The sequence below is a fragment of the Capnocytophaga cynodegmi DSM 19736 genome, assembly GCF_000379185.1.
In the GTDB taxonomy this organism is placed as follows: Bacteria; Bacteroidota; Bacteroidia; order Flavobacteriales; family Flavobacteriaceae; genus Capnocytophaga; species Capnocytophaga cynodegmi.
The window spans coordinates 1-48,370 of record NZ_KB900712.1 but is presented as its reverse complement, the minus strand read 5'-3'; the positions used below and the strand labels follow the sequence as shown (position 1 = coordinate 48,370).

At 33.2% G+C, this 48,370-nt stretch carries 38 protein-coding genes and 1 pseudogene; 13 read left to right on the top strand and 26 right to left on the bottom strand.

Annotated elements, in window-relative coordinates; translation table 11 throughout:
• A partial coding sequence (locus YW9_RS0104820) for a transposase (protein WP_018279061.1) occupies positions 1–180 on the top strand: 180 nt, incomplete at its 5' end.
• A gap of 24 nt (positions 181–204) precedes the next feature.
• Here the strand turns inward: YW9_RS0104820 and YW9_RS0104815 are convergent.
• The 3 genes from YW9_RS0104815 to YW9_RS0104805 form a co-directional block, all read right to left on the bottom strand.
• Complete coding sequence (locus tag YW9_RS0104815) at positions 205–2,895, bottom strand: AsmA-like C-terminal region-containing protein (RefSeq protein WP_018279060.1); 2,691 nt, start codon at positions 2,893–2,895, stop codon at positions 205–207.
• A 52-nt stretch (positions 2,896–2,947) separates the two neighbouring features.
• Positions 2,948–3,706 (bottom strand): carboxypeptidase-like regulatory domain-containing protein, encoded by a 759-nt coding sequence (locus YW9_RS0104810; protein ID WP_018279059.1) that lies wholly within the window; start codon positions 3,704–3,706, stop codon positions 2,948–2,950.
• A gap of 179 nt (positions 3,707–3,885) precedes the next feature.
• A complete protein-coding gene (locus YW9_RS0104805; protein WP_018279058.1) occupies positions 3,886–5,652 on the bottom strand; it encodes a DEAD/DEAH box helicase in 1,767 nt (588 codons plus the stop codon).
• A gap of 102 nt (positions 5,653–5,754) precedes the next feature.
• Between YW9_RS0104805 and lpxK the strand changes: the two genes are divergently transcribed.
• Together lpxK and YW9_RS0104795 are read left to right on the top strand one after the other, a co-directional pair.
• Positions 5,755–6,753, top strand: coding sequence for a tetraacyldisaccharide 4'-kinase (lpxK, locus tag YW9_RS0104800; RefSeq protein WP_018279057.1), 999 nt, complete (start codon positions 5,755–5,757; stop codon positions 6,751–6,753).
• Positions 6,754–6,782: 29 nt separating this feature from the next.
• Complete coding sequence (locus tag YW9_RS0104795) at positions 6,783–7,517, top strand: biotin--[acetyl-CoA-carboxylase] ligase (RefSeq protein WP_018279056.1); 735 nt, start codon at positions 6,783–6,785, stop codon at positions 7,515–7,517.
• Positions 7,518–7,595: 78 nt separating this feature from the next.
• On the opposite strand, the gene ligA is transcribed toward YW9_RS0104795, so the two are convergent.
• The 8 genes from ligA to YW9_RS0104755 form a co-directional block, all read right to left on the bottom strand.
• Positions 7,596–9,587 carry an NAD-dependent DNA ligase LigA gene (gene ligA / locus YW9_RS0104790; RefSeq protein WP_026193824.1) on the bottom strand — a complete coding sequence of 664 codons (1,992 nt, stop codon included), beginning with the start codon at positions 9,585–9,587 and terminating at the stop codon, positions 7,596–7,598.
• A gap of 72 nt (positions 9,588–9,659) precedes the next feature.
• A complete protein-coding gene (locus YW9_RS0104785) occupies positions 9,660–10,004 on the bottom strand; it encodes a DUF2853 family protein (RefSeq protein ID WP_018279054.1) in 345 nt (114 codons plus the stop codon).
• 38 nt (positions 10,005–10,042) lie between these two features.
• Positions 10,043–11,716: a 2-succinyl-5-enolpyruvyl-6-hydroxy-3-cyclohexene-1-carboxylic-acid synthase gene (gene menD / locus YW9_RS0104780; protein WP_018279053.1), complete on the bottom strand. Its 1,674-nt coding sequence runs from the start codon at positions 11,714–11,716 to the stop codon at positions 10,043–10,045.
• 15 nt (positions 11,717–11,731) lie between these two features.
• The gene (locus YW9_RS0104775) at positions 11,732–12,199 is read right to left on the bottom strand and encodes a hypothetical protein (RefSeq protein ID WP_026193823.1); all 468 of its coding nucleotides are present in this window, start codon (positions 12,197–12,199) and stop codon (positions 11,732–11,734) included.
• 2 nt (positions 12,200–12,201) lie between these two features.
• Positions 12,202–12,756, bottom strand: coding sequence for a hypothetical protein (locus tag YW9_RS0104770; protein ID WP_018279051.1), 555 nt, complete (start codon positions 12,754–12,756; stop codon positions 12,202–12,204).
• 48 nt (positions 12,757–12,804) lie between these two features.
• Positions 12,805–14,343, bottom strand: a complete 1,539-nt coding sequence (locus YW9_RS0104765) for a YifB family Mg chelatase-like AAA ATPase (RefSeq protein WP_018279050.1) — start codon at positions 14,341–14,343, stop codon at positions 12,805–12,807.
• Positions 14,344–14,415: 72 nt separating this feature from the next.
• Positions 14,416–15,819 carry a TlpA family protein disulfide reductase gene (locus YW9_RS0104760; protein ID WP_018279049.1) on the bottom strand — a complete coding sequence of 468 codons (1,404 nt, stop codon included), beginning with the start codon at positions 15,817–15,819 and terminating at the stop codon, positions 14,416–14,418.
• Between the two features lie 138 nt (positions 15,820–15,957).
• A complete protein-coding gene (locus tag YW9_RS0104755; protein ID WP_018279048.1) occupies positions 15,958–16,782 on the bottom strand; it encodes a purine-nucleoside phosphorylase in 825 nt (274 codons plus the stop codon).
• Between the two features lie 136 nt (positions 16,783–16,918).
• Between YW9_RS0104755 and fmt the strand changes: the two genes are divergently transcribed.
• The 7 genes and pseudogenes from fmt to lipA all read left to right on the top strand — a co-directional run bounded on the left by fmt (position 16,919) and on the right by lipA (position 25,089).
• Entirely contained in the window at positions 16,919–17,866 is a 948-nt protein-coding gene (gene fmt / locus YW9_RS0104750; protein ID WP_018279047.1) for a methionyl-tRNA formyltransferase, read from the top strand.
• Between the two features lie 35 nt (positions 17,867–17,901).
• Positions 17,902–18,900: pseudogene (locus tag YW9_RS13840) on the top strand (M28 family metallopeptidase).
• Between the two features lie 182 nt (positions 18,901–19,082).
• Positions 19,083–19,985 (top strand): tyrosine-type recombinase/integrase, encoded by a 903-nt coding sequence (locus YW9_RS0104740; RefSeq protein ID WP_018279044.1) that lies wholly within the window; start codon positions 19,083–19,085, stop codon positions 19,983–19,985.
• 51 nt (positions 19,986–20,036) lie between these two features.
• Entirely contained in the window at positions 20,037–20,327 is a 291-nt protein-coding gene (gene hpf / locus YW9_RS0104735) for a ribosome hibernation-promoting factor, HPF/YfiA family (RefSeq protein ID WP_018279043.1), read from the top strand.
• Positions 20,328–20,406: 79 nt separating this feature from the next.
• A complete protein-coding gene (locus YW9_RS0104730; protein WP_018279042.1) occupies positions 20,407–21,588 on the top strand; it encodes an OmpA family protein in 1,182 nt (393 codons plus the stop codon).
• Positions 21,589–21,715: 127 nt separating this feature from the next.
• Positions 21,716–24,145 (top strand): glycoside hydrolase family 95 protein, encoded by a 2,430-nt coding sequence (locus tag YW9_RS0104725; RefSeq protein WP_018279041.1) that lies wholly within the window; start codon positions 21,716–21,718, stop codon positions 24,143–24,145.
• A 59-nt stretch (positions 24,146–24,204) separates the two neighbouring features.
• Positions 24,205–25,089 (top strand): lipoyl synthase, encoded by an 885-nt coding sequence (gene lipA / locus YW9_RS0104720; protein ID WP_018279040.1) that lies wholly within the window; start codon positions 24,205–24,207, stop codon positions 25,087–25,089.
• Positions 25,090–25,135: 46 nt separating this feature from the next.
• Here the strand turns inward: lipA and YW9_RS0104715 are convergent, their stop codons facing one another.
• The 4 genes from YW9_RS0104715 to YW9_RS0104700 form a co-directional block, all read right to left on the bottom strand.
• Positions 25,136–25,960: an ABC transporter permease gene (locus YW9_RS0104715; RefSeq protein WP_026193820.1), complete on the bottom strand. Its 825-nt coding sequence runs from the start codon at positions 25,958–25,960 to the stop codon at positions 25,136–25,138.
• A 5-nt stretch (positions 25,961–25,965) separates the two neighbouring features.
• Positions 25,966–26,865, bottom strand: a complete 900-nt coding sequence (locus tag YW9_RS0104710) for an ABC transporter ATP-binding protein (protein WP_018279038.1) — start codon at positions 26,863–26,865, stop codon at positions 25,966–25,968.
• 93 nt (positions 26,866–26,958) lie between these two features.
• Positions 26,959–27,837: an ACP S-malonyltransferase gene (gene fabD, locus YW9_RS0104705; protein ID WP_018279037.1), complete on the bottom strand. Its 879-nt coding sequence runs from the start codon at positions 27,835–27,837 to the stop codon at positions 26,959–26,961.
• 185 nt (positions 27,838–28,022) lie between these two features.
• Positions 28,023–29,168, bottom strand: a complete 1,146-nt coding sequence (locus YW9_RS0104700; RefSeq protein WP_018279036.1) for an OmpA family protein — start codon at positions 29,166–29,168, stop codon at positions 28,023–28,025.
• A 227-nt stretch (positions 29,169–29,395) separates the two neighbouring features.
• Here YW9_RS0104700 and nagB point away from each other — a divergent pair, with 227 nt between their 5' ends.
• Positions 29,396–31,339, top strand: coding sequence for a glucosamine-6-phosphate deaminase (gene nagB / locus YW9_RS0104695; protein WP_018279035.1), 1,944 nt, complete (start codon positions 29,396–29,398; stop codon positions 31,337–31,339).
• A gap of 63 nt (positions 31,340–31,402) precedes the next feature.
• Here nagB and YW9_RS0104690 read toward each other — a convergent pair whose 3' ends face one another.
• Together YW9_RS0104690 and YW9_RS0104685 are read right to left on the bottom strand one after the other, a co-directional pair.
• Positions 31,403–32,788, bottom strand: a complete 1,386-nt coding sequence (locus tag YW9_RS0104690) for an MATE family efflux transporter (protein WP_018279034.1) — start codon at positions 32,786–32,788, stop codon at positions 31,403–31,405.
• 102 nt (positions 32,789–32,890) lie between these two features.
• Positions 32,891–34,063, bottom strand: coding sequence for a MalY/PatB family protein (locus YW9_RS0104685; protein ID WP_018279033.1), 1,173 nt, complete (start codon positions 34,061–34,063; stop codon positions 32,891–32,893).
• Between the two features lie 141 nt (positions 34,064–34,204).
• Between YW9_RS0104685 and YW9_RS0104680 the strand changes: the two genes are divergently transcribed.
• Complete coding sequence (locus tag YW9_RS0104680; RefSeq protein ID WP_026193819.1) at positions 34,205–35,170, top strand: Gfo/Idh/MocA family protein; 966 nt, start codon at positions 34,205–34,207, stop codon at positions 35,168–35,170.
• A gap of 47 nt (positions 35,171–35,217) precedes the next feature.
• Here the strand turns inward: YW9_RS0104680 and YW9_RS0104675 are convergent, their stop codons facing one another.
• The 7 genes from YW9_RS0104675 to YW9_RS0104645 form a co-directional block, all read right to left on the bottom strand.
• Positions 35,218–36,558, bottom strand: coding sequence for a TlpA family protein disulfide reductase (locus YW9_RS0104675; RefSeq protein ID WP_026193818.1), 1,341 nt, complete (start codon positions 36,556–36,558; stop codon positions 35,218–35,220).
• A gap of 125 nt (positions 36,559–36,683) precedes the next feature.
• Positions 36,684–37,961 carry a DUF2851 family protein gene (locus YW9_RS0104670; protein ID WP_018279030.1) on the bottom strand — a complete coding sequence of 426 codons (1,278 nt, stop codon included), beginning with the start codon at positions 37,959–37,961 and terminating at the stop codon, positions 36,684–36,686.
• An 8-nt stretch (positions 37,962–37,969) separates the two neighbouring features.
• The gene (locus tag YW9_RS0104665) at positions 37,970–38,755 is read right to left on the bottom strand and encodes a diadenylate cyclase (protein ID WP_018279029.1); all 786 of its coding nucleotides are present in this window, start codon (positions 38,753–38,755) and stop codon (positions 37,970–37,972) included.
• 5 nt (positions 38,756–38,760) lie between these two features.
• Positions 38,761–39,342: a hypothetical protein gene (locus YW9_RS13045; RefSeq protein ID WP_018279028.1), complete on the bottom strand. Its 582-nt coding sequence runs from the start codon at positions 39,340–39,342 to the stop codon at positions 38,761–38,763.
• Positions 39,339–40,163 (bottom strand): dihydropteroate synthase, encoded by an 825-nt coding sequence (gene folP, locus YW9_RS0104655; protein ID WP_026193817.1) that lies wholly within the window; start codon positions 40,161–40,163, stop codon positions 39,339–39,341. The genes YW9_RS13045 and folP overlap by 4 nt, the downstream gene beginning before the upstream one ends.
• A 20-nt stretch (positions 40,164–40,183) precedes the next feature.
• Positions 40,184–41,605, bottom strand: coding sequence for an L-serine ammonia-lyase (locus YW9_RS0104650; RefSeq protein ID WP_018279026.1), 1,422 nt, complete (start codon positions 41,603–41,605; stop codon positions 40,184–40,186).
• Positions 41,606–41,692: 87 nt separating this feature from the next.
• Complete coding sequence (locus tag YW9_RS0104645) at positions 41,693–43,921, bottom strand: patatin-like phospholipase family protein (RefSeq protein WP_018279025.1); 2,229 nt, start codon at positions 43,919–43,921, stop codon at positions 41,693–41,695.
• A gap of 561 nt (positions 43,922–44,482) precedes the next feature.
• On the opposite strand from YW9_RS0104645, the gene YW9_RS0104635 reads away from it, so the two are divergent.
• Positions 44,483–45,877, top strand: a complete 1,395-nt coding sequence (locus tag YW9_RS0104635) for a type III PLP-dependent enzyme domain-containing protein (RefSeq protein ID WP_018279023.1) — start codon at positions 44,483–44,485, stop codon at positions 45,875–45,877.
• A 65-nt stretch (positions 45,878–45,942) separates the two neighbouring features.
• Here the strand turns inward: YW9_RS0104635 and YW9_RS0104630 are convergent, their stop codons facing one another.
• The gene (locus YW9_RS0104630; protein WP_018279022.1) at positions 45,943–47,634 is read right to left on the bottom strand and encodes a DUF6029 family protein; all 1,692 of its coding nucleotides are present in this window, start codon (positions 47,632–47,634) and stop codon (positions 45,943–45,945) included.
• A gap of 3 nt (positions 47,635–47,637) precedes the next feature.
• Complete coding sequence (locus YW9_RS0104625) at positions 47,638–48,120, bottom strand: TlpA family protein disulfide reductase (protein WP_018279021.1); 483 nt, start codon at positions 48,118–48,120, stop codon at positions 47,638–47,640.
• Positions 48,121–48,370 lie beyond the last annotated feature (250 nt).

The window sequence follows — 48,370 nt, the reverse complement described above, 5'->3', positions numbered from 1 at the left end:
GGACAAAATGAAAACATTTATTTTGACGAAGAATTATATAAAAATCGGTTTAAAATAGAGAGGAGTTTTGCGTGGCTTGATGGTTTTAAAAGATTGATTATAAGATATGAAACCCTAAACACAACTTGGATGGCTATGTTGTATATAGGGATTATACTAACATTTATTCGAAAAGTTTAAACAAGTTTGTAAACAAGTAAATTTCTATTCTTTTTTATTTCCTCCCAATCCTTTCAAAAAATTGTTTATCTGTTTTTTAGCTTCTTTTTTTGCCTCTTCTTTAGCTTTTTCTTTAACTTCTTCTTTCGCTTTGGTAATTACACTATCTTTATTATTGATTAACCCATCAACAATTTTACTCGTTTTTCCTGCTGTTGTAGAGTCTGTTTTTGATGAAATTAGAGTTTTTAGTGCATCAGTTCCTTTGGCTTTCAAATTGTTAATTTGACCTTCTGCTATCTGAGAAACCAAATTTGTAACAGCTTGTTTCATATCGGTTGATACTTTAGGTGATTTGAAAGTTCCTTCAACAGAAGCAATCACAGGAATGTTATTAATTTTTTTCTGGTTTTCAGGTGTCAGTTTTGATAGTAGAGAATTAGCTTCATTTCCAAGCATTTGAGGAGGAACATTGAATGTTAGTTGATAATTCATCGTTTGGTTAAAGCCGTGTGAACCATCTACATTGATAGCTACATCTTTGTATTTCAGAGTAAAAGGCTTAAATTTTACTTTTCCATTTTCAAATTGTAAGGATATTTTTAAGTCATTCAGATTTAAGTTTGATAAATTCAAACCCGAAAAATGTGAATCTAAAGATGAAAGTAGAGGTGATTCTTCAGTTTTAACTCTGGAATTAATAAGCGAAGCTAATAAATTTCCCGAAATTGTATTCAAATTTGGAGTTAAATCATCGTTTAATTTTCCACTAACATTGATGTCTGTACTTATAAAACCTTGAACGACATTGGCTATTGGAGCTATTTTTGCCAACATATCAATATTTTTGAAAGCTTCAGGGACATTGAGTTTGTTCATTAGTAATTTAACATCAAAATCAGGAATACTTTCTTTCGTTGAAACATTTCCACTTATAGCAATTTTTCCTCCAAAAATATCTGTACTTAAATTTTCTAACGAAACTTTTTCATCTCTGACAATCAATTTTCCACTAACATTTTTTAGTTCCAAATTATCATAAACTACAGTGTTGGCACTAGCAGAAAATGTACAATCCAAGAAAGAAGGAATTTTTAATGTAGCTTTAGGAGAAGTGTCCTTAGAATTTTCTGTGGTTTTAGACTCTGATTCTGTGTTTTTTTGTGCAGATGAAGGTTGTAAAAAGTCATTTATAGCTAATTTATCTGATTTCATAACGAAATTTCCTTCTAAAATTCCTTTTTTAAATAGAAATCCGTAAAGATTATCAAATCTTCCTTTTAAATTGATGTCTGATTTACCTGTTTTTGCTGAAAAACTACTTAATTCAATATGTGAAGGACTGAAATTTAGCCCAGCGTCATTAATATAGAATGGTTTTGCGAATTCTTCCCCATCATACACAAATTGCTGTAAAGAAGCATTTCCTTGACTTTTTATATTCTGGTATTGTTGTTTTTCTACAGAGTTCATATCTAATTGTGCAGAAATATCCATTTTTAATATTCCTGATAATTTTTTATCCAGAGATATAGGGTATGCTTGAGAGAGATTTGCTAAATTTATAACTCCTTTTAAATCAGTATCTATATAGGGATTTTTAATCAGATTAACCACATTTGCTCGTGCAGAAAAATGGTCTTTGTCAATGGTCATCGTGAATTTATTCAGATTAACCTTTGTATCATCCAAAATTCCGGTATCGTTATTTACCTTTAAATCAATATTAATATTTTGTATCGTTTTAGGTAAATTAGGATATTTGAGTGATGCGTTTTGTGAAAACATTTCAATGCCAAAAGTCGGGATTTTCTCTTTTGTGAATTCTCCTTTTACATTCCCATTGACGGTGAAATTTCCTGTAGTTTTCACATTTTCAATACTTTTTGAATATTGCTCTGGAATTAGAGCTAAAAAGTTTTGAAAAGAAGAAGAAGGAGTATTGAAAGTCAGGTCGTAACGTTGTCCATTTTCTAGTAGTTGTATAAATCCATCAAAAACTAGGTCTAATCGATTAATGACAGCTTTATTTTCTTTGAAAGTATATTTTTGTTGGTTCAAATCAATTCCTAAAATAGCATCTAATGAAATGGGAATTTTATTCATAAAATTGCTTTTATCCATCGAAAAAGAGATATTTGCAGTGGTTTTTGTTTCCAAATCCAAAATTTCATTAGAAAAATTTCCTTTCCCTTTATGATTGATTTCATCAAGGGTTAAAAGCATATTTCCATCATCATTTTTAAAAGTAAAATTCATATTTTTGACTGAATAGGATTCGATTTTTAGGTTGAAAGAATTTGGGTCATTGCTTTTACTTGTCGTAGCTTCAGAAGGAATAGCAATATCGTAATTTCCTTTTCCCTCTTCATTGAAATGTATAAAGACAGAAGCGTCTTTCAAATCGAACCCAAGAATGTTGTAATTTCCTGAAATTAAGTCAGTAATGCTTACCTTTAAATTCATTTCTTTAGCAGAAAATAATGTGTCTCCTGCAAAAGGTTCTTTGTTGATAATCTGGAAGTTAGTAAGAGCGATAGAAGCTCTTGGAAAGTTTCTGAACAAACTCACAGAAATATCTTCTAAAGAAGCGACCGCATTAATATTTTTATTTACTGAAGCAATTGCTTTTTCTTTGATAGTATCTTTAAAGAGATAAGGAATTGCTATCATTGCTAAAATTATGACAATCAGAATTATACTTCCGATTTTGAAAATTTTTTTTTCTGTTTTCATTATAAGGTTTTGTTTCTGGAATTATTTGATTTTTTAGAGAAAGAATACAACGCTATTTGTTTTTTCGGTTTAGAATTCGATATTCTTCATAACAACTGCTGATAGCTTCAAGAATCTGTAAGTCATTGGCTGACAATATGAAATCATTTGAGTAGTTACACGAACGGATAACATCTTCCAGCTCACTTCGGCTTATTTGGAGTAACTCTAATAAAGTTTCTCGGTCGTATTTTGTAGCAAGAAGGTCACTTAACTGGTTATCTTCACGCATTTTTTGCAGTTTTCTCATTTCTCTTCCTTTTGAACCGAATGTTCGATAAAGAAAATCAACAGGATTGAAGATAGATCCAATAACACGATTTATAGCACTTGAGCCTGAACGACTTTCATAACCAATTTCTAAACCTGAAATACTGTAACGCTTGTTCTCATTTATAGGGATATTTTTTGCATCAATATCTAAGAAACCTGTTAATTTATAAGGAGTTATAACCACTTCTTCTAATGCGTAAGCAAGTTCTGTCATACCAATTTTAGTTCCAGAAAATTTGAGCATATCATTGGTTACCTGCACTTTCATTGATTTATGTCCTAAAAATGAAAAATACAAAGTGTCATTTATTGCAGCACGAATTTTAAAATTACCATCGTTGTCAGTGGTTGTCCCTCTAACCTTGTTTAAGTTCAAAATATGTACGTTGGGGATAGGTTTGTTTGTTTGTACACTGAATACATTTCCTTGAACTTCAGATTCTTGAGCAGTTGCAAGATGAACAAATACAATTGTTAGTATGAATAGTATTTTTTTCATATAATGTTTTTTACTCTGAATTTTACAATCTTATCATATAATCAAAGGATAAAGATATGAAAATAAAACAAATAAATGATAAACTGTTTTGCTTTTTGTTTTTATTTAACAAATTTTGTAGAGTATTAAAAAAGAGTGAAGATATCTCTCCACTCCTTAATAATCAAAGCATTATGGAATTATTTTCGTCTTTTTCTTTTATTGAAGGCTTTTTCAAAAGCTTGTGAGGTTTTTTGCTCTCTTTTTCCTTTTGAAGATTGTTTTTCAGAAGAATTACGAGCTTTATCATTGCGTTTTCTGCCTTTTGAGTCTCTATTTTTTTCTTTCTGACTTTTTCTACCTCGTTCTCTTCCTCCTTCTTGTTTTGATGAAATTTCTACGTTGATAAAGCGACCATCTAATTGAAAATCATTGAATGTATTCATCACCAAATCAGTATTTTCTGCTTCAGTGTTAAAGAAAGAGAAACTATTTTTTACGTCTACCTTGAAAACATCATCTTTTCCCAAATCAAGAGTTGCTTTTAGGAAATCTTTTAAAGTTTTCCAATCATAACCATCTCTTTCTCCTACATTTATGAAGAATCGGACTTCATTGTCATTCGAATTAAAGTCTTTTTCTTCCGAGTTATTCAAATCCTTTGAATTTTTATAGTAGTTGAAGAATCGGTTAAATTCCACTGCAACCATTTTTTTAATAAGTTCTTCTCTGTCAACCCCTTGAAGAACATCATTTATTGCAGGTAAATAATCCTCAATAGCTTGATCTACAGTTACATTTTTGATATTATTAGCTAAATGATATAGTTGAATTTCACAGATTTCAATTCCACTCGGTAGCTTTTTCAGTTCAAAAGGTTGCTGAATGATTTTTTCAATGGCTTTTATTTTTTTAACTTCGCTTTTAGGAATAATAACCATCGACACACCTGATTTACCTGCTCTTCCTGTGCGTCCGCTTCTGTGAGTGTATGTTTCGATTTCATCAGGTAGCTGATAATGAATAACGTGGGTTATATCATCAACATCAATTCCTCGTGCCGCTACATCTGTAGCTATTAGCATTTGTATTTGTTTGGCACGGAATGCTTTCATTACTAAATCACGTTGGTTTTGACTCAAATCACCGTGTAGTGCTGCTGCATTATATCCGTCTTCAATTAATTTTTCTGCAACAGATTGTGTATCTTTCTTTGTTCTACAAAAAACAACAGAAAAAATATCAGGATTTGCATCAGCCAATCGTTTTAGTGCTTCATATCTGTGTCGTCCATTTACAACATAGAATTCGTGACGTATACTATTTGAGGCTTGGTTTCTTGCTCCCACTGTAATTTCGAGAGGTTTATACATAAACTGACGAGCAATTTTAGCTACTTCGTTAGGCATTGTAGCTGAGAAAAGCCACGTGTTTTTCGTATCTGGAGTATGTGATAAAATGGAAGTGATATCTTCGTAAAAACCCATATTCAGCATTTCATCGGCTTCATCTAAAATACAAAAGTTTATATTTGAGATGTTTACAAAATTTCTACGAATCATATCTTGCATACGTCCAGGAGTAGCAACGATAATTTGAGCTCCTTTTTTTACGTTACGAGCCTGTTCTTCAATACTTGCACCACCATAAATAGCAACCACATTTACCTTTGGGATGTACTTTGAATAAAGCTTTAATTCTGATGCTATTTGCAAACACAATTCACGTGTGGGAGATAGAATAAGCCCCTGTGTTTCACGATTTTCTGGGTCTATTTTTTGTAAAAGAGGAAAGCCAAATGCTGCGGTTTTTCCTGTGCCTGTTTGTGCCAAAGCAACCATATCAATGTTCTCTGAAAGTAATGAAGGGATTGCTTTTTGTTGTATTTCAGAAGGATTTTCAAAGCCCATATCAGCTACGGCTTTGAGTATAGGTTCACTAAGCCCTAATTGTTTAAATGAATTCATATATAAATTTTACGGGGCAAAGGTAATCAATTAATTGGGAAAAAATCGTTAATTTTTCGTTTTTTATTGTTCTAAATAATTTATTTTTGCAAAAAAACGAAAATGATACAATTCTTACGTTATTTACTTTTTCCAATTTCCATTTTGTACGGAGTGATAGTTCGTTTACGTCATTTGTTGTATGATTATGAAATATTTAGTTCTACAACATTCAATGTTCCAATTATTTGTGTAGGAAATTTGAGTATTGGAGGCACGGGAAAAACTCCAATGGTGGAATATTTGATAAGAAGTCTTCAACCTCATAAAAAAATAGGAGTTATCAGTCGTGGTTATAAACGAAAGACAAAAGGCTTTGTACTTGCAAATGAAAAATCGACAGTTCTTGATTTGGGTGATGAACCATTTCAATTTTGGAGAAAATATTCTGAAATTATTTTGGCAGTTGATTCTGATAGAGTTAGAGGTGTTGAAAAATTGCTAAAATTGCAAAATCCTCCTGATGTTATCTTGCTTGACGATGCTTTTCAGCATAGGAGGATAAAAGCTCAAAAGAATATTGTATTAACTTCGTATAACAACTTATATTCAGATGATTATCTTTTGCCAACAGGAAATTTGAGAGATGTTGTTTCAAGAGCTAAAAAGGCAGATGTGGTTGTTGTTACTAAATGTCCGACCAATATTTCGGAGGAAAAGCGTAAAGAAATTAAAGAAAAATTGAAAAGAAATGTAACACAAAAGGTGGTTTTTACAACAATTTTTTACTCTAAAAAGATATATTCACAAAAAGAAACGATTAATTTACACGATTTTTTGAAGATACCTTTTGTGGTTGTTACAGGAATTGCGAATCCTCTTCCGTTAATTCAGTTTTTAGATGATAATCAGGCAAATTACAAACATTTACAATTTTCTGACCATCATAATTTCACAAATTCAGAAATAGAAAAATTGAAAAAAGAATCACGAATATTAACTACGGAAAAAGATTTTGTTCGTTTGCAAAATCAATTAACTAATATTTATTATCTGCCCATTGAAACTGAGTTTGTAAGTAAATCTGAAGAAAGTGTTTTTTGGGAAATATTAAACATTTAGTTTGTTGTTTTATTAGTTTGCCACTAAATATGAATATTATTAAACTTGATACTATAGATTCCACCAATAATTATTTAAAAAAATTAGCAAATTCAGAAGAAAAATTGCCAAATTTTTTAGTTGTCTGGACTCCAAATCAAACTAATGGAGTGGGGCAGTATGGAGCCAAGTGGGTAACTGAATCTTTTAAAAATCTGACTTTTAGTGTTTTATTTTTACATAAGAAATTTGATTTAACACAATATTTCTTCCTGAATATGCTCACAGCTATAGCCGTTGCGAAAACTATTGAAGAAATGGCAATCTCAAATGTAAAGATAAAATGGCCTAATGATATTTTGTTAGAGAAACACAAAATAGGTGGAATTTTAATTGAAAATGTGATTAGAGGTACGAATATAGAAAAAAGTATTATAGGAATAGGTTTGAATATTAATCAGACGGATTTTTCTGAATTGCCAAGAGCCTCATCTCTTCAAAAAATCACTAGAAAACAATATGATATAGAGTCTGTTATGAAATCTATTCTTTTCAATTTACAGAAAGAATTCACAAAGTTGGAAGAATCGCAATTTGCAGATATTTATCCAATTTATCAAAAATACCTTTTCCAGTTGAATAAAATTTCTGCCTTTCGTCCGAAAAATGGAAAAGATTTTTCAGGAATCATAAGAGGTGCACTTCCTTCAGGGGAGCTTCTTGTTGAAACAGAAAATGAAGAAATCAAACAATTTGCTTTAAAGGAGATACAATTATTGTATTGATTTTTAGTGCTTTGATTTATAAAAGAAAAATCGACCTCAGAAAAGAGGTCGATATGAAAAAGAAAATATTGATAATTATTATTTTTCAATCATTTGCTGAAAATCAGTTTCGCTAATCATTGGGATACCTAATTTTTCTGCTTTTTCTTTTTTACTTGGTCCCATATTATCCCCTACAATTACGTGACTGGTTTTAGATGAGATAGATGAACCTACTTTTCCGCCGTTTTGTTCAATCAGATTTTTAATTTCATCACGAGAGAAAATCTGGAAAACTCCTGATACTACAATAGTTAAACCTTTTAGCTTGTCGGTTTGATTTTGTATATTTTCTTCTGAAACTGAAAATTGCAATCCGTGATTTTTTAATCGCTCTATAAGAAGTTGATTCTGTTCATCACTAAAGAAAGAAATAATACTTTCTGCAATCCGATTTCCAATTTCATCTACTTGTGTAAGTTCTTCTAATGTAGCATTTTGTAAGTTATCAATATTTTTATAATGACGGACCAATTTCTTTGCTACAGTTTCTCCCACATAACGTATTCCAAGGGCAAAAAGCACACGTTCAAACGGAATTTCTTTTGACTTTTCAATACCTTTAACTATGTTCTCAGCACTTTTTTCAGCCATACGTTCCAAAGGCAACAACTGCGGAATGATGATTTCGTACAAATCTGCATAATTTTTTATAAGTCCTTCTCTAAAAAGCAACTCCACTGTTTCTCCTCCCAAACCTTCAATATCCATTGCTTTTCGGGAAATAAAATGTTGTATTTTTCCAGTAATTTGAGGCGGACAGGCATTGGTATTAGGGCAGTAGTGTTGTGCTTCTCCCTCATTGCGAATTAAATCTGTTCCACACTCTGGGCAATTTGATATATAGATAGTTGGATTAGAATTTTCAGGACGTTTTTCAAGATTTACACCTACAATTTTTGGAATGATTTCACCTCCTTTTTCTACATACACTGAGTCACCAACACGAACGTCTAATTTCGAAATTTGGTCTGCATTATGTAATGAAGCTCTTTTCACGATGGTTCCAGCCAGTAAAACAGGTTTCAGATTAGCAACGGGGGTGATGGCTCCCGTACGCCCAACTTGATAGGAAATACTTTCCAATATTGTACTTACTTGTTCAGCTTTGAACTTATAAGCAATTGCCCAACGTGGTGATTTTGAGGTATATCCTAATTCCTCTTGTTGTTGAATATCGTTTACTTTTACTACCACTCCGTCAATTTCATAAGGTAAATCGTGACGATGTTCGTCCCAATAATTTACAAAATCCATTACCTCTTGTGTAGAATGGCATAATTTGGATTCTTTAGGAACTTTAAATCCCCATTCACGTGCTTTTTGTAGTCCTTCGTATTGTGTTGATATTCCAGTATTTCCAATCAAAGAATAGAGTAAACAATCAAGAGGCCGTTTAGCCACTTCGGCTGTATCTTGTAATTTGAGGCTTCCACTGGCGGTATTTCGAGGATTCATATATGGGTCTTCACCTGCATCTACACGCTCTTTATTCATTTGCTCAAATCCTTTTTTAGGTAAGATGATTTCTCCTCGTATGTGAAATTTTTCGGGATAATTACCTTGTAATTGTAAAGGTACACTTCTGATGGTACGTACATTAGCCGTAATTTCATCTCCCTGAAAACCGTCTCCTCGTGTGGTTGCTTGTATCAACTTTCCATTTTCATAATATAGACTTACCGAAGCCCCATCATATTTTAACTCACAGGTAAAGGCAATTTTATCGATGCCGATCGCTTTGATAACTCGTTTTTCCCAATCTTCTAAATCTTCTTTAGAGTATGAATTATCAAGCGAATACATCCGAAATTCGTGTGCAATAGTTTTGAAATTTTTGGTAATAGTTCCACCTACACGAACCGTTGGAGAATTTTCGTCATAAAATTCAGGATGAGTTTTCTCTAATTCTTGTAACTCTTTTAATTTCAGGTCAAATTCATAATCTGAAATAGTCGGATTATCTAAAATATAGTAGTTGTAATTATGTTGATTGAGTTCTGATCTGAGTTGCTCAATTTTAATTTTTATACTCATAACATTGAATTTATAAATCAAAAAAAGCTATCTTTTTCGATAGCTCTTTTCTAATTTTTTTAAGTTTTACTTTTCGTAAACTCCTTCTTTTTTGAAATGCTTTGCCAACAGATAGTAAACAACTGCACGATATTTACTTTTGTTTGATTTTCCGTACGTTTCGATTACAGATTCAATGGCATTATCCAATTCTGGACCATCCTTCAAACCAAGTTTTTTGATTAAGAAATTTTGTTTTACACGATCCAATTCAGTTTTGTCTGAACCTGCAACTGTTGATGAATCAGCATTATAGATTGAAGGTCCCAAACCAATCGTTACTTTTTTTAAGAAGTCTAAATCAGGTGTTACACCACATTTCTCCTTTAAATCTTTGGCATACAATTCAATAAGTTCGTCTCTTTTACTCATATTGACTTTTGTTTTAATAATTAAAGCGTAAAGCTAAATCAATTTTTCAAGAAATGAAAATAGTTTAACAAAACTTTATCGTTTTCTAAACGAGGAGTGTTGATTTCTAATAGTTTAGGACGTTCAGAATCATTAAAGAAAGTTTTTAATTCAATTTTTAAAGACTCTAAATCATTTGTTTGAGAATAGCCCCACTGATACATTTTGCATAAATGTTCTGCAGTAAGTTGGTGAGGGGTTTCAAAATATGTTTCAAAATTTTTATCAGATTTGTCTCCTGGCAAAATTCGGAAAATTCCTCCTCCTTGATTGTTAATCAGTATGATACGGAAATTTTTTGGAGTATATCTGTTCCAAAGACCATTACTATCGTAGAAAAAACTTAAGTCTCCAGTAATCAGTAGAGTAGGGGTTTTACTTCCTACTGCGGCACCAATTGCAGTTGATATACTTCCATCAATACCACTTGTGCCTCGGTTACAAAAAATTTTCCAAGAAGGATTTAGCTTGAAAAGTTGCGCATAACGAATTGTGGAACTATTACTTAATTGAACTAATTGGTTATCAGGTGTTTTTTTAAATATTTCTTTGTATATCTTTAAATCAGAATACGGAATATCAGAAATATATTTTAAATGTTTTTGATGTATTTCTTCATTGATTGTAAGCCATTTGCGTTTGTATTCTGAATCATTTTTTTGTAATTCAGAACTTAAAGAATCAAAAAAGAAATTTATATCTGTTTGGAAATGATTTGTTAAGCAAAAGTAGGAATCATAACCTTTGTATAAATCAATGTGATAGTGATGTTTAGGTTGAAATTTTCGTAAAAATTCCTTTATTTTTTTTGAAACAACCAAACCTCCAAAAGTAAGTAATAATTCTGGACGTAATTCTTCTTTCAAAGTTTTATCTTTTTCTGTGAAAGTCAATAATTTATCAATATAAGGGATAAAATTATCATTATGAAGATTTGAGGTTGTTTCAGTTAAAACCAAAACAGAAGGGTCGTTGGCTAAAAGTTCTATATACCTTTTTTCCAGACTATTAGGAGCTAAAACACCAACCAAAACCATTTTTTTTGCCGATTTGTTCCAATTTTTAACAAAATCCGCTTTTCCTTTCGGATTTATATAAGGCTCTATTTTTTCAATGATTTGATTTTCAAAAGAATATGATTCTTCTGTAGTTAGATACAGAGGTTCTTCGAAAGGTACGTTTATATGAACAGGAGCTTGTTGTTTTATAGCTGTATTTAAAGCCCTATTTAGCTCATATTCATTACTTTTATTATTTGATGTTTTGTCAGATAAATTTGCGTTATAAGCACTATGATTGGCAAAAACATTTTGCTGACGAATGGTTTGTCCATCTCCAATATCAATTTTATCCAAAGGGCGATCAGCAGAAATTACAACCAAAGGAATGTCGCTATAAAAAGCCTCACTTACAGCAGGATAGTAATTCAACAGAGCTGAGCCAGAGGTACAGACAACTGCTACAGGACGCTTGATTTGCTGAGCAACTCCCAATGCAAAAAATGCAGCACAACGCTCGTCAACAATGCTGTAACAGGTAAAAAAGGAATCGTTTGAAAACCCGATAGTTAGGGGAGCATTTCTGGAACCAGGCGATATTACAATATGGTTTATATTTTTCGCTTTACAAGCCAGAATAACCATTTGTGCGAGTTCTATGGCAGGTCGCTTCATAATGAGTTTAATTGTTTAATCTTGAATGGATTCTTGTTCTGTGTTTTTTAAAATATCAGCAGGAATTGTCTTATTTAATTTTTTTGTCTTATCAAAAAATAAAAAGTATACACAAGTTATAAACCAACTTAGCCAAAATAAATAAAACCCAGAATGGAAGCTGAATTTCATCATTTTATGATTGGTAGTCGTAAAATCAACATATGTAAGGTATGTACCTGCTATTCCTATGATAATGAATAGAATACAGGTTGAAATTTTAATTTTTGGACTTATTTTTTTGGAAAGTTGTATTGTTAAAATTAACACAAATTGTATAGTAAAAAGTAACAAAGCTGTTTTCCACCACGTTTTGAAAATCAAGTATTCACGATACATCGTGCTGATGCCGATGCGTCCAATGAATGACATTTTTGAAATTAAAACACTTGAAATAACACTTGATAGGGCTTGGAAAAGTGTCAAGGAGATTAAATTTTTCATATCTATTTTACAATTTTCCAACCAGAGTTTTCATCATATTTTAGCTTAAATTTACGACTGATAAACATCAATTTTGGATTTGGGTCTTTACCAAAGTGATAGAATGGAGTTTTTTCCTTATCCAATATGGCAGTGCAAATAGCTATTTTTTCGTTATTTTTTTCTATATTTATTTGCTCTTCATTTAGTTTGTAAATGATTGTTTTTACGATAGAAGTTTTTTTATTGTGACTTACGATGTAGGGTAATGATGCCTTCGTCAGTGTAGGCTCAACTATGTACACACTATCCTTTGAGAACCATTTCTTTCTGACTTTTTCATTGTTAATTTCGACGTATCCATTATCAACTAAGTTTTCAATGGCTTTAATGAGTTCTTTATCTTTCTTAGCTTCAAGACGTTGTTTGTCAGTGCTGAACTTTCCAGTTTCGTATAAAGGTTTTTCTCCTAAATATGCTGAAATGAGAAGTTTCGCATCGTTAGGACTTAATTCTTTATCCGATTTGCACGAAGCAAAAAAGAATACTACTAAAATTATTGAAAAATATGCTTTCATAATGTTTTAAATTAGCTATAAAATTCTTATAAAACAGATAGTTATTGGTTATTTTCCAAACCAGCCTTCTCTATCCAAACTTCGATATTGAATTGCCTCTCCGATGTGATGTTGTTTTACGTTTTCGGATTTTTCCAAATCAGCAATGGTTCGGGCTACTTTCAGAATTCGGTCGTAAGCACGTGCAGAAAGATTCAGCCGTTGCATTGCATTTTTGAGAAGTTCTAACGAAGCCTCGTCCAATTTGCAATATTTTCGGATTTGTTTGGTGTTCATTTGTGCGTTGTAATGAATGTTAGGATATTCACTAAATCGCTGTGTCTGAACATTTCGTGCTTCAATCACTCGCTGACGGATAACATTGCTACTTTCAGCTTTTTGCTCACACGAAAGTTTTTCGAAAGGTACAGGATTTACCTCAATATGGATATCAATTCGGTCTAACAAAGGTCCTGAAATTTTGCTTAGATAACGTTGCATTTCGGCAGGTGTTGAGGTAACAGGAGCATCGGGGTCGTTAAAATAGCCACTTGGACTCGGATTCATACTCGCCACCAACATAAATGAAGCAGGGTATGTAACAGAAAATTTAGCTCTTGAAATGGTTACTTCTCTGTCTTCCAAGGGCTGACGCATCACTTCTAATACGGAACGCTTAAATTCAGGAAGTTCGTCAAGGAAAAGAACGCCATTATGAGCCAACGAAATTTCACCTGGTTGCGGATAAGCACCTCCGCCCACCAAAGCCACATCTGAAATGGTATGATGCGGACTGCGAAATGGGCGATGACTCATCAATCCACTATCTTTAATTCGCCCCACTACGCTGTGTATCTTGGTGGTTTCCAATGCTTCGTGTAGGGTCATTGGTGGAAGAATACTGGGTAATCGTTTGGCTAACATTGTTTTACCTGAACCAGGCGGACCAATCAAAATGATATTATGCCCACCTGCCGCTGCAATTTCCATACATCGTTTTATGGATTCTTGTCCTTTAACATCTGCAAAGTCAAATTCAGGAAAATCCAAGTTTTTGAAGAATTCTTTTCGAGTGTCGATTTCTGTTTTTTCGAGATTTTTTTCTCCGTTGAAGAAATCAATCACATCTTTGATATTTTCAACGCCGTAAACTTCCAAATTATCAACTATGGCAGCTTCTTTGGCGTTTTGAGCAGGTAGAATGAAGCCTTTAAAACCCTCTTTACGTGCTTGTATGGCAATGGGCAAAGCTCCTTTTATAGGCTGAAGACTTCCGTCCAAAGAAAGTTCACCCATAATGATATATCTCTCTAAATCATCAGCTTGTACTTGTCCGTTAGCGGCTAAAATTCCGATAGCAAAACTTAAATCGTACGCTGAGCCTTCCTTTCGCATATCGGCAGGAGCCATATTGATAGTAATCTTTTTTCCAGGAATTTTGTAGCCGTTATTTTGTAGTGCTGCTCCAATACGATAGCTACTTTCTTTAATGGCACTATCAGGTAGCCCCACCAAATGATATCCAACGCCTTTATCAATGTTGACTTCAATGGTAATGGTGGTGGCTTCTACCCCAAAAACAGCACTTCCGTATATTTTTACAAGCATAAACTGAAAAAAATTAAGTACAAAAGTACTCAAAAGAAAACATAAAAACAAGTGCTTTTTTAGAAAGACTATTTAATTATTAAGGAGTATTTTCTCTATATTGGGGCTAAATATACTTTCAAAAGCTGAAATAATTCGTGTGTCTTTGCCAAGTATAAAGGACTTACTAATATTATTTATAAGAAATTTACGTGATAAATCCGTAAAATCAGTGGCGTGAAATTGCTCAATACCTTGAACGGAAGGAGCTTTTTTGAGCCATTCCTCAACGTCTTGCCCTACATCAATTCCAGTAAATTGAATATCAGGAAATAATGCCCTCAATTGTAAAACTCTGTTGAATATTAGACTCGACATTTCGGGCTGATTTACAGACCAGAAATAATATACAGTGGTTTCAGGTTTTACTATTCTAGATAAATTTGTAAGATTTTTCTTGAGGTCAATAACTTCAAAATTAGGAGGCATACTTCCTGTTTGTAAAGCTATTGTGCTTTTGAAGAACGATTCCAATTCTGCTTTGTGTATGTTATCCTGATTGTATTTATTGAACTCATCTACATAACATTGACATTCTCCATTGTGTTGAATATTAAATACATATGAGTAAGCGGCATTTCTGTACAAGTTATCTCTCATACTTCCAGAAGGAAAAATGCTATCAATTACTTTAATTTTTTTTAGGTGGAAATCCTCCTCTCTGTTAACGTCAGTACGCTCAGATTTTAATCCTAATTTTTTTAAAGCTAAATTATTGATAAACATAACCATATATCCGTAGTATGGGCGATAATATTCCAAGAAATGGTCATTAAAATTTATCTTTTTTCTGTAATCGTAAAAATTCTTTGGTAGTAGAAAACCTTTGGTAGGATTTCGGTTATCTTTTTGAAATACAAAGGCAAAAGTTTCCATTTCCTTGTATAACGGGAAAGTAGAACTAACCAAAGCTATATTTTTTGCTTTTTCAGAAAGCTCAGGATTTTTTGCTACAAATGCATCATACATTTGTACTTTCGCTTTATAGACAGAATCCATTTTTTTTCTATAATCATCGGGCAGTAATAAGTTAAACTTCTTTAGTGTTAGGTTTTCCTTATCAAAGTCGTTAGTTTGCTGTGATATAAAGCTATTAATTGCAGCACCTTTTCCAGAAAAAGATATCGTTTCGTGAAAATTTAGTGCATTGGCAGAAATAATTAGGCTATCTTTTGGCTCCAAAAATATATATTGGTAGTTGTTATCTACTTCAAAATGATACAACTCTCCCTCACTAAGATTCAAACGTAATGAAAATTTTTTATTTTCATCGAAAGTCACTGTATCAATAGGATTGTTATTGTGATACAGGATAATTAGTGAGTCTTTTGCGTTAGGGAAAAAGCCTTTTAGGAAAGCATAATCCTGTTGTTTAGTATTCTTGCAAGAAATTAAAAAAGAGGGGAGTAGTAGTAAAAGTAGTAGCCTATTCATCATTTAATCATCTCATCAATTAAGGTGCAAAATTAGGTAAAAGGGAAATATATGGTTGTTATGGAAAAGTTAAAATTAAAACTCTGACAAAAGATTGTGAAAATTTATCTTTTATCAGAGTTTTTTAACACTTTATATGTGTTATCTGTAGTTTTTTATAAGATTCTTTACCAATAAGATGATATTAGGCATTGCTTTATTTGCTGCATTTAGCACTTCTTCGTGAGAAACGTTTGGTGAAATTTCAGGGCCTCCTAAATCTGTGATTACAGAAATGGCACAAACGTCCATATTTTGATGTCTGGCAACAATTGTCTCAGGAACAGTACTCATTCCCACAGCATCTCCTCCTAAAATACGAACCATTCCGTACTCAGCAGGAGTTTCAAATGAAGGTCCTTGCAAACCTACATATACACCTTTTTGCACCTTTATATTGTTGTTTTTTGCAATTTCTTCTAGTTGAGCAATCATTTCGTGATTGTAAGGTTTGCTCATATCAGGAAATCGAACTCCAAATTGATCTAAATTTTTGCCTCGCAGGGGGTGTTCTGGAAATAAATTAATGTGGTCACGAATAATCATAATGTCTCCAATTGAGAAGTTTGGATTTACTCCTCCAGAAGCATTCGAAAGTATTAATCGCTTGATACCCAGTTTGTGGAATACACGAATAGGGAAAGTAACTTCCTGCATAGAATATCCCTCGTAATAATGTACCCGACCTGCCATCATCAAAACATAACGATTTTCTATCTTTCCGTAAATTAACTTCCCAGTGTGTCCTGAAACTGTCGATTTTGGGAAATTTGGAATGTTTGAATATTTTATTTCTGAAATAACCTCCACTTCATCTTGCAGTTTGCTAAGTCCTGAGCCTAAGATAACTGCAAACTCAGGAGTGTGTTCCGAAATGTAAGATTGTATGATACGTGCGGTTTCATTTATTTTTTCGTTGATTTCCATAATCTGTCTTTTTATATGATTCTATTCGCAAAGATAAGTAAAAATAAAGATTTATACAAATAACAAGTTCGATAAAAAATAGTATCTTTGCATATAATGTTTTTACAACTTAAAACTTCCTAAAAAAAAATATCTAATGAAAAATCTTAGAATAATTTTTATGGGAACTCCCGATTTTGCATTGGAAATCTTAAAACAATTAGTTGAAAATGAGTACAATGTTGTTGGAGTTGTTACCATACCTGATAAACTTGTCGGTAGAGGACAAAAATTACAATCTTCACCAGTTAAAATATATGCTGAAAAAAAACAATTTCCTGTATTTCAGCCAACAAACTTGAAAAATGAAGAGTTTGTTAATTTGTTGAAAGAATTAAAACCTGATTTGCAAATAGTGGTTGCTTTTCGTATGCTTCCCAAAGTGGTTTGGCAGTTACCTAAATACGGAACGTTTAACCTACACGCCTCATTATTACCTAATTACAGAGGATCTGCTCCTATTAACTGGGCAATTATTAATGGAGAAAAAAAGACAGGAGTTACAACATTTTTTATAGACGAGAAGATAGATACAGGAGCGATTATTTTACAATCAGAAACGATGATTTCGGATAGAGAAACAGCAGGAACTCTGCACGATAAACTGATGATACAAGGAGCAGCTTTGGTATTGCAAACGGTTGACGAGATAGAAAAAGGAACTTACGAGGTTATGCAACAACCTATGAATGAGTTTTTTGCAGAAGCTCCAAAAATTTATAAAGAAACTTGCAGAGTGAATTGGCAAGAGGAAGGCATCAACATTGAGAGGTTAATACGAGGAATGAGTCCTTACCCAACTGCTTGGGCAATATTGCCTCGCAAAGGAGAAGAAATCAATATAAAGATATATGACGCTGTTTTTCAGAAGGAGAGTCATTCTTTTCCTAACGGAAAAATAAAAGTACAAAATAAACAAATATATGTAGCGGTAAAAGATGGTTTTGTAAATTTGTTAGAATTGCAAATTCCTGGTAAAAAACGTATGAAAGCTAACGACTTATTAAATGGATTTTCGTTTGAGGAAGAAGCGAAATTCATTTGAGAATAAATTAGGTATAAATCAAAATTAGTTTTGAAATGAAATATATTTTTTTGTATTTAATGTTTTGTATTTATGTTTGTTATGGTCAAAAATCTCTTCAAGAAGGATTAAAAAGTATTGACAGACAAACAGCAGAGGCACACATCAATTTTTTGGCAGATGATGCATTGGAAGGGCGTGAATCAGGATTTCAGGGCGGATGTATAGCTCGAAATTACATCGTTTCGCAGTTAAGGCAAATAGGGATAGAACCATTTTTCTCTGACGGATATTTACAACATTTTTCTGCTTACAGAGCTGATAGTCAGTCAAAAGAATCGAAAAGATACACAGTGGTTGACTCCGTTGTTAATCGTTTGAAATCCAGTATACACTATCGTTTGGAAATGGCAAATGTTTTGGGAATGATTAAAGGTAAAAAAGCAGATGAATACGTTATTGTAGGAGCTCATTACGACCATTTAGGAATGGATAAATATCTTGAAGGAGACCAAATATACAATGGTGCAGACGATAATGCTTCAGGCGTTTCAGCTGTATTACAATTGGCGAAAGCATTTAAAAAGTCTGGAGAACAGCCTTTGAGAACAATCATATTTGCTTTTTGGGATGGAGAAGAAAGAGGATTGCTTGGCTCTAAATATTTTACAGATAATTGTTCTTTCTGAAATCAAATTAAAGCATATTTGAACTATGATATGATAGGGAGAAATAATCGTCCGGAACAACCTAATTATTTCGTGTATTTTTACACGGCTTCTCATCCCATTTTTGGAGATTGGCTTAAGTCGGACATTCAAAAGTATAAAATTGATTTACAGCCAGATTACAGAGCTTGGGATAATCCTATAGGAGGAAGTGATAATGCTTCGTTTGCAATTCATAAAATTCCAATTGTGTGGTTTCATACCGATGGACATCCTGATTATCATAAACCTACAGATCATTCCGATAAACTTAATTGGGAAAAAATTGTGGAAATTACAAAAGCTTCATATTTGATTTTTTCAAGATTAGCTAACGATAAGTATTAATACATTGTGCATATGATTGATTAATTAATACTGGAGATATTGTATTAAAAAATTAATCATATATTTAAAAAATTAACTCTTTTTTAACGCTTATTTCTTCTTTTATTTTTTATCTTCGTAGCAGGAAAATCCAAATGTAGGGGAGTAGAAAATTTGATTGTGTAATTAAAATAATTGAAGTAATGTGTGTTGAGTTTATGGATTACCTTTCCATCGAGAAAAAATATTCAAAACATACAATAGAGGCTTATAAAAATGATCTTAGAGCTTTTGAAAAGTTTGTAAGGAATGTTTATGACGAGAGAGAAGAGGAATGTAGTTTGGGAAGTGCTTCCTATGATGATGTTAGAAGTTGGATTATTGAGCTTTCAAATCAATCAATTTCTTTTAGAAGTATCAATCGGAAGTTATCGGCTTTGAAGGCTTATTATTCATTTTTGAAAAAGACAAATCAAATTGAAGTTAGTCCGTTTGAAAAAGGGATAATGCCTTTGAAAATAGAAAAGAAAGTAAAACTTCCTTTTTCTGAAAAAGAAATAGAAAAGGCGTTGTCTTGTTTTTCTAACAAGAGTGATTTTGAGCAAGTTCGAGACAGAACTATCATAGAGGTGCTTTATGCAACGGGAATGAGACGCTCAGAATTAATTTCGTTAAAAATTAATGATTTGGATTTCAGTCAGAAACAAATTAAAGTTCTCGGAAAACGCAACAAAGAAAGATTGATACCGATGCTTCCTCAGGTTGAAGAAATTCTAAAAATGTATCTTGAAATGAGAGAGGAAGTGGTTAATGAAAATAGCGAGGATTTTTTATTTTTAGCTAAAAATGGTAAAAAAATGTACCCAACATTTGTTTATAGGATAATTAATTCGTACTTTAGTGCGGTGACTACAAAGCAAGATGTTAGTCCACATATGTTAAGACATTCATTTGCAAGTCATTTGTTAGATAATGGAGCGGATTTGAATACAGTTAAGGAATTGTTGGGGCATTCAAGTTTGGCTGCGACTCAGGTTTATACCAACATGAGCTTGGCTGAACTTAAAAAACAATACAAAAAGGCACATCCTAGAGCAAATGACTAATAAATGTGAAAAATAAAGTAGATTGTTAAACCTTTTAAAAAAGTTTAGTTTATGAAAGTTTATGTACACCCAGTAGATTTTACGGTAGATCAAAAATTAGTTGATTTTATTCAGAAAAAAATGGATAAATTGGATCATTTTTATGATAAAATAATAGAAGCAGACGTTCATTTAAAATTGGAAAATACAAGTTCAAAAGAAAATAAGATTGTTGAAATAAAAGTACACGTTCCAGGAGAGAGTTTAGTAGTTAAAAAGCAATTCAAAACATTTGAAGAAGGAATTGATAGCTCAATAACTCCACTTGAGAGAATGTTATTAAAGCATAAAGAAAAACGTTAAAAAATAGTTAAAGTGATTTTCTTGAGTTAAAAAAATGTATATTTGCCCCAACGAATAATTAAAGTAATTTAGAAATAGTATGAAAAAACACATTTTTGCTTTGGCTTCGCTAATTTTTGTTGGAGCTCAAGCTCAGGAAAATTACAACAAATGGTCAGTTGATTTAAATGGAGGAATAAATAAGCCAATAGCTCCTTTTTCAGCTCAATACTCAACATCAACGCCAAGTTTGTGGGGAGCAAACGCAGGAGTTCGTTATATGTTTAACAATAAATTCGGACTTCGTTTAGGAGGAGGATATGATTCTTTCGAAGAAGGTGATAAAAGTAATAAGTTTGAATCAAGTTTCTGGAATGTGAACTTGCAGGGAGTTGCTAATGTGGGTCGAGTTCTATCTTTTGAGGAGTGGACGAGTGATTTAGGTTTACTTGCTCACGCTGGGGTAGGGTATGGGCAACTTAATAGCAAGGCTCTTCCAAGTGCTGACCAAGTAGCGTTTATCGTAGCAGGTTTAACACCTCAGTTACGAATTTCTAACAGAGTAACTTTGTTAGCAGATGCTTCAATCTTTTTCAATGCCAGACAACAGAGAACGTTTGATACTTTCTCTGAATCAGACAGAAGGGGTATTCAAGGAGTTAATGTTGCGGCTACAATTGGTTTGCAAATCGCTTTAGGAAAACACGGAAAACACGCTGATTGGCATCACGAAGGAAGCAGATTTGAAAAAATTGAAGAACGTTTAGCTTCATTGGAGGGAGATGTTTCAGGATTGCAACAAGAAGTTGCTAATAAGCAAAATAAAATGAATGATGCAAATGGAAATGGTGTTCCTGACGAAGTTGAGAGTTATGTAAATGATAATTATGCAACTAAAGAAAGCGTGAAGTCTTTGATTGAAGACGGCGGTGATATGGCGGCAGACTTAATCAGAAAAGGTTATATCAGCACATATTTTGATTTCAATTCATCAAAACCACAGGTATCTTCAACTTGGGCAGTTGATTTAGTTTCTAAGTTCTTGAAATCTAATTCTGGTGCAAATATCAATATCGTAGGATTTGCAGATGAGCTTGGTGGAACTAACTACAATCAATCTCTTTCTAACAAAAGAGCAGAGGCTGTTAAGAAGTTGTTGATTGATGCAGGTGTTGATGCTTCTAGAATATCTACAGAAGGAAGGGGAGAAGATACATCTGTAAATAAAACCTCTCCAAGAGCACGTCAAATCGCACGTAGAGCAACGTTTGAGTTGAAATAAATAAAACATAGCCATATATGTTACTTTTTAAGATCCTAAGAAATAATTTTCTTAGGATTTTTGCTTGATAAATACTTGATAGTTTTATTGAAAATAGATTATAAAAAGTTTTAAAATTATTTTTTCTATGAACAAACCAACCTTACTTATTTTATTGTTGCTGAGCTGTTTTACATTAGGGATAAAAGCTCAAAATCAGGACGTTTCTGTCGTATTTGATAAACCAGCAGATTATTTCACAGAAAGTCTACCTATAGGAAATGGACGGCTGGGAGCTATGATTTTTGGTAGAACTGACATTGAGAAAATTGTGTTGAATGAAATTTCACTTTGGTCAGGAGGTGCTCAAGAAGGTGATAATCCTCAGGCACATTCTTACTTGAAGGAAATTCAAGATTTACTCTTAAAAGGTAAAAATCTGGAAGCTCAACAAATATTACAAAAACATTTTGTTGCTAAAGGAAAGGGAACTTGTTTCGGCAGAGGAGCAAATTGCCACTATGGTTGTTATCAAATTTTAGGAGAGCTTAAAATTGATTGGAAATCAGAAGCTCCTACAACAAATTACAAGCGTGTCCTTGATGTAGAAAAAGCAATTGCCAGAACTTCTTTCGAGCGGGAAGGCAATAAAATTCAGCAAGAGGCTTTTGCTGATTTTGTTAATGATTTAGTGTGGATTAAATTTTCAGCAACAGAGCCTTTGGATTTGGATATTTCTCTTTTTAGAAAGGAAAATGCTTCCATTTATTACAAAGATGATAAGATAGTTATGAAAGGGGTGCTTCCTAATGAGGAAGAAAAAGGAATGGAATTTGGAGCTATTGTTGAGGTGTATGCTGACGGAATTTTACAGACAAAAACTTCACATATAGGAGTTGTAGCTGCTAAAGAAATTGTTTTAAGAATAAGCGCCTCAACTAATTATAATAATGAAGAAGGTAAACTCGTCAATGAAGATATTTTGGCTAAAACAAAAGGATATCTTGACAAATCAACAAGAAATTTTAATCAATCTTTGATAGAAAGCCAAAAAGAATATCAAAAAATATTCAATCGCAATCGTTGGACAATGCCTAATAATGCGAATTTAGAAGGACTGACTACTTTACAACGTTTGGAAAGATTTCATAAAGGGAAAAAAGATGCTTTACTACCTGTTTTGTATTACAATTTTGGTAGATATTTACTAATTTCTTCGTCCCGAAAAGGATTGTTACCTGCTAATTTACAAGGTTTGTGGGCAGAAGAATACCAAACTCCTTGGAATGGGGATTATCATTTGAATATCAATGTGCAAATGAATTATTGGTTGGCAGAATCCACAAATTTATCTGATTTAACTGAACCATTACATCGCTTTACAAAAAATTTGATTCCTAATGGAGAGAAGACGGCAAAGGCGTATTATAATGCTAATGGGTGGGTAGCTCACGTGGTTAGCAATCCTTGGTTTTTTACTTCTCCTGGTGAGGGAGCAAGTTGGGGATCGACTCTTACGGGAGGAGCTTGGCTTTGCGAACATATCTGGGAACATTACAAGTTTACGCAAGATATTGATTTTCTGAAAGAATATTATCCTGTTTTGAAAGGAGCAGCACAATTTTTTGAAGACATTCTAATTAAAGATACTAAAACGGGATATTGGGTGACGGCTCCCTCGAATTCTCCTGAAAATGCCTACATATTACCTGAAATGCAAGATGGTAAAAAGCAGACAGGCTTTACCTGTATGGGACCAACTATGGATATGCAAATTATTAGAGAGTTGTTTTCCAATGTGTTGAAGTCATCCAAGATATTAAATGTTGATAAAGACAAACATAAATCTTGGATTGATATTATACAAAATACAGCTCCGAACACTATTGGTAAAAATGGAGATTTGAACGAATGGCTTGATGATTGGGATGATGCAGAACCTACACATCGTCATGTTTCACATTTATACGGATTGTATCCTTATGATGAAATTACACCTTGGGATACGCCAGAACTTGCCAAAGCAGCACAAAAAACGTTACAAATGCGAGGAGATGGGGGAACCGGTTGGTCAAGAGCTTGGAAAATCAACTTTTGGGCAAGATTGCAAGATGGTAACCACGCTCTTATGCTGATAAGACAATTACTAAAACCAGTTAGCCCTGAGGTAAATAGTGGTCAACTTGGTGGAACATATCCGAATTTATTCTGTGCACATCCGCCATTCCAAATAGATGGTAATTTTGGAGGAGTTGCTGGAATTGCCGAAATGTTATTACAAAGTCACGGAAAAAATAATACAATCCGTTTTTTACCAGCATTACCTACACATCCTGATTGGAAAGATGGAGAAATGAAAGGAATGAAAGCTCGTAATGGATTTGAAGTGAGTTTCTTATGGAAAAATCATTCTCTAACACAAGCAGAAATAATTTCCTTAAATGGACATAAGTGTAAAGTATTTCTTCCTGCAGGAAAGAGTATTTATCGTGCTGGGAAATGTGTTGTTAAAAAACAAAAGAAAGATAGAGAAGTTGAGTTTAGGACAATAAAAGGGGCTAAATACATAGTTAAATAGATATTGCTATTTCAGAAAAAAGCTGTACCTTTGGGGATCATTTACAAGCAATATAGATTATGAGTATTGAAAATGCTACAATGGAGAAAAATGTTTTTCCTCCGAAAGGCAAACCAAAATGGATTCGTGTAAAATTACCAACTGGGAAGAAATATACAGAGCTTAGAAATGTAGTTGATAAATATAATCTCCATACAATTTGTACCTCGGGAAGTTGTCCAAATATGGGCGAATGTTGGGGAGAGGGTACGGCTACGTTTATGATTTTAGGGAATATTTGTACGCGTTCCTGTGGATTTTGTGGAGTGAAAACAGGACGTCCTGAGGGTTTGGATTGGGAAGAACCTGAAAAAGTGGCTCGTTCCATCAAACTTATGAACATTAAACACGCTGTGATAACTTCGGTTGATCGTGATGATTTGAAAGATATGGGAAGCATAATATGGGCTGAAACGGTGAGTGCCATTCGCCGAATGAATCCTGAAACTACTTTAGAGACACTTATTCCTGATTTTCAAGGGATAGAAAGGCATTTAGATCGTATCCTGAAAGTTTCTCCAGAAGTAATTTCACATAATATGGAAACTGTTCGTCGCTTGACAAGAGAAGTTCGCATTCAAGCAAAGTATGACCGAAGTTTAGGAGTTTTGAAATATTTGAAAGAAAATGGGGCAAAACGCACAAAGTCAGGGATAATGCTCGGACTTGGTGAAACGGAGGAAGAAGTTATAGAAACACTTCACGATTTGAAAGCGGTAAACTTAGATGTGCTTACTATTGGTCAGTATTTACAACCATCTAAAAGACATTTGCCTGTTAAGCAGTTTGTTACGCCAGAACAATTTGCCAAATATAAAGAAATAGGGGAGTCGTTAGGTTTCCGACACGTTGAAAGTGGTGCTTTGGTTCGTTCATCTTACAGAGCTCATAAACATATTTTATAAAATAAAAAAAAGAGACGTAAAATCTACATATTTACGTCTCTTTTTCTTATAAATCTCTTCTTTTTATCAAATAATATGAAAAATAAATAAAAATAATAATCCAAACGGAAGTTATCGTAATATCTGTTAAGCTGACCCCATATTCTGCATTTAACTCCACACCAACCTGATTTGCTGCTGTTCTCACTCCTGACATTCTAGTAAAAGGCTCTTTGATGAGGCTACCCATAGACTTTAACGGAAGCAAACGAACAAGAAAATCTAATTTACCATCATTATACGAAGAAATACCAGAAATGATGGTTTCTACAATACTCCAAAGCACCAAAAAACCTAAAGAAAATGCAGATTTTTTCGTTAATACTGCAAAAAATAGACAAATACTAAAGAAACCAACTAATTTCAGAAAATAAGCAGGAAGAAATTCCATTTGTGAGAAAATAATTCCTATTTCATCAAAACTTGAATATATAAGTCCTAAAATCATCGAAATAATAAAAACCATAGCGGTTGAAACTAAAGCGAATAGGACTGTAGTAAGAAATTTTGAAAGAACAAATTCTTTTTTGCTTAATCCATCTATGAGGTTTTGTTTCAGTGTTTTATTGCTATATTCATTGGCAATCATCGACACGATAACAATCGCCAAAAATAATTTGAAGTAATCGGCAACATATGTGTTGAAATGCCAGATATATGGAAAGTCAAAAATTCCTTGCTTTGCTAGATGAAATTCAAAACCACCGAAATCAATTTTCACCATTGAAAACAAAAAAAGAAACATTAGTAACCCAAAATAAGAAAACATTAAAAATCGGCTACTTTTGTTATTCCAGATTTTAATAAGTTCAATTTGTAATAATCGTAACATAATGTTTAATTTAGGTTGTTGGTTAACTTTAAGAATTGATTTTCAAGGCTTTCTTTTTTTCTTACTAAATGTGAAAGTAGAAAACCTTTGTCAAAAAGTAATTTGTTTAATTCTGCAGTACTTAAATCAGTATTCGGAAAAACTTTGACAATGTTATTTTCTAAAATAACTTTACTGAAATTAGGATTGTTTCTTAAAAAAAGAAGTAATTCTTCGTTATTTTGAGAAGATAATTCAATAAAACCATTATTATTTATGATTTCATCAACACGTCCATTATAGAGCATTTTTCCTTGCCGTAAAACAATTACGTGTGAACATACTTTTTCAACTTCGTCCAGTAAATGTGAAGCCAGAAGTACAGTAACTCCTTGTGATGCAATATATTGTATTAATTCTCTGATTTTATGTATTCCCTGTGGGTCGAGACCGTTGGTGGGTTCGTCCAGAATTAGTATTTCGGGGTCGTTAAGCAAAGCAGAAGCTATTGCCAAACGTTGTTTCATTCCTAATGAAAAAGCTCTGAATTTACGATCTTTATATTCCCATAAGCCTACAAGTTTTAATTTATTGTCAATTTTGTCAGTAGAAATTTCTTTGATTTTACAAACCAATTTTAAATTTTCGTAAGCTGACATATATGGGTAGAAATTTGGACGTTCAATAATTGCACCTATTCTTTTAAGAGCCTGTTGATTAGAAACATTCCCGTTGAACCATTGGTAAGTTCCAGAAGTTACGTTTACAACATTGAGAATCATTCCTAAAGTGGTTGATTTTCCGCTTCCGTTTGGTCCTAGTAGCCCATAAACATTGCCTTTTTCAATTCTGAACGAAATATTATCCACCGCTCTGAATCCTCCAAAATTTTTTGATAAATTACTTACTTCTAAAATTGTTTCCATATTTATAGTTGATGAAAAAAAGGATTTGAAAAAGTCAAAGTTAAAGTAATTTATTTTTAATCACCTTAACTTTGAATTATGTTGATAATCAAATTACTCTGCTGAACTTACAATTGCTTCCTTATTAATTTTCTTAACTAAACCTTGTAATACCTTTCCAGGACCAACTTCTATAAATTCCGAAGCTCCATCTTGAATCATTTGTTGTACACTTTGTGTCCATTTCACTGGAGCCGTAAGCTGGTTGATTAAATTTCTCTTGATTTCATCAGGGTCATTAACTGCCGTCGTGGTAACATTCTGATATATAGGGCATATAGGCTTATTGAAATGTGTGTTTTCAATAGCTTTTGCCAATTCTTCTTCCGCTGGTTTCATCAAAACGGAATGAAAAGCACCACCCACGGGTAAGATTAATGCTCGTTTGGCTCCTGCATTTTTCATCGCTTCACAAGCTTTTTCAACAGCACCAAGTTCTCCAGAAATTACCAACTGACCTGGGCAATTGTAGTTTGCAGGAGTGACAATTCCATCAATTTTTTTGCAAATATCTTCAACAACAGTATCTTCCAAACCTAAAACTGCAGCCATTGTTCCTGGTTGTAATTCACAGGCTTTTTGCATAGCCATTGCCCTTTTGTAAACCAATTGAAGCCCGTCTTCAAAAGAAAGCGTTTGATTGGCAACTAATGCCGAAAATTCGCCTAATGAATGTCCCGCAACCATTTTGGGTTGAAAGGATTCTCCCAAAACTTTACTCAAAATTACTGAGTGAAGGAAAATAGCGGGTTGTGTAACTTTTGTTTGTTTTAAATCTTCATCAGTGCCATTGAACATAATTTCTGTAATGGAAAATCCTAAAATCTGATTTGCCTGTTCGAATAAATCTTTTGCCTTATTTGAATTTTCGAACAAATTGCGTCCCATTCCTACAAATTGTGCCCCCTGACCAGGAAAAATATATGCTTTCATAATTCAGTTAAATTTTAATTTTTACAAACCTATTTTAAAAATTTATGAAATACAAATTTTGTGTGAAATAATTTTTAAAAAATATTTTTTTGAGTTTTTTGTAATAAAATAATTATTAAAATAAGGATAAGAAAAAAGCCATCGTATCGTATACGATGGCTTTTTTTATTTTGAATAGAAGAATGTTATTTTCCTTCTATAGTAGCGATACTTACTCTGTTCCATTCAGGTTCTGAGAACATATCGCCAATTCCGTTTCCTTGAGCTACAATACGATTAGCATCAATTTTGTAACGAGCAATAAGGACTTTTTTAACAGATTCTGCACGAGCGTTAGCCAATGCTATGTTTTTCTCTTCATTTCCTTCTGGAGAAGCAAATCCTTTGATAACTACACGGCTATTAGGATACTTTTTAAGATAAGTTGCAATACGCTCAACATTAGGTAATTGAGAAGCATCAACTGTTGATTTTCCTACTCCAAAAGTAACAACAGACTCCAAAGTTTGTTTTGTTTTTGTAACTGTTTGTACTTCAGGTTTTTGGTTTTTAGCCTCTTCCAATTCTCTTTCAAGTTGAGAGATGCGTTGTTGAGCACTGCTTATTTCACTTTCTTTGTTACTTACTTGATTTTGCAAACTGCTGATATTTTTGTTTAATTGATCAATTTCAGCTTGGTTTCTGCCTTCAATCGTAGTCAAGTGATGAGCACCATTACTTCCTTTAAAACGATATACAATCCCTACGTTAACTTGTGATAAAGAGCTATTGATATTAAGGCTATTAGCTGCATCAGAACTTGGCGTATCTATTAAATAAAGAATAGAAGGAGTTAATTTAACAGCCCAAGCTTTATTAGCTCCAAAATTGTACATAAAGTTAGCTCCAAATTTGGTTGTCATAGAGTTGAAGTTGTTATTGTCTCCTTTAACAAAATGATGCATCCACCCTGGTCCTGCAAAAGCTTCAATTTCAAATTTACGAGGTTCCCCTTTGTAACCAGCGAAGAGATTGTTCAAGTTAAGTGCCCCAATAACAGCTACGTTTGTGTGTTCAATAACAAGAGGGTTTCTTCCGTGCCAGTTTCCGTTTAGGTAAGCATTTGCATCAAAACCCAATCGGAATACAGGAGAGATTTGTTTGCTTAATTCAGCCCCAAAATTGAAACGTACATCTTCAATCAAATCATAACCTTTAGTAGGTAAATAGCCACCTACATTTGTTCCTATTTGCCAATTGTCAAAAAATTTACTTTGGCTAAGTCCTTTTTCTTGTGCAGAAGCAATGAAAGCAACTCCGATTGCCATTGCAGATAAAATAATTTTTTTCATAAATAAATTATTACAATTAAATATTTTTGCAAATATACAAAAAAATAATTACGAAAAAAGAAAAATAAGAATAATTTATTCAAAAAGGGTTTTAAATTGAACTTTTAGCTGCTTTCTTACCTAATTTTTCAAAAATAAAATCTTGCTTTTTTTGCTCGTATCTGTAAATAATTTCGTACCTTTGACCTCGTTTTAAGACAAGATAAATACAACCAAAAAAAATAAAGATGAGTACAACTATCCAAAAAAATGGACAATCTATTCAGCATCAACCAGCGGGATTGTTCGAAGACACACGTTTTGAAAAAATCCATAATGTTATCTTTTCTGATTCGGTGGAAGCATCTATTGCTGTTGCTCACGAAATAGCAGATTTGATTAGAAGCAAACAAGCAGAAGGAAAAACGTGTGTGCTAGGGTTGGCTACAGGGTCGTCTCCAATTAAAGTATATGATGAATTAGTACGTTTACACAAGGAGGAAGGACTTAGCTTTAAAAATGTGATTACTTTTAACTTAGACGAATATTATCCTATGAAAAAGGATGACGTACAAAGTTATTGGTATTTTATGCACGAACATTTATTTAACCATATTGATATTCCAAAGGAAAATATCAATATTCCAGACGGAATGGTTCCAAGAGAAGAGTTGGTGGAATATTGTTTGAATTATGATAAAAAAATCAAGGAATGTGGGGGAATAGATTTCCAACTTTTAGGAATTGGTAGAACTGGGCATATAGGCTTTAATGAGCCAGGTTCACACCGAAATTCTGGAACTCGTATCATCACTTTAGACCATATTACACGAGCTGATGCCTCAGGAGCTTTCCACGGAATAGCGAACGTTCCAGAACAGGCTATTACGATGGGAGTAAGAACGGTTATGAAAGCTCGAAGAATTGTGTTATTAGCTTGGGGAAGTAATAAGGCTAGTATTGTAAAACGAGCTATTGAAGGAGAAATCTCCTCTGAAGTTCCTGCGACATACTTGCAAGAACACGATAGTGCTACATTTGTAATGGACACGGAGGCTTCTGCACAACTTACACGTATCAAAACTCCTTGGTTAGTAACAGATTGTGATTGGGATGAAGATTTAAAAGCCAAAGCTATTGTTTGGCTATGTGAGCATCTTGGAAAAACAATTTTGAAACTTACCGATAAGGATTATAACGAAAATGGTATGTCAAAATTGTTAGCTGAATCAGGACCTGCTTACGATTTGAATATTGCAATGTTTAACAGATTACAGCACACAATTACAGGATGGCCAGGAGGAAAACCAAATGCAGATGATTCGCATCGTCCGGAACGTGAATATCCTCATAAAAAACGTGTTATCATTTTCAGTCCACACCCTGATGATGATGTGATTTCAATGGGAGGAACTTTTGACCGGCTTGTATCACAAGGTCACGAAGTACATATTGCTTATCAAACTTCAGGAAATATTGCTGTTTCTGACCACGAAGCTCTGAAATTTGCAGAAGTGTTCAAAGATGTGGTAAAAGAAAATGGAGGAGATGTGAAAGTTGTTCAAGAAATAATAGATGCACTTAATAACAAAAAATCTAACGAGACAGATACTTTACCAGTGCGTATGTTGAAAGGAAACATTCGTCGTCACGAATCGTTGGCAGCAACACGTTACGAGGGAGTTCCTGATAATCAAGTTCATTTCCTAAATATGCCTTTCTATGAAACAGGGGCTATCAAAAAAAGTCCTTTAGGGGAAGCTGATATTCAGATTATTATGGATTTGATTGAAAAAGTGAAACCACATCAGATTTATGCAGCTGGTGACCTTGCAGACCCACACGGAACGCATAAAGTTTGTTTAGATGCCATCTTTGAAGCGTTAAAACGAATGAAATCAAAAGATTATATGAAAGATTGTTGGCTTTGGTTATATCGTGGAGCTTGGCACGAGTGGGATATCCACGAAATTGAGATGGCTGTACCTATGAGCCCTGCGCAGGTACTGAAAAAACGTCAGGCTATTTTCTTCCATCAATCTCAAAAAGATGGAGTTATGTTCCAAGGAGATGATTTGCGAGAATTCTGGCAACGAGCAGAAGCACGAAACAGCGAAACAGCTAAGCGATACAGAGATTTAGGTATGGCAGATTATGCTGCAATTGAAGCTTTTAAAAGATGGATTTTCTAATCTATCGTGAATAATAAATATACAAAAAGAAAAGTTGAGAAATATTTCTCAACTTTTCTTTTTTTAATTACTTTGAATAATTAATCTTTTGGAAATCAAATTAAAACGCCACAAAAGCCAAACAGCAGCAACAGTAAGTCCTACAAGAAGTCCTATCCAAATTCCCATTGTCCCTAATTCAGTTTTAAGCCCTAAAAAGTAGGAAATAGGAAAACTTACAATCCAGTAAGCAATGAAAGTGATGTACATTGGTGCTTTCACATCTTGAACACCTCTTAAAGCTCCCAAAGCGGTAACTTGTAGTCCGTCAGATATTTGAAAAATAGCCGCAATGAGTAATAACTGAGCAGCCTCAGCAATGACTAAAATATTACTATCTAATTTACTAAAATCATTCATATCCAAATATAAAGAAGGTAGCCAAAATCTGAAAATTGCTAACAAAATTGCGAAGAAAGATTGTGTGAAAAGTACTAATAGAAAAACAGATAGTCCAATTCGTCTTAAATTCAGATAATTTCTTGTACCTAACTGATTTCCCACCCGAATCATCGCTGTTACTCCCAGTCCGTTTGCGACCATAAAAGTCATCGTAGCCAAGTTTAGAGCTATTTGATTAGAAGACAGATGATTTTCTCCTAAAATTCCACTCATCCAGATGGCAGTAGTGAAAATTCCTACTTCAAAAATCATTTGTAAGCCTGATGGAATCCCCAAAGCAGTTATTTTTTTGAATTTTGACATTTCAAAAATACGCCAATTGAAATGCGTAACCATATCTCGAGTCTGGCTTAAGTTTTTTAACATCCACCATAAAAGAACGGGCATTACAAAACGAGAAACTAAAGTGCCAACTCCTGCCCCAATAATTCCCAATTTTGGAAATCCGAAGCTTCCGTATATAAATAAATAATTGAGAACCACGTTAATGACATTTCCTATCAGAGTCACATACATTGATTGCTTTGTAAGAGATAAACCATCAGCAAATTGCTTCAATGCAACATAAAATCCGAGAGGAATTAGTGAAAAGGCAATCAAATTTGTATAAGGAATGGCGAGTTTTATCACGTTTTCGGGTTGTCCTGTTAAGTACATTAGCGGTTTTGCGAATAACAATAACAAAAAAAGAATCAGTGATAAAATCACATTTAGGACTATTCCGTGTTTTAAATAAGTTTTTGCTTCTTTGTTATTTTTTTCTCCATCAGCTTTTGCTATCAGAGGGGTAAGTGCAGTAGAAAAACCTATTGCGAATGACATTGCTATGAAAACAGCACTATTTCCCAATGCCACAGCAGCAAGTTCTGTAACACCTACTTTTCCTACCATAATGTTGTCAATAAATCCTACAAAGGCGTGACCTAACATTCCAAAAATGACTGGATAAGCAATTTTGAAGTTACTTTTGAATTCTGTTGTATAGTTTGAAAGCTTTTTTAAAATCACAAATAAAATAGTTTAAGGGACAAAGATAAATTATTTTTTAAGGATTAAAAAAGCCAAAGATTTTTACGTCTTTGGCTTTCATATGTATTGTATAGTAAAGCGTTACGCACAATCGTCAACAGCTTTTTTGAGTTGATTTAATGCCTTTTCAATTACACTTCTGGGACAAGCCAAATTAATACGCATAAAACCTTGTCCTTCTTTTCCATACATAGCACCGTCATTCAGGGCAAGAAAAGCCTTTTCCGTACATAAGTTAACAATACTTTCGTGACATAAATTCAATGCTCGGAAATCTAAAAATACCAAATAGGAAGCCTCAGGAACGATTGTTTTAAGCTTAGGAATGTTTTTCTGTATATAATCTACAAGAAAGTTAATATTTCCTTGTATGTAAGCTAATAATTGCTTTAACCATTCTTCTCCTTCAGTATATGCCGCTATAACTGTCTGAAAAGCAAATACATTTCCATCTCCAAGCATATTTCCCTCCACGTAACTCTGAAACTTTTTGCGTAGTTCAGGATTTTCGATGACTGCATATGAGGTTGAAAAACCAGCTAAATTAAAGGCTTTGCTTGGAGAACCAAACATAATTGTATTCATTCGTGCTTCTTCACTCACATTAGCAAAAGGAATATGCTTGTGAGGGGGAAGCGTAAGGTCGGCGTGAATTTCATCAGAAACAAGTATGACATTGTTTTTATGACAGATATGTGCTACTCTTTCAAGTTCTTCCCGTGTCCAAACACGTCCTCCAGGGTTGTGTGGGTGGCAGAATAAGAATAATTTACAACCTTTGATGTCTTCTTCTAATTTATCAAAATTGATTTGATATTTTTCATCAACAAGTTCAAGAGGACTATTTACTATAACTCGATCATTGTTTTCAATTACGAGAGAAAAAGGTTGATAGACAGGTTGTTGTATTAAAACCTTATCTCCTTTATTGGTAAAAGCTTGAACCGCCATAGCTAAAGCAGGAACCACCCCAGGTGAAAAGGAAATCATTTCGGGTGTAATTTCCCAATCAAAACGACGTTTTTGCCAATTTACAATGGAGTCATACCAAGCTTTTGGCTTTGCTGTGTATCCGAAGATTTCACATTCCATACGCTTTTTCAATGCATCAATAATGAAAGGAGGCGTTTTGAAATCCATATCAGCAATCCACATAGGGAGTAAGTCGGTTCTTCCCCAACGGGATTCAAGGGCTTCTAATTTGAGAGCATCACTCTTACTACGGTCATTAATTTGATCAAAATTGTATATCATAAAATATAATAAAGCTGTTGATTGTCGTAAATAACTCCCAAAGGTACAAAAATAAAGCTACGAAACAATACTTTTTTGAAAATAATTTAATTTTAAGATTTCTGTGATTTTTCGTATCTTTGTGCCTACAAAAATAGAAAAATAATGAAACTAAAAGTAGGAGTTTTAGGTGCAGGGCATTTAGGAAAAATTCATTTGCGTTTGCTAAAACAATCAGAAAAATATGAGCTGATAGGATTTTATGATTCCGATCAGGAGAATGCAAAAAAAGTAAGTCAAGAATTTGATTATCAGATTTTTGATTCCATAGAAGAACTCGTCTCAGTTTGTGATGTGGTTGATGTTGTTACTCCAACTTTAAATCATTTTGATTGTGCCGAAAAAATTATTTTAAAAGGGAAACACATATTCATAGAAAAGCCCATAGCTAACACAATTGAAGAGGCTGAGAAGATTATCACTTTGGCTAAAAAATACAATGTAAAAGGACAAGTGGGGCACGTGGAGCGTTTCAATCCTGCATTTCTTGCTGTGAGAGAGACGATTACTAACCCAATGTTCATTGAGGCTCATCGACTGGCAGAATTTAATCCAAGGGGAACAGATGTTCCTGTAGTATTGGACTTAATGATTCACGATATAGACGTGATTTTGAGTGTAGTAAAATCAAAAGTCAAACATATTTCTGCAAGTGGAGCTTTGGTTATCAGTCAGTCACCTGATATTGCTAATGCACGGATTGAATTTGAAAATGGTTGTGTGGCAAACTTAACAGCAAGTAGAATTTCGCTGAAAAATATGAGAAAATCACGATTTTTTCAGAAAGATGCTTATATTTCAGTTGATTTCTTATATAAAAAAGTGGAAGTAGTTCGAATGAAAGACGCTCCTGAAAATCCAGGTGATTTTGATATGATTTTGCAAAATGCAGAAGGTCAGAAAAAACAAATTTACTTTGAGAATCCTGAAATAAGTGCAAATAATGCAATTTTAGACGAGTTGGAGCAGTTCGCAGATGCTATAATTAACAATACCACACCTATTGTTACACTTGAACAAGGTACAGAAGCATTACGAATAGCTAAACAAATTACAGAAAAATTATAAGAGTACAAAAAAATAAAAAGGCTATCTAAAAGATAGCCTTTTTTGTTTTATAAGTTTTTGTTTATTAGTTCTTTAATTGAAGGATTAGAAGGTCTTGGAGCATCAGCATTGATGATATTTCCATTTTTGTCAATCAAAATAAAACGTGGAATAGATTTAATTCCATACGCATCAGAAAAAGCTCTTTCTGCTTCAGACTCAGCATACAGCTGAATTCCAGAAAGTTTTTGAGATGTTTGGTAATCAATCCATTTTTGTTTGTTTTGGTCGATTGAAATACTAACAAAAGCAACATCTTTACCGTGGTATTCTTTTTCAAGCTCCTGAAGAGCAGGAATTTCGTTCAAACAAGGAACACACCAAGTAGCCCAAACATCAATATAAACTACTTTTCCTTTTAGAGCTTCAAGAGAAGTTTTTCCTCCTGCAAAATTTTCAAAGCTAAAAGAAGGAGAAGTTTTTCCAGGAGCAATATTTTGGAAAAGAGAAATTCTTGCTTCAGCATCTTTTACTAAATCTTCTTTTTTTGCAAAATCTTTAATAACGTTCAAGATTTTTTCATTAAGTTCAGGAGAATTTCCTGCTGATAGTCCTTGTGATAAAAGTTCAGAAAGGTGACTTTTAATGTTTTCGGATTTCAAACCACGAACATAATCAACCATATTACTCCAATTTGGGTTTTCTAAGCCAAGTTTTGAGTAGAAATTATCTGTTAACAATCTTGAATATGCAGAATAAAGTTCAAAATCTTCAGCATTGTCGTAATCTACCTTTGCAACTTCTTGTTCAAATTCAGCAGGATTTGTTACTTTATTTCCTGTCAAATTTTCGTGAATTCGAGAATAAACAGATTTTAAATGCAAATCAAAATATTCGATAGATTTTTTTTCTGTTGAAACAAAATTATTTGATAATCCTTTTTGATTATTTAATAGGCTGGAATACTTATCTTTGACTTCTGCTAAAGAAGGTTTAAATTCTTCAACGTTTTTTGAGAACAACTTAGAAAATTCTGTTTGAATTTCCTCATCAAGTTTTGCTTTTTCCCGTAAGTAAACACTCGCAATGGTATCTTTTCCTGAAAGTTTAACATTGGCTGGCATTTGCGAAAGGTCAACTTCAATGTTCAGTCTGTCACCTTGCTCCAAATATAGAGGAACATAAAATCCAGCATCATTGAAAATTGTGTAATAGTTTGATTTGCTGAGAGTATCAGTAAAACTACCATCAGGATTAACTTTTAAATCCTTTTCGATGCTTCCTCCCATTAAGTGAAAATTACCTCCATTATGGTTTTTGATTTTCCCAGAGATAATGATGTTACTTTCTTTTTTTTCACAAGCAACAAAACTCATTGCCGCAAGCGATAGAATAAATAATTTCTTCATAAAAACGATATATTGTATCTAAATTTCAGGCGAAGATACGATAATTTTTTGTTATAATATGGAAAGAGTTACGGATTTTATAAAAATAATTTATTAACAAATTGTTTATAAGAGATTGAAGATAATTAGTTTTTCAGTTCATCTCTCAATAAAAAGGTACCAATTGCACAATTTAAACATTGTTTGTGTTGACAATAATTTTTGTATTGCTGTAATATAACTTGAGTGTCAAATGCTGATTCTGAGAGTTTTCCTAACTTTTCGAATTTTTCAATAATAACATTTTTTTCTGGAGAAATACTATGTAAACTTTTTGCTAATATTGGAGTAATATCTTTATTTAATGATTTGTAATATAGGTACTTAATAGGAATGATTGTATTTATCCAAATTAGCTCTATTAGTGAGTTAGAAATCTTCTTCTTAGTTTTTGGAGAAGTTTTGCCAAAAGTGTAATGATTTTCCCAAAATTTGGAAGTGGTAATCGAGAAAATCTCTCGTAAATCTTTTATTTCTTGAATTTCAATGATTTTTGAGAATAAATTTTCTGTTTTTTCGTATAATTGTGCTAGTTGTGAAAGTCTGATGGTAGGAAATCCTTGAGGTCTTAATCTTGAGAAATATACGTTTGTTACTAAAGAATTTAAGTTGTACTTATTTTTTAGATATTGATATTCTTTGTGTAAACCTTTGTAATAAAAATCTTCATAATTTTCTGATAATAAGTTAGCCTGACCAAAAAATAATGCCTCCAAATGTAGAGGAATATTTCTTTCCTTTCGAATGATTGAAAAATCAATTGTTTTTCCCATTTCAAGAAAAATTTCTCCATTTACAGTTCCTCCAAAATTTTTCAGAAGCATCAAAAAAAGTACTTTTTCCCAATCCGATTTGGTTTGTTTAAGGAGACTTTCAACATAATCCGATTTTTGTTTTAGACGTTCTTTAAACAGAAAATTGTTCCAAGAGGAAGAAACCATATTTTCTGCCTTTGAATAATATTTTTCACAACTAATGAAGTTATGTTTCGAAAATAGAAGTTTTTTATAAGAATTCAGAATTTCTGTATCAACTTGATTTTTAAGCTCTAAAGTTGGAATTATTTGTTGATTGTTGTTAAAGACTTCCACATCGTGTTCCCAAACCACGTGTAAAATTACATTGTTGTAGGCTTTATTTTGTTCGTGACGATGAGCATACCAATGTGATGATTTTAAGTGTATTTCTACATTTCCAGCCCATAATTGTTCTCCAATTTTTAGCTGTGCATTGAAAAAATCAGGACCCGAAAGAAGATTATGTTCACCAATTGATTGAATAAATAGGGTTTCTCCTGAAGTAAGAATAGAATTTTGCTGGATTTTTCCGTATTTCCAAAGATATTGCAAGAAATCTTCTTTCATAAAAAACGCTAATTCAGGTCTCTTTCGATTATACTGATGAGTTCTTCATCAGTTTTAAAACTAACAAAATTACCATTTTTGATATATGAGATTTTTCCAGTTTCTTCCGAAACCACGATAGCACTTGCGTCCGTTTTTTCCGAAATTGAAGTTGCTGCTCGATGTCGTAATCCATAATGTTTGGGAAGTCTGTTTTCTCCAGCAACGGGCAAAATTACACGTGTTGCCACGATGTAATTGCCACTAATTACGATTGCTCCGTCGTGTAAAGGGCTGTTTTTGAAGAAAATACTCTCAATGATAGGTTCTGAAACTTGTATGTTAACATCATCACCAGTTTCCTTTACAAAATTTAGTGGAATGTTTCTTTCCAGTACAATTAACGCTCCTGTGTTTGTGGAACCCAATTTTTTACAAACGGAAATTAGTTTCCTTACATCTAAATTTGATTTGTTTTTAGCAGCTTTTAAGGATTGGAAAACTTTAAAGAATTTATTTCGGGCTGCGATGTTTGTAGAACCAATAGTAAGTAAAAATTTTCGTATTTCTTCCTGAAAAACAACAATCAGAGCAAAGACACCCACGCCAATAAACTGCCCTAAAATACTACTAAGTAGCTGCATTTGTAAGGCTTCAGTAATTTTCCAAATGAGGTAAATGATTACAATTCCCAGAAAAATATTAACAGCAACCGTACCACGAGCCAATTTGTAAACGTAGTAAAGCAACAATGCAACCAGAAGAATATCAATTACATCTACTATAGTAAAATTTAGAATATCAAATATTTTCAAAGGATTTATTTTTTAATGATGATTATATTTTTGAAAAAGATGCCTTCATCTTGAATTTTCTGTAAAAATACAATAAAATTTTGAAAAGAAATATCTCCGTTCAACGAAATGCTATCAGGAAAATTCATTTTTTTATTTTTGATATTTTCCGAAAAATCTTTTAAATCTTTTTCTTTCAGTATGTTATTTGTGTTTTGTTTTTCTTCTGATAATGAAAAATTTGTTTTGGTGAATTCAAGAAATTTCAGTTTTTTATCTCCCATATCAGCCACTGAGAAAAAATTTCGAGAATTAGGATTCTTATGAATGTTAGGAGCATCTTTTTTTTCTTGTAACTCAACGATGTTTTTTCCTGCTTCAATAAGAGATAAACGTCTATCAATATTGAAAACCCAATGTGTTGAAGTAATTAAATTATTTTTGTTCAAATCCGCTTTTTGTGTAGTTTCATCAAAAAAGATGTAAATTACAGAATAATCGTTGATTTCTGTCATAAGATTGCATTGATTAACTTGTGGTAGCCAAACATCTCGTTTGTTGCAAGAAATCAGTAGCAATACGAATATGGTAAGAGCAATTTTTTTCATTTGTTGAAAGTTTTATTAAAAATCTTGATGCATTCTTTGGCTTCTGTTACATCGTGTACTCGCAAAATGTTAGCTCCTTTCATTAAGGAAATTGTATTTACGATTGAAGTTGCGTTGAGTGCTTTATCTTGATTAATTTCCAGAAGGTTATATAACATTGATTTGCGAGAAATTCCAACTAAAATAGGAAGTTCCAAAGCCTTGAACAAGTTTAATTTCTGGAGTATCTCATAATTTTGGTCTAAAGTCTTGGAAAAACCAAATCCTGGGTCAATAATGATATCATTAATTCCAAAACCTTGAGCTTTAGCTTTGATTTTAGAAAAATAATAAATCATCTCAGTAATGATATTTGTGTAGTTCGTATGATTTTGCATCGTTTGAGGCGTTCCAATCATATGCATCGCTATGTAAGGCACTTGGAATTCTGCTATAACTTCAAACATTTGATTATCAAGATTTCCTCCGGAAATATCATTTATAATATAAGCTCCCTCAAGTAAAGACTGCCGAGCTACTTCACTACGAAACGTATCAACAGAAAGTCTGATTTTCGGAAAAGTTTTAGTAATTGATTTCACAATGGGAATTACTCGCGTTAGTTCCTCTTCAACTGATACTTCCTTCGCATTGGGACGTGAGCTATATCCCCCAATATCAATAAAATCAGCTCCTTGTGATAGCATTTCTTCTACCCGATTTAATACATCGGTTTGAGTAACCCGACTATTTTCAAAAAAAGAATCAGGAGTTATGTTAAGAATTCCCATCACTTTGGGAGTTTTTAGTGAAACTAATTCTCCATTACAATTAATGTACATTTCTGTAAAAATCAAAAAAATTAACAATCTGCAATATTCACAGCTACAGCCAAGCCTCCTTCTGAGGTTTCTTTGTATTTGGAATTCATATCTTTAGCTGTTTCCCACATAGTGTTTATTACTTTATCAAGAGGCACTTTTGCATTTTTTGGGTCGGTTTCAATTGCCAATTCAGCGGCATTGATGGCTTTGATAGCTCCCATTGCATTTCGCTCAATACAAGGAACTTGTACCAATCCGCCAATAGGGTCGCAGGTAAGTCCTAAATGATGTTCCATAGCGATTTCGGCAGCGATAAGTACTTGCTCGGGCGAACCTCCCATAAGCTCACATAGCCCTGCTGCAGCCATTGCTGAAGATACACCAATTTCAGCTTGACATCCTCCCATCGCAGCAGAAATTGTAGCCCCTTTTTTGAACAAGCTTCCAATTTCACCCGCAACCAGTAAAAATCGTTTTATATCTTCTTGTGTAGCATTGTGATTTTCAATAACTAAATAATACAAAAGCACAGCAGGAATTACACCTGCACTTCCGTTAGTTGGTGCTGTAACCACACGTCCTAATGAAGCGTTTACTTCATTGACAGCCAGTGAAAAGCAGTTTACCCATTTTAGAATCTCACGGAATTTGATTTCTGTTTTTTTGATGGAAATTAGCCAACTTTCGGGATTGTTATACGTAACTACACCGATTAAGTTTTTGTGAATATCGTAAGCTCGTCGTCGAACGTTTAGCCCTCCTGGAAGCACCCCTTCGGTATGGCAACCAATATATGTGCATTCGAGCATTGTATGCCAAATACGGAGCAGTTCACTATCAATTTCTTCCTCTGAACGTAATGATTTTTCGTTCTCATAGACGATTTCGGATATTTTTTTACCTTCTTTATGGCAATAATTTAGTAATTCTGTTGCTTTCTCAATTGGAAAAGGGAATTTTTTTGTTTGTGGAGATGTTTTTGGAAGTGTTTTTTCATCTTCTTTGACAATAAATCCTCCTCCAATAGAATAAAAAGTAGAATTATATTCAAAATCATCTCCCCAAGCTGTAAAAGTAATGCCATTGGCGTGGAAGGGTAAGAAATTTCGATTAAAAACAATATCTTCTGTTGGGTTGAATTTTATAATAAACTCGTTGCCTAAACAAATTTCTTGATTTTTGTTTATAGCCGTTATAATTACGTCCAAACTTTCAATAGGAACGTACTCAGGGTCAGCACCACTAAGCCCAAACATTACTGCCAAATCCGTTGCGTGTCCTTTTCCTGTTAGGGAAAGGGAGCCATACAAATCGACACGTACTTTTTGGGTTTTAGTAAGTAATCCTTCAGATTTTAGCTCTTTAAGAAAGGCTTCAGCAGCTCTCCAAGGACCTAATGTATGTGAACTTGAAGGACCTACACCTATTTTTAACATATCAAAAACGCTGATACATTCCATACAAATTAAAGTTTATTACGAAGAGGCAAATATAATGTTAAAATTGAAAAATGAAAAGCAAAAGAACATCAAATATTTTTATCTATTTTAAAACCAATAACCTACATTGAAAAACCAAATGGCTTTATTAATTTCAGGAGAATAGGTACATTTTAACTCGATAGGTCCCAAAATGCTATCAACGCTATAACCAATTCCGTAGCCAGAAAAATCAGGGTAGGATTTCCAGTTTAAACTATCGAAAAGATTATTATCCACTTTGGCAAAATTTGCGTGAAGTAGTATGTGGTGTTGTTTGAAGTGATTGATATCGAGTGTAATATCAGCTTTTAAGTAATTCTTTTCACCGAAACTTAAAAAATCATATCCGTAAAAAGGAATGTAATTACTGAAAGCATTTTTGTTATATCCTCCAAAAAAGAAATCTAAAGAATAAACATTCGTTCCTCCAAGAGTGAAGCCCCCTCCAAAATCCAAACGTGTTGATATCTTTGGAAATAGAGGAATTGCAAAACCTAATTCTGCTTTTCCCATTGAAAATTGATTGAAATTCTTATAGGCAGTTCCTAAAAGATAAAGATTGAAAACAGAATTAAAGTAAACACCTTTTGTTGGAAAAAAAGCATTGTTGTATGAATCATACTTTAGATAAGCATACGTGCTTCCAAAGTGCGAGTTTTCACGATAAGAAGGATTATTATTTACCTCTGAATGAAATATGTTTTCGGTGTCAATTTTGACTTTTCGGTGTTCTAATCCTAATCCAAAAACAAATCCATTGCCTAAAAGTGTCTGAAAATAAAGCTGATTAATCCAATCAATTGCATCAACATTTAGCTTATTAATGTTTGAAACTTCAATATCATAATTAGCTATTAATCTGGGATTTATTTTTCTGTTGAATTGACTAAGCCTTGACCGAATTCCATAACTGATGTAAAAACCTTTATCTACAAAATAATCAAATTGATAGCGGAAATTGTCTCCTAAAACTACATCTAACGACAGAAAATCATCGGTTTGCAGAGCATAATGCTTTGTGTAGTTGAACAAAAAGCCCGTTTTGAATAAATTGTCGTAATGCAATCCAAATTTCAAAAAGGTTCGTTCGGGATTTTCTTTTATAACAAAATCAATATGTTCACCTTCATATGTATGCCGAATTTGATGACTGATAGAATGAAAATTTCTGGTCGCCATTAAGTTAGATATTCCATCTTCAAGCTCATTGAAAGATATTTTTCTGTCAAGTTCCTTAAGGTGTAATTTTCCTCTCAAATAACTTCGTGAATAATGTTTATTTCTGTGAAAATGAATATCTTTTAAGTAAAAAGAATCTATTTTTTCAACTTTTTCTCTTGTATAATTTTCTTTCTTCTGAAGTGAAGCTATTTTTTTTAGTCTTTCCAGAAATTGTCTTCCAGCAACTTCTCCATTTTTGATGATTGTATTTCCTTTATCAAAAGAAACAACGTTGAATCCCAGTATGTTCGGTTTTATGTAGATGTCCGTTTTTTGTGATTTTTCGGTCATATCATTTACCATTGGGAAAGAACTAATTTGTGATAATATTCCAAAGACAGAAGCCAATTCTTCTTTCGTATAAAGAGGACTTTGTACGTCAACCCCTATGATTATGTCCATTCCTTTTGCTTTAACTTCTTCAATGGGATAATTGTTTACAATACCGCCATCTGTTAGGAAGTTTCCATCAATTTCTACCAAGTCAAATAACGAAGGAAAGGCACCACTTGCCATAATGGCTTTGGGTAGAAAACCGCCTTCCAATTGCATTGCTTTTCCTGTTTCTATGTTTGTAGCCATACACAGAAAGGGAATAGGTAACTTTGAAAAATCGTGAATATCGCTGACTGGATACAACAGTTTAACGAATTCGTTATATAAATTTTGCCCTTTTGAAACAGAACGAGGAAATCCTAATTTGAAATTATTGAAAGGAAGAGCAACAGCGTATCTGTCGTGTAAGTATCTCTCGTGTAAGGATTTTGCTCTGCGAGAAGTTTGGTCTTGTAGTAGTTTTTTGAAATCCAGCTGCTGAAATATGGAATCTAATTCTTGTGCTGAATATCCAGCAGAGTACATTGCTCCAACAATAGCTCCCATACTCGTCCCTCCAATGTAATCGATACGCACACCCGCTTCTTCCAAAACTTTCAGAACACCAATGTGAGCCAAACCTTTAGCACCACCACCGCTTAGAACAAGCCCAACTTTCAAGTCTTTTTCGGGTTTAACATCTTGTGATAAAGCAAAATTCCAAATGAAAAAAAGTAATATAAACAGAAGCTTTCTCATTTTTTTAAAGATTTGTGCGAATGTACAAAAAAATAGATGCAAAAACAAAATTTTTCAAAACGAAAGAAAGTATATAGGTTAGGAAAGAGCTCCGATTTATTGAATTATTATTCCTTTCTTAAAACCAAAAATTATGTATCAAGTTTTTATTGTAATAAAGAAGTGAAAAACATAAAACTTTGTGTTTTTGTATTTTCTCTTCTTTATCCGAAAAAATTTAACTTTTTTTTTTTGAAGAAAATAGTTAACTTTGCCTCGTGTGTGTCGTGATACCACTATTTTTATGTATGAAATTGACAATCAATAGAATAATAGCTTAAAATGAACGTTGTATTTATTGAAAAGATAAGCATATCTGACACTGTGTTTAAGGTAGATTACTCATTTAATTATTTTCATTCAGATTTGGTTGAAAAAGAGCGAAGTCGAATCCAAATTAAGGGTTTGTCTCCTTTACGTATTTAATGTTTTTTCAAGGTTTGCTTTAAGGAATAAATTTCCTTAAGAAAAGTTATTGAAAAACAATTATTTATTTTATTCTTCAAATTACATACTAAACTAATGAAAAACAAATACATAGACTTAATTGATCAAACTTATTATTTTCCACAAGAAGAATTCAGATTAGAAGGAGATGAGCTTCGCTTTCACGATATTGATTTGATGGAACTTGTTCGCCAATATGGTGCACCACTCAAATTTATGTATCTTCCCAGAATTTCTGAAAATATCCAACGAGCAAAACGCTGGTTTGAAAAAGCTATCAAAAAACACAGATACAAAGGGAATTACAATTATTGTTATTGTACTAAAAGCTCTCATTTCAAGCACGTTATGGTTGAAGCGTTGAAAAATGATATTCATTTGGAAACTTCATCGGCTTTTGATATAGATATTATCAATAATTTGATAAAAGAAGGACGAATTACAAAAGATAATTATATCATTTGCAATGGTTTCAAACGTAATGGTTATATTGATGGCATTGCAGATTTGGTAAATCGTGGGTTTGATAAGTGTATGCCAATTATTGATAACTACGAGGAAATCAATCTTTTTGATAAGAAAATTGAAGGACAATATAATATAGGTATTCGTATTGCATCGGAAGAAGACCCGCGTTCGGAGTTTTACACCAGCCGATTGGGAATTGGTTATAAAAACATCGTTCCTTTCTATAATAGAGAAATTAAAGATAATAAAAAAGTGACTCTTAAAATGTTACACTTTTTTATCAATACAGGAATAAAAGATAATGCTTACTATTGGAACGAGCTTTTGAAGTGTTTGAAAGTGTATATTCAGCTTAAAAAAGTTGCTCCTGAATTAGATAGTCTCAACATAGGAGGAGGTTTTCCGATAAAGAGTTCATTGGCGTTTGAATACGATTATGCCTATATGGTTGATGAAATTATCCGCCAAATAAAAATTGCTTGTGAGCAAGAAAAAGTGCCTGTACCTAACATTTTTACAGAATTTGGAAGTTTTACAGTAGGAGAAGCAGGTGGTGCTATTTATGAAATTATGTACCAAAAGCAACAAAACGACCGAGAAAAATGGAATATGATCAACTCATCTTTCATTACTACTTTACCTGATTCTTGGGCTATTAACAAGAGATTTGTTTTACTTCCTATAAATCGCTGGTATGATGAGTATGAGCGAGTATTGCTTGGTGGACTGACCTGTGATGGCGATGATTATTATAATAGTGAGCAGAATATGAACGCTATTTACTTGCCTAAATATAATAAGAACAAGCCTTTGTATATTGGTTTCTTCAATACAGGAGCTTATCAGGATACTATTGGAGGCGTGGGAGGATTGCAACACTGCCTAATTCCGCAACCAAAAATTATTTTGATTGATAAAGATGAAGAAGGAAAAATAAATACGCATCTGTTTATGGAACAGCAAAAAGTAGAAGAAATGCTGAAAATATTAGGATACCAATAAAAGTACATAAAATAAAAAAGTGGAAGATTATTCTTCCACTTTTTTATTTTTAAATGTATTTTATACTAAAAATTTGTAGTAATATTAAGTGTCAGCCCAGCTGCTTCTGGTACGATACGACAGATTCCACCCACGCACAAAATGCCACCGCGTTGTCTTCCGTAACTTAAAGCTACACGAGTGGTTTTGTAAGAGAACGAAGTACCAACATTGTAATAATGGATTCTTTTGTCCTTTTCGCCGTTACCATAATTGTACAAATCACTCACGAAAAACGACCACCGTGCATTAGGAATATATTCTAATGTGTTGCCTATCCAATTTTTCAAATCTTCGTTAGCCCATTGATGTTGCATTTCTAACCGAACGGATTGTGTGTCAGATAAAAAATACATTCCTTCCGCAGAAATCGTATGTGCTTTTACAATGTATGGCTTTTGAACAATAGGTAAACTACTATAATATTGATTCAAATACGAAAAAACAGTCGTAAAGTTATCTGTAAATGATTTTCGATATTCTATGGCAAGGTCGTGATAATATTTCTCTCCCACACCAATAAGCGGAGTATTCAGTTCTATTTCTTCTATTTCTACACCATATTTGTCCTTACGAGTAGTTGTTTTTATGTCGTTTTTAAGTCCCGCCCAATACGAACCATTTATAGCAAAACTAGCTCCTGTTGCTCCACCTAAGAAAGACCCTGCTTCGGCTTCATAAAATAGGTCGAATTGTCCTCCAATTTCTCCTTGTTTTTTAGGAAAACCATCGTAAACAATCTGTGGTTGAGCTTGATATACATATATATTTTGTAAACTATGTTCGTACTGCTTAGTCAGGGCTGGTATGTAGTTGATTACACCATAATTGTAGATGTTATCAGCGATATTTCGTTGTGAGAAAAATCTGAAATTCTCCAAACGACGAAGGTTTATATTAAAAGCTATGTTATCATTATTGTTATATCCCATATTGATTAACAAGGCATTACCTGGTCGATTGACTTTAGGAAAGAATTGCTCCTGTTCAAAATGAATGTCTTTGGTTTTGTACAAGTATTCTCCACTGAAATTGAATTTTTCTCCGCTGTAATCGGTTCGAAAACCAAAAACAGAAGTGTTTTTTTTAGACAGAGGCTGTTCTTTGGTAATGTCTTCATTTCGCATTGTGAATGAACCTCCAATTTTGAGTGTATAATCTTCTTTTTTAAGTAGTTGACTAATGTCTAATTCGGCATCGCTTCCTAAAACAAATCCTTTGGAAAAGTCAAATCCCATACCGATACGTTGTCTTCCCCCAAGAACTTTCAACTGAAAAATGTCCTGTAAATTCCATTTGATTCGTCCGCCAAAAAGAGCGTTATTGATGCCCAAAGCACGGTCTTCCCACAAACGAAGAGCCAAACCACTGCCAAATTGCTCATAAAAATGCCCAACTGTAATGTCGATACCTTTTTGCGTATTGTTATAACGGGCGAAAGCTGTACCAATATGATAATCTTTTAGTTGCGGATTGTATTGCAATAATGCTTTTGGTGCGTACGACTCGCCCTGTATTCCAAATTCAAAATTTTTGACGCGATAGTCAATTTTCAGATAATTATTAGAACGGAATCGATGTTTGGCTTCCTCAGTATCTAATTTTATTTTGTTGTCATCAATGTAACATTGTGAGTTCGATTCAAAACCGACGCGAAGTTGTGAAAAACCTACTGCCGAAATCAAACAAACTCCTGAAGTTAGTAAAAATTTACGCATAGTTTATTTGGATAAAGATTGTAATTTCTTGTAGATTTCAGTCTCAATACCAGGCGTATAACCCGAGTGTACATATACCACTTTGCCTTTGTGTAAGATAAGTGTGTAAGGAATATTGGCAACATTCAAGGCCCTTTTCAGCTCGTGGTTATCGTCCATAAGAATGGTGTATTGCCAACCCGCTCCTTTTACTTGCGATTTTACTCGGTTTTTGGTTTTGGCATCGTCTGTGGAAACGGCGATTAGTTCCGTACCGAACTCGTCCTGCCATTGTTTGTAGTGTTTACTGAATGTTTTTAGTTCTTTGATGCACGGAGCACACCACGTAGCCCAAAAGCTAACAATGATAGGATTTTCTTTAGAATTGTAATCGGAAAGGTTTACTGCTTTGCCTTGTAAATCTTTCAGTTGTACGTTGGGTAGTGACGCTTGTGCGAAACAAAAAGTGCTAAAAAGCACGACTGTGAGTGTAGTTAAAAATTTCATTATTTATAATTATTGTAAAAAAGGTTCGTTATTTTGAAAAAGTTGTGCAAAGATAAAAGTAAAAATTGAAAAAGGTTACATTTTTTATATTTTTTTAACTACCTTTGCCCCGCATTTAAATATTATATACAATGAAGAAAATTTTTACATTTAGCTTGATTGCCATTTTGGCATCTTTTTTTGTGATTTCTTGTAGTAAATCTGATGATTCTTTGGGTGAGACAGAAAGAAGAGGAGAATCTACTGAGCA

What these genes read in the sequence shown, in the direction of transcription:
- YW9_RS0104815 (WP_018279060.1), bottom strand. Translation starts at nt 2,895, where the DNA reads ATGAAAACAGAAAAAAAAATTTTCAAAATCGGAAGTATAATTCTGATT.
- YW9_RS0104810 (WP_018279059.1), bottom strand. Translation starts at nt 3,706, where the DNA reads ATGAAAAAAATACTATTCATACTAACAATTGTATTTGTTCATCTTGCA.
- YW9_RS0104805 (WP_018279058.1), bottom strand. Translation starts at nt 5,652, where the DNA reads ATGAATTCATTTAAACAATTAGGGCTTAGTGAACCTATACTCAAAGCC.
- lpxK (WP_018279057.1), top strand. Translation starts at nt 5,755, where the DNA reads ATGATACAATTCTTACGTTATTTACTTTTTCCAATTTCCATTTTGTAC.
- YW9_RS0104795 (WP_018279056.1), top strand. Translation starts at nt 6,783, where the DNA reads ATGAATATTATTAAACTTGATACTATAGATTCCACCAATAATTATTTA.
- YW9_RS0104785 (WP_018279054.1), bottom strand. Translation starts at nt 10,004, where the DNA reads ATGAGTAAAAGAGACGAACTTATTGAATTGTATGCCAAAGATTTAAAG.
- menD (WP_018279053.1), bottom strand. Translation starts at nt 11,716, where the DNA reads ATGAAGCGACCTGCCATAGAACTCGCACAAATGGTTATTCTGGCTTGT.
- YW9_RS0104775 (WP_026193823.1), bottom strand. Translation starts at nt 12,199, where the DNA reads ATGAAAAATTTAATCTCCTTGACACTTTTCCAAGCCCTATCAAGTGTT.
- YW9_RS0104770 (WP_018279051.1), bottom strand. Translation starts at nt 12,756, where the DNA reads ATGAAAGCATATTTTTCAATAATTTTAGTAGTATTCTTTTTTGCTTCG.
- YW9_RS0104765 (WP_018279050.1), bottom strand. Translation starts at nt 14,343, where the DNA reads ATGCTTGTAAAAATATACGGAAGTGCTGTTTTTGGGGTAGAAGCCACC.
- YW9_RS0104760 (WP_018279049.1), bottom strand. Translation starts at nt 15,819, where the DNA reads ATGATGAATAGGCTACTACTTTTACTACTACTCCCCTCTTTTTTAATT.
- YW9_RS0104755 (WP_018279048.1), bottom strand. Translation starts at nt 16,782, where the DNA reads ATGGAAATCAACGAAAAAATAAATGAAACCGCACGTATCATACAATCT.
- fmt (WP_018279047.1), top strand. Translation starts at nt 16,919, where the DNA reads ATGAAAAATCTTAGAATAATTTTTATGGGAACTCCCGATTTTGCATTG.
- YW9_RS0104740 (WP_018279044.1), top strand. Translation starts at nt 19,083, where the DNA reads ATGTGTGTTGAGTTTATGGATTACCTTTCCATCGAGAAAAAATATTCA.
- hpf (WP_018279043.1), top strand. Translation starts at nt 20,037, where the DNA reads ATGAAAGTTTATGTACACCCAGTAGATTTTACGGTAGATCAAAAATTA.
- YW9_RS0104730 (WP_018279042.1), top strand. Translation starts at nt 20,407, where the DNA reads ATGAAAAAACACATTTTTGCTTTGGCTTCGCTAATTTTTGTTGGAGCT.
- YW9_RS0104725 (WP_018279041.1), top strand. Translation starts at nt 21,716, where the DNA reads ATGAACAAACCAACCTTACTTATTTTATTGTTGCTGAGCTGTTTTACA.
- lipA (WP_018279040.1), top strand. Translation starts at nt 24,205, where the DNA reads ATGAGTATTGAAAATGCTACAATGGAGAAAAATGTTTTTCCTCCGAAA.
- YW9_RS0104715 (WP_026193820.1), bottom strand. Translation starts at nt 25,960, where the DNA reads ATGTTACGATTATTACAAATTGAACTTATTAAAATCTGGAATAACAAA.
- YW9_RS0104710 (WP_018279038.1), bottom strand. Translation starts at nt 26,865, where the DNA reads ATGGAAACAATTTTAGAAGTAAGTAATTTATCAAAAAATTTTGGAGGA.
- fabD (WP_018279037.1), bottom strand. Translation starts at nt 27,837, where the DNA reads ATGAAAGCATATATTTTTCCTGGTCAGGGGGCACAATTTGTAGGAATG.
- YW9_RS0104700 (WP_018279036.1), bottom strand. Translation starts at nt 29,168, where the DNA reads ATGAAAAAAATTATTTTATCTGCAATGGCAATCGGAGTTGCTTTCATT.
- nagB (WP_018279035.1), top strand. Translation starts at nt 29,396, where the DNA reads ATGAGTACAACTATCCAAAAAAATGGACAATCTATTCAGCATCAACCA.
- YW9_RS0104685 (WP_018279033.1), bottom strand. Translation starts at nt 34,063, where the DNA reads ATGATATACAATTTTGATCAAATTAATGACCGTAGTAAGAGTGATGCT.
- YW9_RS0104675 (WP_026193818.1), bottom strand. Translation starts at nt 36,558, where the DNA reads ATGAAGAAATTATTTATTCTATCGCTTGCGGCAATGAGTTTTGTTGCT.
- YW9_RS0104670 (WP_018279030.1), bottom strand. Translation starts at nt 37,961, where the DNA reads ATGAAAGAAGATTTCTTGCAATATCTTTGGAAATACGGAAAAATCCAG.
- YW9_RS13045 (WP_018279028.1), bottom strand. Translation starts at nt 39,342, where the DNA reads ATGAAAAAAATTGCTCTTACCATATTCGTATTGCTACTGATTTCTTGC.
- folP (WP_026193817.1), bottom strand. Translation starts at nt 40,163, where the DNA reads ATGTACATTAATTGTAATGGAGAATTAGTTTCACTAAAAACTCCCAAA.
- YW9_RS0104650 (WP_018279026.1), bottom strand. Translation starts at nt 41,605, where the DNA reads ATGGAATGTATCAGCGTTTTTGATATGTTAAAAATAGGTGTAGGTCCT.
- YW9_RS0104645 (WP_018279025.1), bottom strand. Translation starts at nt 43,921, where the DNA reads ATGAGAAAGCTTCTGTTTATATTACTTTTTTTCATTTGGAATTTTGCT.
- YW9_RS0104635 (WP_018279023.1), top strand. Translation starts at nt 44,483, where the DNA reads ATGAAAAACAAATACATAGACTTAATTGATCAAACTTATTATTTTCCA.
- YW9_RS0104630 (WP_018279022.1), bottom strand. Translation starts at nt 47,634, where the DNA reads ATGCGTAAATTTTTACTAACTTCAGGAGTTTGTTTGATTTCGGCAGTA.
- YW9_RS0104625 (WP_018279021.1), bottom strand. Translation starts at nt 48,120, where the DNA reads ATGAAATTTTTAACTACACTCACAGTCGTGCTTTTTAGCACTTTTTGT.